This window comes from Isoptericola maris, from assembly GCF_048065335.1.
Taxonomy (GTDB): domain Bacteria; phylum Actinomycetota; class Actinomycetes; order Actinomycetales; family Cellulomonadaceae; genus Isoptericola; species Isoptericola rhizosphaerae.
In genome coordinates, this window is the sequence record NZ_JBLUNY010000003.1 from 225,170 (window position 1) to 277,145 (window position 51,976).

The 51,976-nt window shown below is 71.8% G+C and carries 41 protein-coding genes, 3 tRNA genes and 3 rRNA genes (1 of these 47 only partly in view); 27 read left to right on the forward strand and 20 right to left on the reverse strand.

Going from position 1 to position 51,976, the window contains the following annotated elements; all coding sequences use genetic code 11:
- The 3 genes in view from ACH5HR_RS07695 to ACH5HR_RS07705 are tightly spaced (each overlapping or abutting the next) and all read left to right on the forward strand, a layout consistent with a single transcriptional unit that may run on beyond the window.
- Positions 1-22: the final stretch of a transcriptional regulator gene (locus ACH5HR_RS07695; protein ID WP_416477188.1), read on the forward strand. Its footprint begins 278 nt before the window's first position; only the last 22 of its 300 coding nucleotides appear in the window; its start codon lies off the left edge, out of view; the stop codon is at positions 20-22.
- Complete coding sequence (locus ACH5HR_RS07700; protein WP_416477190.1) at positions 19-936, forward strand: ABC transporter ATP-binding protein; 918 nt, start codon at positions 19-21, stop codon at positions 934-936. Before ACH5HR_RS07695 ends, ACH5HR_RS07700 begins: the two co-directional genes overlap by 4 nt.
- Positions 933-1,736: an ABC transporter permease gene (locus ACH5HR_RS07705; protein ID WP_416477192.1), complete on the forward strand. Its 804-nt coding sequence runs from the start codon at positions 933-935 to the stop codon at positions 1,734-1,736. The genes ACH5HR_RS07700 and ACH5HR_RS07705 overlap by 4 nt, the downstream gene beginning before the upstream one ends.
- 63 nt (positions 1,737-1,799) lie before the next feature.
- On the opposite strand, the gene ACH5HR_RS07710 is transcribed toward ACH5HR_RS07705, so the two are convergent.
- The 9 genes from ACH5HR_RS07710 to ACH5HR_RS07750 all read right to left on the reverse strand — a co-directional run bounded on the left by ACH5HR_RS07710 (position 1,800) and on the right by ACH5HR_RS07750 (position 11,531).
- The gene (locus tag ACH5HR_RS07710; RefSeq protein WP_416477194.1) at positions 1,800-4,244 is read right to left on the reverse strand and encodes a heavy metal translocating P-type ATPase; all 2,445 of its coding nucleotides are present in this window, start codon (positions 4,242-4,244) and stop codon (positions 1,800-1,802) included.
- A gap of 173 nt (positions 4,245-4,417) precedes the next feature.
- Positions 4,418-4,738 (reverse strand): heavy-metal-associated domain-containing protein, encoded by a 321-nt coding sequence (locus ACH5HR_RS07715; protein WP_416477195.1) that lies wholly within the window; start codon positions 4,736-4,738, stop codon positions 4,418-4,420.
- A gap of 29 nt (positions 4,739-4,767) precedes the next feature.
- Complete coding sequence (locus tag ACH5HR_RS07720; protein WP_402376471.1) at positions 4,768-5,100, reverse strand: metal-sensitive transcriptional regulator; 333 nt, start codon at positions 5,098-5,100, stop codon at positions 4,768-4,770.
- 81 nt (positions 5,101-5,181) lie between these two features.
- Positions 5,182-5,664, reverse strand: coding sequence for an HU family DNA-binding protein (locus ACH5HR_RS07725; RefSeq protein WP_416477197.1), 483 nt, complete (start codon positions 5,662-5,664; stop codon positions 5,182-5,184).
- A gap of 92 nt (positions 5,665-5,756) precedes the next feature.
- Positions 5,757-7,097: a glutamate-1-semialdehyde 2,1-aminomutase gene (gene hemL, locus ACH5HR_RS07730; RefSeq protein ID WP_416477198.1), complete on the reverse strand. Its 1,341-nt coding sequence runs from the start codon at positions 7,095-7,097 to the stop codon at positions 5,757-5,759.
- Positions 7,085-8,098 (reverse strand): porphobilinogen synthase, encoded by a 1,014-nt coding sequence (hemB, locus tag ACH5HR_RS07735; RefSeq protein WP_402376464.1) that lies wholly within the window; start codon positions 8,096-8,098, stop codon positions 7,085-7,087. Before hemB ends, hemL begins: the two co-directional genes overlap by 13 nt.
- On the reverse strand, positions 8,095-8,856 hold the full coding sequence (locus tag ACH5HR_RS07740; RefSeq protein ID WP_416477200.1) for a uroporphyrinogen-III synthase: 762 nt from the start codon (positions 8,854-8,856) through the stop codon (positions 8,095-8,097). Before ACH5HR_RS07740 ends, hemB begins: the two co-directional genes overlap by 4 nt.
- On the reverse strand, positions 8,853-9,899 hold the full coding sequence (hemC, locus tag ACH5HR_RS07745) for a hydroxymethylbilane synthase (RefSeq protein WP_416477202.1): 1,047 nt from the start codon (positions 9,897-9,899) through the stop codon (positions 8,853-8,855). Before hemC ends, ACH5HR_RS07740 begins: the two co-directional genes overlap by 4 nt.
- Before the next feature lie 90 nt (positions 9,900-9,989).
- Positions 9,990-11,531, reverse strand: a complete 1,542-nt coding sequence (locus ACH5HR_RS07750; protein WP_416477204.1) for an HNH endonuclease signature motif containing protein — start codon at positions 11,529-11,531, stop codon at positions 9,990-9,992.
- A gap of 187 nt (positions 11,532-11,718) precedes the next feature.
- Between ACH5HR_RS07750 and ACH5HR_RS07755 the strand changes: the two genes are divergently transcribed.
- Complete coding sequence (locus ACH5HR_RS07755) at positions 11,719-12,411, forward strand: hypothetical protein (protein ID WP_416477205.1); 693 nt, start codon at positions 11,719-11,721, stop codon at positions 12,409-12,411.
- Between the two features lie 80 nt (positions 12,412-12,491).
- Entirely contained in the window at positions 12,492-13,202 is a 711-nt protein-coding gene (locus ACH5HR_RS07760; protein WP_416477207.1) for a spermidine synthase, read from the forward strand.
- Between the two features lie 4 nt (positions 13,203-13,206).
- Here the strand turns inward: ACH5HR_RS07760 and ACH5HR_RS07765 are convergent, their stop codons facing one another.
- The 4 genes from ACH5HR_RS07765 to hemE all read right to left on the reverse strand — a co-directional run bounded on the left by ACH5HR_RS07765 (position 13,207) and on the right by hemE (position 16,495).
- Positions 13,207-13,593, reverse strand: coding sequence for a type II toxin-antitoxin system VapC family toxin (locus ACH5HR_RS07765; RefSeq protein ID WP_402376448.1), 387 nt, complete (start codon positions 13,591-13,593; stop codon positions 13,207-13,209).
- On the reverse strand, positions 13,590-13,868 hold the full coding sequence (locus ACH5HR_RS07770; RefSeq protein ID WP_402376446.1) for a type II toxin-antitoxin system VapB family antitoxin: 279 nt from the start codon (positions 13,866-13,868) through the stop codon (positions 13,590-13,592). The genes ACH5HR_RS07765 and ACH5HR_RS07770 overlap by 4 nt, the downstream gene beginning before the upstream one ends.
- 66 nt (positions 13,869-13,934) lie before the next feature.
- Complete coding sequence (locus ACH5HR_RS07775; protein ID WP_416477210.1) at positions 13,935-15,383, reverse strand: protoporphyrinogen/coproporphyrinogen oxidase; 1,449 nt, start codon at positions 15,381-15,383, stop codon at positions 13,935-13,937.
- Entirely contained in the window at positions 15,380-16,495 is a 1,116-nt protein-coding gene (gene hemE / locus ACH5HR_RS07780; protein ID WP_416477211.1) for a uroporphyrinogen decarboxylase, read from the reverse strand. The genes ACH5HR_RS07775 and hemE overlap by 4 nt, the downstream gene beginning before the upstream one ends.
- 49 nt (positions 16,496-16,544) lie before the next feature.
- Here hemE and ACH5HR_RS07785 point away from each other — a divergent pair, with 49 nt between their 5' ends.
- Positions 16,545-17,942 carry a glutamyl-tRNA reductase gene (locus ACH5HR_RS07785; protein ID WP_402376437.1) on the forward strand — a complete coding sequence of 466 codons (1,398 nt, stop codon included), beginning with the start codon at positions 16,545-16,547 and terminating at the stop codon, positions 17,940-17,942.
- Positions 17,943-18,052: 110 nt separating this feature from the next.
- Positions 18,053-18,427 (forward strand): SHOCT domain-containing protein, encoded by a 375-nt coding sequence (locus tag ACH5HR_RS07790; RefSeq protein WP_402376434.1) that lies wholly within the window; start codon positions 18,053-18,055, stop codon positions 18,425-18,427.
- A 23-nt stretch (positions 18,428-18,450) separates the two neighbouring features.
- Here ACH5HR_RS07790 and ACH5HR_RS07795 read toward each other — a convergent pair whose 3' ends face one another.
- Positions 18,451-19,674 carry a CoA transferase gene (locus ACH5HR_RS07795; protein ID WP_416477212.1) on the reverse strand — a complete coding sequence of 408 codons (1,224 nt, stop codon included), beginning with the start codon at positions 19,672-19,674 and terminating at the stop codon, positions 18,451-18,453.
- 25 nt (positions 19,675-19,699) lie between these two features.
- On the reverse strand, positions 19,700-20,593 hold the full coding sequence (locus ACH5HR_RS07800; RefSeq protein WP_416477214.1) for an alcohol dehydrogenase catalytic domain-containing protein: 894 nt from the start codon (positions 20,591-20,593) through the stop codon (positions 19,700-19,702).
- Positions 20,594-20,714: 121 nt separating this feature from the next.
- On the opposite strand from ACH5HR_RS07800, the gene ACH5HR_RS07805 reads away from it, so the two are divergent.
- The 3 genes from ACH5HR_RS07805 to ACH5HR_RS07815 all read left to right on the forward strand — a co-directional run bounded on the left by ACH5HR_RS07805 (position 20,715) and on the right by ACH5HR_RS07815 (position 23,055).
- Positions 20,715-21,116 carry a winged helix-turn-helix transcriptional regulator gene (locus tag ACH5HR_RS07805; protein WP_402376426.1) on the forward strand — a complete coding sequence of 134 codons (402 nt, stop codon included), beginning with the start codon at positions 20,715-20,717 and terminating at the stop codon, positions 21,114-21,116.
- A 65-nt stretch (positions 21,117-21,181) separates the two neighbouring features.
- A complete protein-coding gene (locus tag ACH5HR_RS07810) occupies positions 21,182-22,006 on the forward strand; it encodes a DUF5926 family protein (RefSeq protein WP_416477216.1) in 825 nt (274 codons plus the stop codon).
- Between the two features lie 260 nt (positions 22,007-22,266).
- Positions 22,267-23,055: a glycosyltransferase family 2 protein gene (locus ACH5HR_RS07815; RefSeq protein WP_402376759.1), complete on the forward strand. Its 789-nt coding sequence runs from the start codon at positions 22,267-22,269 to the stop codon at positions 23,053-23,055.
- A 3-nt stretch (positions 23,056-23,058) separates the two neighbouring features.
- On the opposite strand, the gene ACH5HR_RS07820 is transcribed toward ACH5HR_RS07815, so the two are convergent.
- Together ACH5HR_RS07820 and ACH5HR_RS07825 are read right to left on the reverse strand one after the other, a co-directional pair.
- Positions 23,059-27,558, reverse strand: coding sequence for a hypothetical protein (locus ACH5HR_RS07820; protein ID WP_416477217.1), 4,500 nt, complete (start codon positions 27,556-27,558; stop codon positions 23,059-23,061).
- A gap of 9 nt (positions 27,559-27,567) precedes the next feature.
- Positions 27,568-28,719 (reverse strand): diacylglycerol/lipid kinase family protein, encoded by a 1,152-nt coding sequence (locus tag ACH5HR_RS07825; protein WP_402376417.1) that lies wholly within the window; start codon positions 28,717-28,719, stop codon positions 27,568-27,570.
- A gap of 73 nt (positions 28,720-28,792) precedes the next feature.
- Here ACH5HR_RS07825 and serS point away from each other — a divergent pair, with 73 nt between their 5' ends.
- On the forward strand, positions 28,793-30,061 hold the full coding sequence (serS, locus tag ACH5HR_RS07830; RefSeq protein WP_416477219.1) for a serine--tRNA ligase: 1,269 nt from the start codon (positions 28,793-28,795) through the stop codon (positions 30,059-30,061).
- Between the two features lies 1 nt (position 30,062).
- Positions 30,063-30,872, forward strand: coding sequence for an HAD family hydrolase (locus ACH5HR_RS07835; protein ID WP_416477220.1), 810 nt, complete (start codon positions 30,063-30,065; stop codon positions 30,870-30,872).
- Between the two features lie 36 nt (positions 30,873-30,908).
- Here the strand turns inward: ACH5HR_RS07835 and map are convergent, their stop codons facing one another.
- Positions 30,909-31,691, reverse strand: coding sequence for a type I methionyl aminopeptidase (gene map, locus ACH5HR_RS07840; protein WP_402376409.1), 783 nt, complete (start codon positions 31,689-31,691; stop codon positions 30,909-30,911).
- A 248-nt stretch (positions 31,692-31,939) separates the two neighbouring features.
- Here map and ACH5HR_RS07845 point away from each other — a divergent pair, with 248 nt between their 5' ends.
- The 3 genes from ACH5HR_RS07845 to ACH5HR_RS07855 all read left to right on the forward strand — a co-directional run bounded on the left by ACH5HR_RS07845 (position 31,940) and on the right by ACH5HR_RS07855 (position 35,439).
- Complete coding sequence (locus tag ACH5HR_RS07845; RefSeq protein ID WP_416477222.1) at positions 31,940-33,340, forward strand: ABC transporter substrate-binding protein; 1,401 nt, start codon at positions 31,940-31,942, stop codon at positions 33,338-33,340.
- Between the two features lie 207 nt (positions 33,341-33,547).
- The gene (locus ACH5HR_RS07850; RefSeq protein ID WP_416477224.1) at positions 33,548-34,489 is read left to right on the forward strand and encodes a carbohydrate ABC transporter permease; all 942 of its coding nucleotides are present in this window, start codon (positions 33,548-33,550) and stop codon (positions 34,487-34,489) included.
- Complete coding sequence (locus ACH5HR_RS07855) at positions 34,486-35,439, forward strand: carbohydrate ABC transporter permease (protein ID WP_402376402.1); 954 nt, start codon at positions 34,486-34,488, stop codon at positions 35,437-35,439. The genes ACH5HR_RS07850 and ACH5HR_RS07855 overlap by 4 nt, the downstream gene beginning before the upstream one ends.
- Before the next feature lie 110 nt (positions 35,440-35,549).
- Here the strand turns inward: ACH5HR_RS07855 and ACH5HR_RS07860 are convergent, their stop codons facing one another.
- Positions 35,550-35,981, reverse strand: coding sequence for a DUF805 domain-containing protein (locus ACH5HR_RS07860; protein WP_416477225.1), 432 nt, complete (start codon positions 35,979-35,981; stop codon positions 35,550-35,552).
- A gap of 222 nt (positions 35,982-36,203) precedes the next feature.
- Here ACH5HR_RS07860 and ACH5HR_RS07865 point away from each other — a divergent pair, with 222 nt between their 5' ends.
- On the forward strand, positions 36,204-37,040 hold the full coding sequence (locus ACH5HR_RS07865) for an EamA family transporter (protein WP_416477236.1): 837 nt from the start codon (positions 36,204-36,206) through the stop codon (positions 37,038-37,040).
- Between the two features lie 4 nt (positions 37,041-37,044).
- On the opposite strand, the gene ACH5HR_RS07870 is transcribed toward ACH5HR_RS07865, so the two are convergent.
- Complete coding sequence (locus ACH5HR_RS07870) at positions 37,045-38,022, reverse strand: NAD(P)H-quinone oxidoreductase (protein WP_402376397.1); 978 nt, start codon at positions 38,020-38,022, stop codon at positions 37,045-37,047.
- A gap of 129 nt (positions 38,023-38,151) precedes the next feature.
- On the opposite strand from ACH5HR_RS07870, the gene ACH5HR_RS07875 reads away from it, so the two are divergent.
- From ACH5HR_RS07875 to rrf, 11 genes are all read left to right on the forward strand, one after another.
- On the forward strand, positions 38,152-41,820 hold the full coding sequence (locus ACH5HR_RS07875) for a sensor histidine kinase (RefSeq protein ID WP_416477227.1): 3,669 nt from the start codon (positions 38,152-38,154) through the stop codon (positions 41,818-41,820).
- 101 nt (positions 41,821-41,921) lie between these two features.
- Positions 41,922-42,371, forward strand: a complete 450-nt coding sequence (locus ACH5HR_RS07880) for a roadblock/LC7 domain-containing protein (RefSeq protein ID WP_106265244.1) — start codon at positions 41,922-41,924, stop codon at positions 42,369-42,371.
- A gap of 8 nt (positions 42,372-42,379) precedes the next feature.
- Positions 42,380-42,796 (forward strand): DUF742 domain-containing protein, encoded by a 417-nt coding sequence (locus ACH5HR_RS07885; protein ID WP_402376392.1) that lies wholly within the window; start codon positions 42,380-42,382, stop codon positions 42,794-42,796.
- A gap of 418 nt (positions 42,797-43,214) precedes the next feature.
- Positions 43,215-43,760 carry a GTP-binding protein gene (locus tag ACH5HR_RS07890; RefSeq protein ID WP_246910907.1) on the forward strand — a complete coding sequence of 182 codons (546 nt, stop codon included), beginning with the start codon at positions 43,215-43,217 and terminating at the stop codon, positions 43,758-43,760.
- A 95-nt stretch (positions 43,761-43,855) separates the two neighbouring features.
- Positions 43,856-43,943 (forward strand) — tRNA-Ser (locus tag ACH5HR_RS07895).
- Positions 43,944-44,070: 127 nt separating this feature from the next.
- A tRNA-Ser gene (locus tag ACH5HR_RS07900) sits at positions 44,071-44,162 on the forward strand.
- Positions 44,163-44,323: 161 nt separating this feature from the next.
- Positions 44,324-44,396, forward strand: a tRNA-Arg gene (locus ACH5HR_RS07905).
- A 213-nt stretch (positions 44,397-44,609) separates the two neighbouring features.
- Positions 44,610-46,115, forward strand: coding sequence for a sodium/proline symporter PutP (putP, locus tag ACH5HR_RS07910; protein ID WP_402376389.1), 1,506 nt, complete (start codon positions 44,610-44,612; stop codon positions 46,113-46,115).
- 518 nt (positions 46,116-46,633) lie between these two features.
- A 16S ribosomal RNA gene (locus ACH5HR_RS07915) occupies positions 46,634-48,159 on the forward strand.
- Between the two features lie 428 nt (positions 48,160-48,587).
- Positions 48,588-51,700 (forward strand): 23S ribosomal RNA (locus ACH5HR_RS07920).
- Between the two features lie 106 nt (positions 51,701-51,806).
- Positions 51,807-51,923, forward strand: a 5S ribosomal RNA gene (rrf, locus tag ACH5HR_RS07925).
- Together the 16S, 23S and 5S rRNA genes form the textbook arrangement of a ribosomal RNA operon.
- The last annotated feature ends 53 nt before the right edge of the window (positions 51,924-51,976 follow it).

Sequence of the window (51,976 nt, forward strand, 5' to 3'; positions counted from 1 at the left end):
GCTGAAGGGAACCGGAGCATGACCGTCATCACCGCCCACGGCGTCACCCGGAGATTCGGGGACGTGGTCGCGCTCGACGACGTCTCCCTCGACGTCGGTGCCGGCGAGCTCGTGGGGCTGCTCGGCCCCAACGGCGCCGGCAAGTCCACCCTGCTGTCGCTGATCAGCGGCCAGCGCCGTCCCGACTCGGGGACGGTCCGCCTGCTGGGCGGAGACCCCCGCGACGCCGCCAGCCGGATCGGCCTCGGCATCACGCCGCAGGAGACCGGCCTGCCGCAGACGCTGCGCGTCGGCGAGGTCGTCGACTTCGTCGGCGGCCACTTCCCGGCCCCGATGCCCACCGGCGAGCTGCTCGACCAGTTCGGCCTCACCGAGATGGCCCGCAAGCAGACCGGCGCGCTGTCCGGCGGGCAGAAGCGGCGGCTCGCCGTCGCGCTGTCCCTGGTCGGCAACCCGCGCGTCATCCTGCTCGACGAGCCCACCACCGGCCTGGACGTCGGCGCGCGCCAGGCGCTCTGGGACGCGATCCGCACGTACCACGCGGGTGGCGGCACGGTCCTGCTGACCAGCCACTACCTGGAGGAGGTGCAGGCGCTCGCCGAGCGCGTCGTCGTCATCGACCGCGGCGTCGTGCGCGCCGACGACACCCTCGACGCGATCCTGCACCAGGTCTCGCTGCGGCGCGTGGTGGTCACCTGCGCCGACGACCTCTCGGCCTGGCCGGGCGTCGCGCGCGCCGAGGCCGCCGCACCCACCGCCGGGTCCGACGGCGGCATGCGGCAGTCGCTGTTCACCCCCGACGCCGACGCCCTGGTCCGTGACCTGGTGCGCGCCGACGTCGACTTCCGCGACCTCGAGATCCGGGGCGCGAGCCTGGAGGAGGCGTTCGAGCAGATGGTCGAGCCCGAGTCCGCCCTGGAAGGAGCGAGCCGATGACCACCGCAACCTCGACCGACACAGCGCAGGTGACGCCGTCGGGCACCGTCAGCCCGGTGCGCCTGACGTGGCTGCACCTGAAGTTCCAGTTCCTCGAGACCGTGCGGATCCCGATGGCGGTCATCGGCAACGCGCTGTTCCCGGCGCTGGCGATGGTGTTCTTCGTGGTCCCGCAGCAGGAGGTCGCCGGCAACCCGGCGTTCGCCACGATGGCCGTCGGCGGGCTGGCGATGTTCGCCGTCTGCTCGGCGAGCCTGTTCACCTACGGGCTCGGGGTGGCCGAGGACCGGGCGCTGCCGTTCGACCCGTTCATGCGGTCGCTGCCTGCCGGCCCGGGCCCCCGGATGGTGGCGCGCGTCGGCAACGGCGCGGTCTTCGCGCTGTTCGGGCTGGTCCCGCTGATCGTGGTGGCCTGGCTGTTCACCTCCGCCGCGGTCACACCCACGGAGCTCGCGGCCGGTATCGGCATGATCCTGCTGACGTCGGTGCCGTTCGTGCTCCTGGGCATGGCGGTGGGCTACTCGCTGACCGCCAAGGCGGCGCTGCCGGTGGTGCAGGTGATCCTGTTCCCGCTGGCCTTCGCGGGAGGGCTGTTCCTGCCGCCGATGATGTTCCCCGCCTGGCTGGACACGCTGTCGCAGCTCACGCCGACCCGCGCCGGCCGCGACCTGCTCGTCGAGGCGCTCACCGGCCAGGAGGCCAACCCGTGGGCGTGGCCCGTGCTCATCGGCTGGACCGTCGTGTTCGCGATGCTGGCCGTGTGGGCGTACCGCCGCGACGAGGGCCGTCGCTTCCGCTGACCTCGCCCGACGACGCAGCGCTCCGCCGGCCCGTGGGGTCGGCGGAGCGCTGTGCGTCCGGGGTCAGGCGGCTCGGCGCAGCCGCAGCGAGTTCGACACCACGATGACCGACGACGCCGCCATCGCCGCACCCGCGATCATCGGGTTGAGCAGACCTGCCGCGGCGAGCGGGATCGCCGCCACGTTGTACGCGAACGCCCAGAACAGGTTCTGCTTGATGACGCGCAGGGTCGCGCGGGAGAGGCGCACCGCCGTGGCGGCAGCCCGCAGGTCGCCCCGCACCAGGGTGATGTCGCTCGCCTGCATCGCCACGTCCGTGCCGGTGCCCATCGCGAGCCCGAGGTCCGCCGTGGCCAGCGCGGCGGCGTCGTTCACGCCGTCGCCGACCATCGCGACCGTCCGTCCCTCGCCCTGCAGCCGGGCGATCGTCGTGGCCTTGTCCTGCGGCAGCACGCGGGCGATCACCGCGTCGATGCCGACCTCGGCGGCCGCAGCCCGCGCCGCGCCCTCGGAGTCGCCGGTGAGCAGCACCGGGCGCAGACCCAGGTCGCGCAGCTCGCGGACGGCCTCCGCGGAGGTCGGCTTCACGGGGTCGCGCAGCACGAGCGTCGCCCGCGCGGTGCCGTCCCACGCGACGACGACGGCGGTCGCCCCGGTGGCCTCGGCCCGCCCGACGGCGTCACGCACCTCGTCCGGCACGCGCACGCCCGCGTCGTCGAGCCAGGTCAGGCGACCGACCGTGACCCGCCGGGCACCGAGCCCGGTGCCCCCGGCGCCGAGCCCGGAGTGGGCCGTGCGGACCACGGCCTCCACGCCACCGCCGGGGGTGGAGCGGAAGTCGAACACCTGCAGCGCGCCGATGGTGACGCCGTCGGCCCCGGTGCCCCGGGCGGCCCCGTCGGCGGCCGTCGCCAAGTGCTCGGGCGCCGCCGCGACCGCCTGGGCGATCGGGTGCTCGCTGCGGGCCTCGACGACGGCGGCGTACCGGAGCGCCTCGTCCGCCGAGACTCCCTCGGCCGGCTCCACGTGCTCGAGCGCCATCGCGCCCTGCGTCACCGTGCCGGTCTTGTCGAGCACCACCGTGTCGACGCGGCGGGTGGACTCCAGGATCTCCGGGCCCTTGATGAGCACGCCGAGCTGTGCGCCACGGCCGGTGCCGACGAGCAGCGCCGTCGGGGTCGCGAGGCCGAGCGCGCAGGGGCAGGCGATGATCAGCACCGCGACGGCGGCGGTGAACGCGAGCTGGGCGCCGGCGCCCGCGAGCAGCCAGCCGCCCAGGGTGAGCACGGCCAGGACCAGCACGATCGGCACGAACACCGCGGAGATGCGGTCCGCGAGCCGCTGGACCGGAGCCTTGCCCGTCTGCGCGCGGGACACGAGCCTCCCGATCTGGGCCAGCGTGGTCTCCTCGCCGACGCGCGTGGCGCGCACCAGCAGGTGGCCCGACGTGTTCACCGTGGCACCCGTGACGGCGTCGCCGGGGCCGACGTCCTGCGGCACCGGCTCGCCCGTCAGGAGCGACGTGTCGACGGCGGACGTGCCCTCGACGACCTCGCCGTCGGTGGCGACCTTCTCGCCCGGGCGGACGGTGAACAGGTCGCCGGCACGCAGCGCGGCGACGGCCACGTGCTCCGTGACGTGCGCGCCGTCCTGGCGCGTGACCGGGTGCCCGTCCGGGCCGGTGACGACCCGCTCGGCCTCCTTGGCGCCGAGCTCCAGCAGCGAGCGCAGCGCGTCGCCCGCACGGCGCTTGGACCGGTGCTCGGCATACCGGCCGGCCAGGAGGAACGTGGTCACGACGGCGGCGACCTCGAGGTAGAGCTCGGGCGTGGCCGCGTGCTCGCGCGACGGCAGCAGGGTGACCTGCATCGTCATGCCGATCTCGCCGGCGCCTCCGATCAGGAGCGCCCACAGCGACCAGAGGGTCGCGGCCGCGACGCCGATCGAGACGAGCGTGTCCATGGTCGAGGAGCCGTGGCGGGCGGCGCGCGCCGCCGCGGTGTGGAACGGCCAGGCGCCCCAGGTCACCACGGGCAGGGCGAGGGCGGCCACGACCCACTGCCAGCCGGCGAACTGCCACGGGGGGATCATCGAGAGCAGGACGACGGGGACCGTGAGCACGGCGGCGACGCGCAGCCGGCGGCGCAGATCGTCCCCGCGGTACTCGGTGTGCACGTGGCCGCCGGAGTGCTCCTCGTGCTCGTCGTGCCCCTCGTGCTCGCCATTCGCTGGTGCCACCGAGCGCGAGCCGGTGACGGTCGCCGTGTAGCCGGCGGAGGCGACGGCCTGCAGGAGGTCGGCGTCGGTGACGCCGTCGGGTCGGAGCACGTGCGCGCTCTCGAGCGGCAGGTTCACGGTGGCCTCGACGCCGGGCAGCCGGGTGAGCTTCTTCTCGACCCGGGCGACGCACGAGGCGCACGTCATGCCCTGGATGGCGAGGTCCACCTCGGCCTCGGGCCCGGTCTGGGGCATGGTCTGGGGAGTGTGCGTGCTGGGGGTGGTGTTCATGGGTGACTCCTGGATGGTGCGGTGCGGCGGAGGTCACCGGCGACGGGCCGGGATGGCGGCCGTCGGGGTCGGGGCGCCGGCGTCGGCCGGCGCGGCGCGGAGTGCCTGCACGGTCCGACGGCGGTGCGTCGGTGCCGTGGGTCGGCAGGCGGTCCGCGGGGGAGGGGCCGGCGCTACTCGCTCGCGCCGAAGCGGTGGGCGGCGGCGTCGTGGGCCTGCTGGCGGCTCGGTGCCTGCTCGGCGTGCTGCTCGCGCAGGGCGTTCGGCTGCACGGTGAGCGACGCGACCTCGTAACCGGCCTCGTCGACGGCGTCCCGCAGGGCCTGCTCGTCGAGCGGCTCGTCGGAGAACACGGTGGCCTCGGACTCTCCGCCGTTGTCGAGCACGATGCTCACGTGCTCGACGCCCTCGACGGACTCGAGCTCGCTGGTCACGTGCGCGACACAGTTGCCGCAGGTCATGCCGGTGACGCCCAGCGTGGTGACGGTGCTCATGGGTGCTCCCTCGGTCGGTGGTGGGTGGGTCAGCTGCGGACGAGGCGGCCGATCGCTGCGGACGCCTCCTTGATCTTGGCGGCGCCGGCATCGTCGGACTCGCGGGCCGCGTCGACGACGCAGTGGCCGAGGTGGTCCTCGACCAGCGCGAGACTGACCGACTGCAGTGCCTTCGTCACGGCGGAGACCTGCGTGAGGATGTCGATGCAGTAGACGTCCTCGTCGATCATGCGCGCGATACCGCGGACCTGGCCCTCGATGCGGCGCATGCGCTTGAGGTAGGCGGCCTTGTCGGAGGCGTAGCCGTGCGGCCCGTCGTGCGGGCCGGCTGACGCGTCGACGTGCTCTACGGTCTCGGTCATAGGTCCAACATACCCCTGGGGGGTACATTGTCAAGAGGGTGGGGACGGAGGGTGAGACGGCCGACGCTGACGCGCGCCACCTCACTTCTTCTTGGACTTCTTGCCCTTCTTGGACTTCTTCTTCGAGTCCTTCTTCGAGCCCTTGTCCTTCTTCGACGACTTCTTCTTGCCGTCCTTCGACCCGTCCTTCGCGGGCGTCGCCGGCTCCTCGGCCGGAGCAGCCGCCTTCTTCTTCGTGGTCCCGGTCGGCGACCCCGCAGCGGCCTTGCCGGCCGGCCTCGCGCCGTCGGCCCCCGCGACCTTCGCCTTGAACCCCGCGCCGACGCGGAAGCGGGGGACGACGGCGGCGGGCACGTCGACCGTGGCACCGGTGCGCGGGTTGCGGGCGGTCCGGGCAGCACGCGCGGTGCTGTCGAACGTGCCGAAGCCGATCAGCGACACGCGCTCACCGGCCGAGACGCCCTCGATGATGGACTCGATCACGGCGTCGACGTGCCGGCGCGCGTCGGCCGGGCTGCTGTCCGTGCGCCGCGCGACGGCTGCCACGAGCTCTGCCTTGTTCATCTGAGGTCACCTTCCGGATGCCGGGCGTGTCCCGGGCATTCAACCGCAGATCAGCGGCCCCCGAAAGGCAGACGCTCGCTCGCCGGGACGGTCTAGGGCCGCGCCGCTGCCGCCGCCCGCGCCCCCGCGGGCAGGGCCTCGAGGATCCGCTCCACCGCGGCGTCGTCGTGCGCGGCCGAGCAGAACCAGGCCTCGAACACGGACGGCGGCAGGTTGACCCCGGCGTCCAGCATCGCGTGGAAGAACGGCTTGTGCCGGAACACGTCCTGGCCCTGGGCGTCCGCGAAGCTCCGCACACCGTCGCGGGCGGCGGCCTCCCCGAAGAACACCGAGAACAGCGACCCGACGCTCTGGACCCGGTGGGGGACGCCCTCGGCGTCCAGCGCCTCGCCGAGGGCGCCGGAGACGGCGGAGGCCACCTCGGCCACGCGGGCGTAGACGGCGTCGTCGGCGAGGCGCAGCGTGGTCAGGCCCGCGGCCACGGCCACCGGGTTCCCGGACAGCGTGCCTGCCTGGTAGACGGGCCCGGTGGGCGCGAGCCGGTCCATGATCGCGGCCGGTCCGCCGAGCGCTGCGACGGGCATGCCGCCGCCGACGACCTTGCCGAACGTGAACAGGTCGGGTGTCCAGACGTCGCCGACGTCCCGGCCCGCGTTCTCGAAGCCCCAGTACCCGGCCTCGGACACCCGGAACCCGGTCAGCACCTCGTCCAGGATGAGCAGCGCCCCGTGCTCGGCGGTGATCCGCCGCAGCCCGGCGTTGAACCCGCCCGACGGCGGCACCACGCCCATGTTGGCGGGCGCGGCCTCCGTGATCACCGCGGCGATGCGCGCCCCGTGCGCGGCGAACGCCGCCTCGACGGCGTCCAGGTCGTTGTACGGCAGCACGAGCGTCTCGGCGGCGGAGGCCTCGGTGACCCCGGCGGACCCGGGCATCGACAGGGTCGCGACGCCGGAGCCGGCCTCGGCGAGCAGGGAGTCGACGTGCCCGTGGTAGCACCCGGCGAACTTGATGACGAGCGGTCGCCCGGTGACGCCGCGGGCGAGGCGGATCGCCGTCATCGTCGCCTCGGTCCCCGTGGAGACCAGACGGACCCGCTCGGCGGCCGGGACCCGCCGTCGGACCTCCTCGGCGAGCTCGACCTCGGCGACCGTGGGCGCCCCGAACGACAGCCCGCGAGCGGCGGCCTCCTGCACGGCCGCGACCACCTCGGGGTGGGCGTGGCCCAGCAGCGCCGGGCCCCACGACCCGACGAGGTCCACGTACTCGCGGCCCGCCACGTCGGTCACGTACGCGCCGCGGGCGCTCGCGAGGAAGCGGGGGTCGCCGCCGACGGAGCCGTACGCCCGGACCGGAGAGTTCACCCCGCCCGGGATCGCGGCCTGGGCGCGCAGGAATGCCTCGTGGTTGTCGGTTCCGGTCACTTGATCCACTCCGCAATCTCCAGGGCCCAGTAGGTGAGGATGATGTCCGCGCCGGCGCGCTTGATGCCCAGCACCGACTCCAGGACGGACGCTCGTCGGTCGATCCAGCCGTTGGCGGCCGCGGCCTCGATCATCGCGTACTCGCCGGACACCTGGTAGGCGGCCACCGGCACGTCGGACCGGTCGGCGACGCCGCGCAGCACGTCGAGGTAGGAGCCGGCGGGCTTGACCATGACGACGTCGGCGCCCTCGGCGAGGTCGAGGTCCGCCTCGCGCAGCCCTTCGCGGGCGTTGGCCGCGTCCATCTGATAAGTCCGCCGGTCGCCCTGCAGCGCCGAGTCGACGGCCTCGCGGAACGGCCCGTAGAACGGGCTGGCGTACTTGGCGCTGTAGGCGAGGATCGCCACGTGCTCGAACCCGGCGTCGTCGAGCGCGTCGCGGATCACCGCGACCTGGCCGTCCATCATGCCCGACGGCGAGACGACGTCCGCGCCCGCCTTCGCCTGCGCGACGGCCATCGTCGCGTACCGCTCGAGCGTCGCGTCGTTGTCCACCACGGCCGTGCCGTCGGGACCGTCCGTCAGCACGCCGCAGTGCCCGTGGTCGGTGAACTCGTCCAGGCAGGTGTCCGCCATGACGACCGGGCCGGGCCGCCCGTCCTGCTCGACGGCGGCGACCCCCTCGCGCGCGATCCGGAGGCCACGCTGCAGGATGCCGTCCGGCGCCTCCGCCTGGGTGCCGCGGGCGTCGCGCACGGCCGGGATGCCGAACAGCATCACCCCGCCGAGCCCTGCCCGCGCGGCCGCCGCGACGGCGTCGCGCAGCGTGTCCTCGGTGTGCTGCACCTGACCGGGCATGGAGCTGATCGGCACCGGCTCGGTGATGCCCTCCTTGACGAAGAGCGGCAGCACGAGATCGGCCGCGTGCAGCCGGTGCTCGGCGACGAGGCGCCGCACGCGGGGCGTGGCGCGCAGCCGTCGTGGCCGGTAGACGATCCCCGAGGTGCTCATGGTTCTCCTTCGCAGGCGGTGGTGACGGCGACGGCGAGCGCCGCGTCGGTGGGGTGGTCGGCGACGGCGGCGACCCTCAGCCCGGCGTCGCGCGCGGCCTCGGCGCTGGGCCGGCCGATCGCCACCACAGGAGTGCCGGTGCCGTACTGCTGGGCGATCTCGCGGGCCACGGAGCCGGAGGTCACGACCACGATGTCATAGCGGGCACCCGCGACGTCGGCGGGCAGCTCGCTGCGGACGGTGCGGTAGGCGGTGACGACGTGCGGGGTCCACCCGAGGGCCGTCAGCCCGTCCCGCAGCGTGGGTCGCGCCAGGTCCCCGAGGGGCAGCAGCACCCGGGAACCGGGGCCGGGCGCCGCCGGGAAGGCGGCCACGAGGCCGTCGGCCGATGCCTCGTCGTCGGGCACGAGGTCGGTGATGATCCCGGCGTCAGCCAGGGCGCGCACCGTGGCGGGTCCGACGGCGGCCCACCGCACGGGAGCGTCGGCGAGCGTCACGCCGGTGTCGCCCCGGGGGTGGCCCTGCGCCGCCGTGAGCGCGCCGACGGCGTTGACGCTGGTGATCACGACCCAGATGTACCGGCCAGCGACGACGTCGGCGACCGCCGTCCCGAGCGCCACGCCGTCGTCGGCCGGTGCCCGCTCGATCACGGGGGCCACCGTCACCGCGGCGCCCTGACGGCGCAGGAGGTCGGCCAGCCCGGCGGCGCGTGCGGGGGAGCGGGGCAGCAGGACGGAGCGCCCGGTCAGGTCGGTCACGCCCCCTCCGGGTCGTCCGTCCCGGTGGGGGTCCGCGCGGGCTGCGGCGGGGCCGGTTCGGCGGGTGAGAGCGGGGCGAGGCGGGCCGCGCCGTCGGACAGCAGGCGCTCGGCGACGCGGACGCCGAGGGCGTAGGCGGCGTCGTCGGCCGCGGCGACCGCCGTCGTCGGGGAGATCTCGACGCGGGCGGTGTGCTTGAGCTGCTCCGTGCCGTCGAGGGAGGCGACGACGGCGGACAGCACCAGCGCTCCCTCCTCCAGCCGCGCCCAGGCGCCGATCGGTGCGGCGCAGCCGGCCTCGAGGCGGGCCAGGACGGCGCGCTCGGCGGTGACCGCGAGCCGCGTGGGACGGTGGTCGAGCGCGGCGAAGGCCTCGGCGAGCGCGGGAGCGACGCCGTCGTCCGGCGCCAGGTCGGTGCTGCGCGCCTCCACGGCGAGCGCGCCCTGACCCGGGGCGGGGGCGACGACGAGCGGGTCGAGCACCTCGCTGACCACCTCGGTGCGGTGCAGGCGGGTGAGCCCGGCGAAGGCGAGCACCACGGCGTCGAGGTCGGGCTCGGGGCCCAGCGCGCGGGCGAGCCGGGTCTCGACGTTGCCGCGGATGTCGACGATCTCCAGGTCGGGCCGGGCGGCCTGGAGCTGCGCGGCGCGGCGCGGCGAGCCGGTCCCGACGCGACCGTTGCGCTGCAGCGTGTCGAGCGTGCGTCCGTCGCGCGCGCACAGGGCGTCCCGCGGGTCCTCGCGCTCCGGGGTGACGTACGTCAGGCCGGGCGCGGGCGTGGTCGGCAGGTCCTTGAGCGAGTGGACGGCGACGTCGCACCGCCCGGTGCCGAGCGCGTCGCGCAGCGCGGTGACGAACACACCGGTGCCGCCGAGGGAGGCGAGGGAACCGGTCTTGACGTCCCCCTCGGTCTTGATGCGGACGAGCTCGACCGGGCGGTCGAGGAGCTCCTCCAGCCGGCGCGCGACGATCCCGGACTGGGTGGTCGCCAGCGCGCTGCCGCGGGTGCCGAGACGCAGGGGGGCGGATGCGGAGGTGGTCACCGCTCCATTGTCACGCATGTGCGCGGTGCGGCGGGAGCGCGGAGGGCAGGGAGCACGGGGACGCCCGGTGAGCTGGAACGCGGTGCCCGGTCAGAAGGGCGGGAGGTCCGCGGTGGTGGGCAGGGTTCCGCGCGGCACCGAACCGTGCCGGGTGGCGACGACGCCACCGTCCGGACAGGTCGTGTGGCGCCGGCCGGTGGGCGAGGTCCACTCGAGGTGCCCGTTGAGGCCGAGGCTGTGGGCGGATGCGGATGCGGATGCAGGTGTGGGCGTGGTCGGGCTGCTGCCCGGTGTCCCAGGCCGACTGCCGGGTGGCGGTCTGTGCCGCACCGTCCAGCCGGCCTGGTGCTTGAGCACGTGGTGGTGGCGGCACAGGTGGGCCAGGTTGTCCGCGCCGGTGGTTCCGCCGTCGGCCCACGCCGTGGAGTGGTCGAGGTCGGACCGGACCGCGGGCACGGTGCACCCCGGGAAGCGGCAGGTGGCGTCGCGCCGTGCGAGCTCGGCCTTGAGTGCCGACGGGGCGGTGTAGCTCTCCCGACCGACGGAGAGCGGGATGCCCGACTCGGGGTGGGTCAGCACCCGCCGCAGCGAGGGAGCGAGAGCGGCGAGCTCACGGGCCATGTCCGGCGCGATGGGCACGTGACCGTCCAGGTCTGCCGGGATGTCGGAGACGCCCAGCAGAGTGAGGACCGGCACGGTCACCGTCACCTGCGGGCGGATGTTCCGCGCGATCGCCGCGATGCTCGGCACAGGGCGCGTGAGGGCCGGGTCCTGGGCGGGAGGACGCGGCGCTGCGGAGGCAGGCAGGGCGGGCACCGCGCTCTGGTCCAGGGTGCCGTCGTCGAGCAGCAGGGCCGCCAGGGCGTCCGCGCGACCCTGCGAGACGGTCAGGCTGTCGGTCTCGGCGTGGAGCGCCGTCGCCGTGCGGGTCAGCCGGTCGTACGCCGCGTGCGCGTGCGTCGCCGGCAGGTGCGCCGTGAGCCAGGCCATGCCGTCACGGCCGTCGTCGAGGTAGACCGCGCGATGTTCTGACGCCTTGGCGGCCCGGACCTCGACCGGCTCGGGATGGATGTTCTCGCGGGCACGCCGTGCACGGGCGTCCACCTGGGCGGGCGTGCCCGTGGCCAGGACGGGGGCCACCGAGGCCTCGACGCGTCGGGCGTCGGCCGGCTCGAGATCGGCGAGGTGGCGCGCCACGCGGGCCGCGTGCGCCCAGGAACACCGCCCGGCGGCGAGCGCGGCGAGCGACCGTGGAGCCTTGCGGCGCAGGGTCTGCGCGTGGTCGCACAGATTCGCGGCGGCGTGCTCGCCCAGGTGCAGCGTGGTCCCGACCTCCGCGACGACCGCCCGCCGGGCGAGCTCGCGTCGTCGGGCGGATGAGGTGCGCCGCAGGTGCGGGTCGTCGGCGTCGAGCACAGCCCTCTCGGCGTGCTCGGACAGGTCGGCGATGTCGGCGAGCAGCGCGGCTCGCCGACCCTCCAGAGCATTGATCTCGGCCTGCGCCGCGCTCAGATCCGACAGCAGGGCGTCCAGGCGCGCGAGCGTCGCATCCTCGCCGGTGGCTCGCGGCCGGGCGGCGGGTGCCGTACCGGTTGCTGTCCCGGGTGGCGCGTCACCCGACCTCGCTGTCATGCCTCGATCCTACCAGTCGTCGAACGTGTGTTCTAGTGGTTCCGCCTGGTCATCGACACCCGTCCGGGATCATGAGACGTCTCTCACGGTGCTGCCACCGTTCCCTCATGGAGCGTTCCTAACGTGCGAGGCACGTCGCCGCACAGCGCATCCCGCGCCCGCGGCCCTCTCACCAGGAGCACCTGAGATGAAGAGCAGAATCGTAGGAACGATCGCCGCACTGGGTCTGGCGCTGGCGAGCGTCGGCATCGGAGCGGGAGCGGCGCAGGCCGACGACGACGACCGGGTCAGCTGCACGGGGTACGCCTCGAAGAACGCGCAGTACCGGGTGACGCTCGCGGAGCGCGACGACGACCGGATGCGGGCAGCCATGTCGGTCGACGCCAAGAAGTCCGGTCAGCGGTGGACCGTCACGGTGTACCGCAACGGCAACAAGGCCTACCGGACCACCAAGCGCGCGAACAGCAAGGGCAACATCTCCGTGGCCAAGACGCTGCGTGGTGACGACGACGACCGGTTCCGGTTCGTCGCCGTGTCGAAGAGCGGTCAGCGCGCCGCCCGCACGATCGAGCTCGACGACGACCTCGAGTGCCGCAGCGGCAAGGGCTCGAAGGGCAGCCGGTACGGGTACTCGGTCGCCGAGGTCGGCGACGACCGGGCGAAGGCGCAGGTCCGCATCAACGGTCCGAAGAAGAACGCCCGCTGGACGGCGACGTTCTACCGGGACGGCAAGAAGGTCGGCTCGACCACGAAGAAGGCGAACAAGTACGGCAACGTCACGCTCGGCAAGAAGTTCCGCGCGGACGACGACCGCGTCAAGGTCGTGGCGAAGTCCTCGACGGGTGAGCGGATCACGCGCACCGTCGACCTCGACGACTGATCGTCTCGCGCTCCGCCCCCGGGTGAGCCCTCCGTGGCACTCCCGGGGGCGGAGCGTCGCCGCGTGAGACCCTGAGCCCCATGCCTGTGCGCTTCGAAGAGCTCGACTTCCAGGTCACGCCGATGGGGGAGATCAGCCTGCGCCGGCGGTACGACCCGGCGGCGAAGCAGGACGTCTACGAGGTCCGGCTCGGCGACGAGTACCTCATGTCCAGCCTCTTCACGGTGGCGGAGCGCGAGCTCGCCACCCTGGCGCTCGCGATGCTCCCGGCTGCCGACGCGCCCGCCGACCTGCGCGTGCTGGTCGGCGGCCTCGGCCTCGGGTACACCGCGCTCGCCGCGCTGGCCGACCCCCGGGTCGCCGACCTGACCGTCATCGAGTTCTCGGAGCCCGTCCTGGACTGGCACCGCCGCGAGCTGCTGCCGGACGCCGCGGGCCTCGCCACCGACCCGCGCTGCCGGCTGGTCCAGGGCGACTTCTTCCGGAGAATCCGTGGCGAGCCCCAGGTCCGGTACGACGCGATCCTGCTGGACATCGACCACAGCCCGCAGCACGTCCTGCACCCCAGCCATGCGGCGTTCTACGACGCGGACGGGCTGCGGGCGATGGCTCGGCACCTGACCGACGGCGGTGTGTTCGCCCTCTGGTCGGACGACCCGCCGGAGGCGGCTTTCAGGTCGATGCTGGGCCGGGTGTTCGCCGAGCACTCCGCGCACCCGGTCGCATTCCCCAACCCGATCACCGGCGGCACGTCCAGCAACACCGTCTACCTGGCCCGCGGCGTCCGGTAGTCCCTCACAGGGCCGACCGCACCCCGGTGTGCGTGAAGTCGTCCCCGACGTACAGCAGCTCGTCGCGGCGTTCGGCCGCCAGGGCGTACGTGAAGCAGTCGCCCAGGTTCAGGCGCGCCGGGTGACCGGTGCCCTTGCCGAAGTCCCGATAGGCGTCCCGGGCGATCCTCGCCTGGGCGGCGGTGAAGGGGGCGACCTCGACCTGCCACTCGGCCAGCAGCGCGTCGAGCCGCCGGGCGTGCTGGGGAGCGAGCCGGCCGACGACGATCCCGAGCTCGGCGAGGGTGGCCGCGGACATGGCCGCCGGGCGGTCGATCAGGAGATCGACGATCTGGTCCGCCTCGCGCTCGCTCAGGAACACGGCGACCACCGCTGACGTGTCGACGATCATGCGGGCATCCCCGCGTCGTCGTAGAGGTCGGCGTCCGACCCGCGCAGCGCTGCTCGGTCCGTCTCGGTGAGCTCGGCCCGCAGGTCGCCGAGCAGCCGGTCGACCCGCTCCTGGCGCGCGGCGCGCTCGCCGGCCTCGTCGTCCCGTTCCGCGAGCAGCTCGTCCAGCCGCCGCTGCACCGCCTCCTCGACGGCGCTCGTCTGCGACGCGCCGGTCAGCTCGGCGAGCCGACGCACCAGCGCGTGCGTCCGCTCGTTCTTGATGTTGAGACTCATGGTAGAAGTCTACCTCGGGATGGTAGACATATGTCCTCGTCGCCTCGTGCGCGGAGATCCGTGCGGCTACAGCCCGTTGACCGCCGCCTGGGCGTGCGCCACGATCGCGGCCAGCCCGGTGCCGGCGACCCAGCCGCCCGTCACGGCGAGCCCCGGCACCTGCCCGACGGCGGCGCTCAGCGCGGTGACGTCGGCCCGGTAGGCGGGGGTCGGCGGGGGCAGCGCGCCGTCCCAGCGCTGCAGCAGATGGTCCTGCACACGGCCGGTCAGCGGTACGCCGAGCAGCACGGAGGCGTCCCGGGCGGCCTCGTCGGCGGTGGGGGGCACCGTCTCGCTGCCGATACGCCCGTAGGAGAGCCGCACCACGTGCATCCCCTCACCGGCGGCGGCCCGCACGCGCGCGGCCAGCCACGGCCACTTGGCGGTCGAGTGCGTCAGGGCCTTGGCGCGCACGTCGGCGGCTCCGGGCGCGACGAGCATCCCGGACCCGCGCGGGGCGGCGTCCAGCGCGGGGGCGTCGACCAGCAGCGTCGCGAGCCGCACGTCGGCGCCCGCCTCCGGGGTGGGGACGACGTCGGTCCACGGTGCGAGCAGCGGCCCGACGGCGGGCGTGGTGACCACGAGGCGCGGTGCCGTGACGGTGTGCAGCGACCCGCGGCCGCCGGCGACCCCCGCGGCGGTGGCGCGCGAGCGCACGACCCAGCCGCCGTCGTCGGCCTGCTCGATGCCCACGACCTCCTGGCCGAGCCGCAGCGCGGTGTGGATGGGGCCGGTCGCGTCGGTGACCGGGGTGTCGGTCCAGATCTCGGCGCTCGCGGCGATCTGCCCGGCGAGCGCTTCGACGACGGCGTGCATCCCGCCGTCGATGCCGCGGACGGCCGAGCCGGCGGGCGCGGTGGCCCGCAGCGCGCCGACGGCGCGCGTGAGGGAGCCCTCGACGGTGAACCGGTCCATCAGGCCGGGGGCCACGGACCGTACCGAGAGCCGGTCGAGCGGGGCCGAGTGCACGCCGGTGGCGACCGGGGCGACGAGCCGGTCGGTGGCCCGGGCGCCGAGGCGGGCGCGCACCAGGGAGCCGAGGTCGTCCGCGTCGGCGCCGACGGACCGGGGCAGCACCCGGTCGAGGGAGGCGCGCAGCACGCCGGGCCAGCCGATGGCGCGGCGCACGTCGGCGGCCCACGGTTCGGCGGGGATGCCGAGCACGCCCGCCCGCGGCAGGGGGAACGCGCGGCCGGCGGCGTACCCCCAGGCGGACAGGGGTGCGGGTTCGACGACGTCGAGCCCCAGCTCCTGTGCGAGCTCGCCGACGGCGGTGCCCCGGGCGGCGAAGGCTTCGGCACCGAGGTCGACGGGGACGCGCGGCAACGACTCGAACGCGCCGCCGCGCACGGGCCCGCCGAGCCGGGTCGACGCCTCGAGCACCACCGTGCGCAGCCCGCGCTCGATGAGCGTGCGCGCGGCGACCAGCCCACCGATGCCGCCGCCGACGACGACGGCGTCGACCTGCTGGCTCACAGCGAGTGGACGAGCTCGACGATGCGCGTGAGCACCGTCGGGTCGGTGGTCGGCGGCACCCCGTGGCCGAGGTTCACCACGTGCGCGCGGGCCGTGGCGCCTCGCGCGACGACGTCACGGACGTGCGCCTCCAGCGCCTCCCACGGTGCCGCGAGCAGGGCGGGGTCGATGTTGCCCTGCACCGGCACGTCGCCGCCGAGCAGCGCGGCGGCCTCGTCCAGAGGCGTGCGGTAGTCGACCCCCACGGTGGCGTGGGCGAACCCGGCGTCGCGCAGCACGTCGCGCATGGCGGGCAGCAGGTGCCCGGTGCCGGTGCCGAAGTGGATGCCGGGCGCGCCGAGCGTCGCCACGTGCCGCAGGGCACGGGTGGACGACGGCGCCACGTGCGCCGCGTAGTCGGCGAGCGACAGGGAACCCGCCCAGGAGTCGAAGAGCTGCACGGCGCTCGCGCCGGCCAGCACCTGGGTGCGCAGGAACCGCCCGGTCAGGTCGGCGGTCCACTCGGTCAGCCGGCGCCAGGTCTCGGGGTCGGCGTGCATGAGGGTGCGGGCGGCGAGGTGGTCGCGGCTGGGCCGCCCCTCGACGAGGTAGGCGGCGAGGGTGAACGGCGCACCGCCGAACCCGATGAGCGGTGTCGAGGCGGCACCGTCGGACAGCCCGGCGACGGTGCGCTCCACCGCCTCTGCGATCGGTGCGAGCGTGGCGTCGTCGAGGTCGCGGGAGACGAGCTCGTCGATGTCGGCAGCCGTCCGGTAGGGGCGGTCCATGACCGGCCCGACGCCGGAGACGATCTCGACGTCCACGCCGGCCAGCTTGAGGGGCACGACGATGTCGCTGAAGAAGATCGCGGCGTCGACGCCGTGGCGGCGGACCGGCTGCAGCGTGATCTCGGCCGCGAGGTCGGGCCGGAGGCAGGACTCCAGCATCCCGACACCCTGTCGCACCTCGCGGTACTCGGGCAGGGACCGGCCGGCCTGCCGCATGAACCACACGGGCGTCCGCGCCGGTCGATCACCTCGCAGCGCGCTGACCAGCAAGGACTGTGCCGTACGCCCGTCGACGAGGGGGTGGGAGGCGGGCAGGTCGCTGACGTTCACCGTGGGGGATGTCACGGTCAACAATTCTGCCTTGAGGGAGCACAGATCATAAAGTGGGGGCACTGTGGTACTCCTCTCTCTCACCGCCTCCCACCACGAGCTGGACCTCGACGCCCTCGAGCGACTGTCCACCGGCTCGATGTCCGTGGGGCGGACGGTCGTGGGCACGTGCCGGCCCGTGCAGGGCACGGTGGTCATCTCGACGTGCAACCGGTTCGAGCTCTACCTGGACGTCGACGCTCCGCTCGACGGCGACACGGTCCGCCACGCCACACGCCACGTCGCGGAGCTCGTGGCCGAGTCCTCGGGGGTGTCCACGGACGTCGCCGCGGGCTCGTTCACGGTCCGCACGGGCCCCGAGGTCGCCGAGCACCTGTTCACGGTGGCCGCGGGCCTGGACTCGATGGTGGTCGGCGAGCGGGAGATCGCGGGGCAGGTGAAGCGCGCGCTCGCGGAGTCGCGGGCCGACGGAACCACCTCCAAGACGCTCGAGCTGCTCTTCCAGACGGCGTCGCGCACCTCCAAGCAGGTGGGACGCTCGACGTCGCTGGGCGGGGCCGGGCGGTCCCTCGTGTCGGTCGCGCTCGACCTGGCCGGCCGGTCGATGCGTCCGTACCCGGTGGCCCGCGCCGTCATCATCGGCACCGGCGCGTACGCGGGCGCCACGGTGGCGGCGCTGCGGGCCCGCGGCTGCGACGACATCCGGGTGTACTCCCGCTCCGGCCGTGCGGAGGCGTTCGCGGCGTCGCACGGCACGGGTGCCGTCGGCGTCGAGCCCGAGGCGCTCGTCGAGGCCCTGGGGGACGCCGACGTCGTGGTGTCTTGCTCGGGCGCGCGCAGCGGGCGGTCCGGCGCGGCGCCGGACGACGCGGAGGCCTCGTTGGCCTACGTCCTCGACGCCGCCTCGGTGGCGCGGGCGCGGGAGCGCGCCGCCGCCCGAGCGGGCGACGAGCCGGAGCCCGACGCCCTCGTGATCCTCGACCTCGCGCTGCACCGCGACGTGGAGCCTGCGGCCGCGGACGTCGAGGGCGTGCTGCTGTACGACCTGGCGTCGCTGATGGCGCACGCCCCGGCGACCGAGCGCGCCGTCGTCGACGAGGCCGGGGCGCTGGTGGCCCGGGCCGCGGCGCGGTTCGAGGAGACTCGACTGGGTCGCGCCGCGGACGCGGCCGTCGTCGCGCTGCTCGACGAGGCGGAGCGGGAGGTCGCGGCAGTGGTGGAGACCGCGGTCGAGCGGCTGGCCGACGAGCTGGCGCCCCACGGGCAGCAGCCCACGGCGTCGGACCGGGACGAGATCGCCCGGTCGGCGCGCCGGCGGGTGCACGCCGCGCTGCACGGCCGCATCGTCGCGGCCCGCGCGACGGCCCTGGCCGAGGCGCGGGCGGCGGAGGCCGCCGTCGTCACGGGCGCGGAGAGCGCGCTGCGCAGCGTTCCGGCCGTCGATCGAACCGCCCCCGATTGAGTTTTTGTCGGGCTATGTCGCGCCGTTCCGTCACTCCGTGGCTAGCGTGATGTGACAGAGGTCGTGGATGCGGCTTCTGATCATCCTCGCGGACCGGAAGGACCCTCACGATGGACGATTTCTGGAGCTATGTCTGGCTGCTTCTCTGGATCTTCCTCTTCATGGCGTACCTCATCGTCTTGTTCCAGATCATCACGGACCTGTTCCGGGACCACCGGCTGAGCGGTTGGTGGAAGGCGCTGTGGGTCGTCCTGCTGATCTTCGCGCCGATGATCACCGCGCTGGTCTACCTGATCGCCCGCGGGCGCGGCATGGCCGAGCGCAGCACGGCGGCGGCGAAGGACGCCAAGGCCGCCACCGACGACTACATCAAGACGGTCGCCGGCTCGCCCGCCGAGCACATCGCGTCGGCGAAGCGGCTGCTCGACGACGGGACCATCACCCCGCAGGAGTTCGAGGCGCTCAAGGCCAAGGCGCTCGCCTGACCTGACGGGCGGCGCCGCCCGGCTCACCAGCGCGGCGCGTCGCCGCCCCAGGGCCGGGCCGGCGCCGGGTAGTCGTCGACCGGCAGCGCCGGGCGCGCGGATCGCACGCGGCCGTGGGTCACCGTGGTGCCCGACGGCGGGAGCGTGGCCGGGGGATGGCCCGGCTCCCGGCCGGGCGTGTCCAGGAGCCAGGCGGCCGTGCGGGCGAGCGCGACCGTCACGTCCCGGCCGCGGCCGTCCCGGGCCCGCCCGGCGAGGGCGTCGACGACCCCGGCGGCGAGCAGGTACCCGGTGGCGTGGTCGAGGGCCTGCGCGGGGAGCGCGCCCGGGGTGACGCCGTCGGCCGACTCGAGCAGCGCGACACCGCTGGCCGCCTGCACGATCGAGTCGAACCCGCGCCGTCCCGCCCACGGGCCGCCGGCGCCCCACGCCGAGACACGAGCGTGCACCGCGCCGGGCGGCAGGCGCAGGCCGTGGGCCTCGATGGCGCCCGGCCGGTAGCCGGTGACCAGCACGTCGGCGCGGTCCAGCAGCTCCTGGGCGCGCGCGTGGTCGTCCCGGCGGCGCAGGTCGAGCAGCGTGGACCGCTTACCCTGCCCGGTATCGAGGTGCTGGGCGGGGATCTCGGCCGGCTCCGGCGGGTCGACCCGTAGCACTTCGGCGCCGAGCAGCGCCAGCGTGCGGGTGCCGACCGGGCCGGCGATCACCCGCGTCAGGTCCAGCACGCGCGCGCCGGCGAAGGGCGTGGCGGCCCGGGCCGGCCGGGCGTCCGCCCGGGGGGTCGTGGCCACGAGGGGGCCGACGGCGGCGGTCCGGCCGGGTGCGCTCGCTCGCCACTCGCGCTCCGACCGCACCCGGACGGCGATGGCCCCCGCATCGGCCGCCGCGTCCTCGACGTCCTGGGCGGAGCGCTGTGCGAGGCGGGCGGCGAGGTCGTCCCGCGGGGCGCCGTCGGGCAGGTCCAGGAGGTGCAGCAGCCGCGCGCGGTGGTGCGGGTAGTTGGCGTGGGTGCGGACCCAGCCGTCGGCGGTGCGGAAGAACCCGGAGTGCGGGGCGAACCCGGCCCAGGGCTCGCCGTCGATCCGCAGGAGGCGGTCCGAGGCGAAGGCGGCGGCGACACGTGCAGGATCGAGCGGGGCGTCCACGAGCGGCCCGGCGACCCCGGCGCGGCGGGCGGCGGCACGCAGCTCCTCGAGCGCGGTGCGGGCGAGGTCGGCGACGGGCAGCGTCGCGGCGAGCCACTCCATGGTCGGCAGCCTAGGGCGTGTGCCGTCAGGGCACGAGGAGCCACCGCCCCCGCTGGCCGCCCGCCGTCCGCCGGTCGTACGCGGCCGCCGCCTGGTCGAGCGACACCTCGCCCGCCACGCGCACCTCGAGGACCCCGTCGCGGCTGAGCCCGAGCAGCTCGGCCAGGCGCTCGCCGTCGGCCCGCACGTTCACCGCCGCGACGGAGATGCCGCGCTCGGGCGCGACCGGGGCGGGCGGGAGCACGCCGACGAAGGCACCCCCGTCGCGTGCGGCGACGATCGCGCCCTCCTGCAGCGCGGCGGCGTCGAAGACGGCGTCGAAGTCCGGTCCCGGCACGTCGGTGACGGTGTCGGCGGCCCCCGCCCGGCGGAGGAAGTCCTCGTCGGCCGCCCGGGCGAGGCCGGTCACGCGCCAGCCGCTCCGTGCGGCGAGCGCGACGGCGTACCCGCCGACGCCACCGGCGGCTCCGGTGACGAGCAGGGTGCGCCCCTCGGCGGGGCCGAGCAGGTCGAGCCCCTGTGCCGCGGTGAGCGCGTTGAGCGGGACCGAGGCGGCCCCGGCCGGGTCGAGGCCGGCCGGGACGACGGCGGCCGCGGCGGCGGGCACGGTGGCGACGTCCGCATGGGCGCGGACGGGTGCGGTGCGGTCCTCGTGCAGGGCGGCGACGACGTCACCGACGGTCAGGTCCGTCACCGCGGCACCGACGTCGGTCACCGTGCCGACGAGGTCGTAGCCGAGGCCGACGACGTCGGGCAGGTCGAGCAGGGACCGGGCGGCGCCGCTCGCGACCCAACCGTCGGCAGGGTTGACGGCGGCCGCGCGGACGGCGACCCGGATCTCGTCGGGCGCCAGGGGCTCCGGGGACGACTCCTGGAGGACGGGGGTGTTGTTGCCGGTACGGGCGACGAGTGCACGCATCGTGAAGGTTCCTCTCGCGGTGGGGGTGAGTGACGACCTCAGCCTCGCCGAGGCGCTCTCCGGGAGGAAGAAGGCACCTCAAAGTACGGTAGGCACCCGCAGGTAACTCACGGGAGGTTCCATGGCCACCACGACCGCCGTCCAACGGAAGCAGCGGGCCAAGGAGGCGTACGACGCCTACCTCGCGAGCTGTCCCAGCCGCCGGCTGCTGGACCGGATCTCCGACAAGTGGGTCACCCTCGTCCTCGCCGCGCTGCGCGACGGCCCGCTGCGGTACTCCGAGCTGGCCGCCCGCATCGCCGGGGTCAGCCAGAAGATGCTCACGCAGACGCTCCGCTCGCTGGAGCGCGACGGGCTCGTCACGCGCGAGGTCACGCCGTCGGTCCCCGTGCGGGTCGACTACGCCCTGACCCCGCTGGGTGACTCGCTGCGCGAGCGCATCACCCTCCTCAAGGAGTGGGCGGAGCACCACATGGCGGATGTCGACGCCGCGCGAGCGCGCTACGACGCGGACCGGCCCTGACAGCTCCCCGACGGGTAACGGTGCGGTGTGCCCGCGAGCGGCCGCACGCCGTTAGGATCGGGCGCATGGCCAAGACCGCTGAATTCGTGCTGCGTCCGTTCGAAGGGCTCCCGGGGGAGGCCGACTGGGTCTCGATGCGGGAGATCGTGCCCTCGGCGACCGCGCCGGCCCGCACCGTCGACGCGCACGGCGGCCGCGACGTCGTCGTCGCCACCGTGCTGCCGGGCGGCTGGGCCGCGCTGCACAGGGAGGACGGCACGGTCCTGCTCGCCGTGCAGGGTGTGCTCAGCTCCGACGACATCAGCCGCTCGCTGGCGGGTGCGCTGCTCGCGGCGATCGAGGCCGAGCCGGGCACGGGCGTCCTGCCCGAGCAGATCGACGTCACCGCGGACACCCCGCGCCTGCAGGACGTGCTGGACACCGCGGTGCCGTTCGACGTCACCGTCCACGAGGGGTACGACTACTGGATGGACTCCTCGGCGGAGATGACCGCCGAGATCAAGGAGGGTCTCGAGGAGGCCGCCGAGCAGACCGTCCCGACGGTCAAGGTCGAGGGTGTGGACTCCGCGTACTGGTGCCGCATGAGCCGCGAGTTCGTGCGGTGGGCGCGCACCGAGGACGAGGACCGTGTGGTCGACGCCATCGCCCGCCTCCACGCGAAGCGGGACTCCGGCCTGGCCGGCGGCAAGTTCCTGGGGATGTTCCGCGCCTGCGGCCTCGTGGTGCCGGTGTGGGAGCTGCCTCGCGGCACCGAGGCGGACGAGCTGACCGAGCCGATCCAGGACCTGTCGACCCGGTTCGAGGCGGCGCTCGCCGTCGACGCACCGCTGGACCCGAACGAGCGGCGCGCCCGGGCGGGCATCATCTCCCGCCAGGTGACCCTGCGCTGACCCGCACAGAAACTTCACCCGGTGACCCCCGACCTCTCCCTGCGGCGGGCAGGATCCCGCCCTACCGTGGGAGTAGGATTCTGAGGGAAGTTCTTTGCACTTCCGATCCCGGCGTGTCGCGCCGAGGATCACATCGACGATCGTGGCTGTGACGGCCGCACAGGCAGGGAGCTGTGAACGCGGACCAAGGGGCAACACGGACGAGCCGTGAGCCGATGCCCGGCGAGACGGCGGTGAACCCGGGGGCACGCCGACCGAGCATGCCCGTGGCCAAGACACCACGGCCGCCCACCGCCCGTGGCGGCCGGAGCGTCCAGCGCGTCGCGGTCGTGATCCCCGCGAAGGACGAGTCCGAGCGGATCGCGGCGACCGTCCGGTCCGCCCGTGCCATCCCGCACGTCGACCTCGTGCTCGTGGTGGACGACGGGTCCGAGGACGACACCCAGCACGTCGCGCGCGACGCCGGAGCAGTGGTCGTGCGGCACTCCCACAACCGGGGCAAGGCCGCCGCGATGGAGACGGGGGCCGCCGTCGTCGCCATGCGGGACGCCGACGGCCGGGCACCGCGGCTGCTGCTCTTCATCGACGGCGACCTGGGCGACACCGCCGTCAACACCGCCCCGCTCGTCAGCCCGGTGCGCGAGGGCGTCGCCGACCTCGCCATCGCGCTGCTGCCCACGCAGAAGGGCGCCGGCGGACGCGGCATCGTGGTCGGTGCCGCACGGCGCGCCATCCACCGGCTCACCGGCTGGAGCCCGACCCAGCCGCTGTCCGGGATGCGCTGCCTGACGCGGGACGCGTTCGAGGCCGCCACCCCGCTGGCGCACGGCTGGGGGGTCGAGACCGGGATGACGATCGACCTGCTGCGGGCGGGCTACGTCGCCGTCGAGGTGCCCTGCGACCTGCGGCACCGGCCGTCGTCGAACGACCTGGCCGGCCAGCTCCACCGTGCCGGTCAGTACCGCGACGTCATGGCGGCCGTGAGCGCACGGCAGGTGCGGCGGGTCGTCGACAGGATCGGCCGGATGGGCACCCGCACGCGCGGCTGACCGTCAGTCCGCCGGTTCGGCGTCGTCGGTGCGGAGCGCGACGAGGGCGACGAGCGGCACCGCGGCGAACAGCATGAGCGACACGACGCGGATCCCGTAGTCGTTCGCGACCGCGCCGCCGACGCCGGCGATCAGCAGCGCGACGAGGACGGGCCGCAGCAGCGGCCACGCCCGTTCGGACCGGGCGAGCCAGTCCGGACGCCACCGTCGCGGCCCCCACAGCGCCAGGACGGTCAGCACGACGACGGCGAGCGCCAGCCAGGCGTCGAACCCGCCGGACAACGACCGGTAGGCGTACCCGGCCTTGCGACCGATCGTCTCGAGGCCGGTGCCGTCGATCATCGACTGCACGAACGAGCCGAGGTGCGACCGCTCGGCGACCGGGCGCAGCCAGTCGAGGATCCCGATGCCTGCCACGAGCAGCACGCCGGCCCCACCGGCGACCAGCAGGCGTTGCCAGGTGATCCGCGCCCCGACGACGGCGAGGACGACGACGACCATGACGGGCAGCAGCACGAGCCCGCCCCCGACGTCGGCCCCGAGCGTGGGCAGCACGGTCACCGCGAGCGCCACCGCGCCCACCACGGAGGCGACCACACCGCCTGCCGCCCGGCCGAGGCGGCGGGCGAGCACGGTCCCCAGACCGGCGGAACAGACGACCGCGGCCACCGCGTAGACGGAGTACGTCGGGTTGCCGAACCCGTAGAACCGCCCGCCGAGCGTCGGTGCGGCGCCCAGGGGGCTCCCGCGGTGCAGCGGTGTGCCGAGCAGCGCGTCCAGCGTCAGCACGGCGAACGTGACGGTGGCCAGCACGGTGGGGCCGACCCACACCGGTCGGCGCGGGCAGAGTGCGGCGACGAGCGCGACGAGCGCCGTGCTGGCGCCGAGGGACAGCCACAGCCCTGGCGTGATGTTCTCGCCGCGCCACCAGCCCCAGGTGGTCATGAGGAACGTCGCGGCGGGCACGGAGGCGAGGGCGAGGAGCGCGACGTCCAGCGTGCGCGACCAGGCGCGTGCAGCGCGAGGTGCCTGGCGGCGCAGACGGGGGAGCCAGAGGACCACCAGGGCGAGCGCCACGAGGGCGAGGATCGCCGGGATGCCGGTGATCGTGCCGGTGGTGGTGCGCAGCTCGTGGTCCCGGGCGGTGAGGGAGTCGAGCTCGCGGACGGTCGCGGTGGTAGTGCTGGGGCGGTCGTCGGCGAGGGTGAGGGGCGCGCCGGAGAAGTCGGCGGGCCGGGTCAGGTCGTAGGCGTCGACCAGCGTGACGGGCACGTCCAGCAGCCGCACCACGCCGAGCCAGCGGGTCGACGAGGTCGTCAGGTAGGCGGGAGCGGTGTCGGTGTCGGTCTGCACCACGCCGACGCCCAGCGACGGCCGCCCGGGTGCCGGGTTGCCGACGTCGAGCACCATGACGGTGGTCTCGTCGGGCACGACGGCGAGCACGCGCCGCACGGTCGCGTCGACGGTCCGCAGCGCGGCGGCCCGCTCGTCGCCCCCGGAGGTGGCGTCGTCCGGCACGGGACGGGACGCGCTGCCGGTCCCGCTGGGGTGGTACGGCGCGGAACCGGCGTCGACCATCGTCACGGGGCAGGCGAACGCTTCCTCGGGGTCGGCGAGCGCCGCCTCGAGGGTGCGGTACCGCTCGACGGTCCCGTCGGTGCCGGCCAGGGCGAGCGCCGCGCCGGGTTCGACGGCGGTGGCGCAGGTGCCGCCGTCGGCCAGCATCTCGCCGAGCACGCCGAGCCGGGGCAGGAACTCGGACCGGGACTGCAGGTCGGCCAGGTCCTGCCAGCCCTCGACCTGCGCGGAGCCGTCGGCGGCGGGGGCACGGCCGCCGGCGACCTCCCACGGGGCGCACGTCCACACGCCGTCGACCGCCTCGCCGGTGACGGGGCTGCGCCCGGAGCTCAGGCCGAGCCATCCCGCAGCGGTGCAGTCGCCCGAGGCCCCGGTCACGGCGGCCGTGACACCGGTGGCGCTCGCGCCGTCGCGCAGGAGGCCCCACAGCGTGGGCGTCGACGACGGCTCGACGTCCTCCCAGCGCAGGCCCTCGGTGCCGATGATGACGACGGGTTCTTCGTCGAGCACCTGCACCCCTGGCCCGGCCACGTCCCCGGCGCCCGCCAGGCCACGGGCGGGCACGGCCGCCGCGCCGAGCAGCAGCGCCACGAGGAGGCCGGCGGTCACACCGACGGCGACCGCGGGGGTGCGGGCCAGCAGCGGGCCGGGTCGGGGTGCTCCCGGGCCGTCCGGAGGCGCGGCCGTCGTGGCGAGGGCGTCGGCGTGCTCGAGCGGCCCGACGACCAGGAGCGGTGCGGACGCGAGCAGCACGTACACCGCCACCACGATCCCGGAGTCGTTCAGGACGGTACCGACGACGGCGACGGTCACCAGGGCGAGGACGGCGCGACGCAGCAGGGGGTCGGCCCGGTAGGCGGCGGCCACGCCGCCCAGCCGCGCCCGCTCGGGATCGAGCACGGCCCAGCCGACGACGGCGCACACGACGACGGCGAACGTCCCGGCAGGGTTCGCGACGGTCGCCCACGCTCCGGCCGCCTTGCCGGCGAGCACGTCGAACGCGTCGCCGTCGAGCACGGACTGGACGAACCCGCCGAGGTGGGTGCCCGGGCCGGGCAGCGCCCAGTCGACGACGGAGACGAGGGCGACGGCCGCGACCGTGGCACTCCCGACCACGAGGACGCGTCGCCAGGTCAGCTGCCACCCGGCGACGCCTGCCACGAGCACGGCGAACGCCGGCAGGAGGGCGAGGATGCCGCCGAGGTCGGCGCCGAACGGGGGCAGGCCGTCGACGGCGGTGGTCACCAGGCCGACGGCGGCGACCAGCAGGACGCGGGTGCGGCGGCGCACCCCGGCGTCGCGCAGCAGGGCGGCCAGCCCGGCCGCGAGGACCAGGCCGGCGACGGAGTAGACGGCGAACACCGAGTTCGAGAAGCCGTAGAACCGGGCGCCCAGCGACGGGGCGGGGCCGAGCAGCGAGCCCTGCTGCAACGTGGTGCCGGTCAGACCGTCCACGGTCAGGACGAGCCAGGTGACCGCGGCGAGTGCGGTCGGCAGACGCCAGGGGCCGGGCCGGGCGAGGCGGCGCAGCGCCCAGGCCACGAGGGTGACGGTCAGGGCGACCGCGCTGACGGCCGCCGCGAGCAGCGTCACCGGGTTGGTGCCCACCCACCAGCGGGTCAGGGTGGCCAGCGTCGCGGCCACCGGCAGGGAGACCGCGACGGCCAGGACGGCGATCGCCAGGCGGCGAGGCACCGTGCCCGGCGCGCGCGTCGTGCTCGCGGTGCGGCGGCGCGCGACCAGCAGCCCCGCCACGACGAGGACGTCGGCGAGCGCCAGGATGCCGACGAGCACGGGCGTCATGAGCGGCAGCGCCTCGGTGAGCACGCCGAGGTACTGCCGGTTCTCGACCGTCCGGCTCACCGACAGGCGCCGGTCGTCGCCCCGTTCCAGGGGCGAGCCGGTGAACGCGGCGGCCTCCTGCGCGGAGGCGTCGCCGTCGCCGTCGTCCCCGGGGTCGGTCTCGGCGGGCGGTGCGGTGCCGCTCGCCGTGATCGCGTCGGCGAGCGTGGCCGCGAGGTCGGCGCTGACCACGACGCCGGGCCACCGGGCCGAGGTGGAGCTCAGCCAGGTGGCGGTCCCGCCCGGAGCGGTCCAGTCCACCACCACCTGGAGGTCGGCCGGGCCGTTCGGGGTGTCGGAGACACCGGCGACGACGAGCCGGCCGCCGCCGGGCAGCAGGGTGGTCAGCGAGCCGATCGTGTCGTCGAGCACGCTGAGCGCCTCGGCGCGCTCCGTCGCGGCGTCGGGGAGCTCCTCCAGGTCGACGACGGTGACCGGGCAGGCGGCGACGTCGTCCGGCGTGAGGTCCCCGGCACCGGTGACGTACCGCGGGACGTCACCCGTGCTGTCCGCGAGGGCGACCGCCCCGCCCGGGCCTGCCGCCGTCGTGCACACCCCCGCCGCCGCGGCGAGGTCGCCGAGCGCGCCAGGGTCCGCCGTCGCGCCCGTGGTGTCCTGGTCGACCAGGCTGTTCCAGCCGGGCACCGTGACGGGTGCCGGCTCGGCCGCCGCGGGGAGCAGGGGCGGGTCCGAGCAGCCGACGGCGGTGGCCGGGTCGCCGACCGTGGCGAGACCGTCCTCGTCCTCCTCGTCGGTCCCGGACTCCGGCAGCGCGTCCTCGTCCACCGCGGCGGAGACACGGCTGCCCGCCGACATCGAGAGCCAGGCGTCGAGCGGGCAGGTGGGCGTCAGCGTGCGCACGGACACCGAGGCGACCGACCCGCCGCCCACGAGCCGCCACAGGTTCGGGGTGCGTGCGGCGTCCACGTCCGACCACTGCAGGCCTGCCACGCCCGCCAGGACGAGCGGCGTCTGGGTCGGCCGGTCGACGTCGTCGGCGTGCGCCGTCGCGGGCAGCAGGCTCAGGACGAGCGCGGCCAGCAGAGCGGCGACGACGGTGAGGGGAGGGACCAGGGGACGCACCCCGTCAGCCTATGCGGGCGCCCGGACCACCAGCGCTCCCGGCTCCACCCACGACTCCATGCAGCTGGCCCGGCCGAGCACGTCGCCGTCGACCTGCGCCTGCTCCCCGCCCTCGACGTCGATGCGGATGTGGCGTGCGCGCACGTGGTCGATGCGGCCGATCTTGAGCTTCGCCTCGTTCTGCACGCCCATGCCCTGCGCGACCACCTCGCCGAAGAGCTGCGCCCACCCGGCCAGACCGCCGCGGGTGTCGATCGCGGCGACGTCAAGGACGCCGTCGTCCATCACCGCGTCGGGCAGCAGCGTGATGCCGCCGGGCAGCCGGCCGGTGTTGCCGACCAGGACGCTGCGCAGCCGGGCGGACACGGGCGTCTCGTCGTCGATGGTGATCTGCGCCCGCATCCGGCGCCCGTGCAGGTGCCGTGCACCGGCGAGGAAGTACGCGACCCAGCCCATCCGTGCCTTGAGCTGGTCGTCCGCGTCCGCCACCATCGCGGCGTCGAAGCCGAGCCCGGCGATGACGAGGAAGATGTGCGCGACCTGCTCGTCGCCGGGCCCCTCGGGCGCCACCTCCTCGGAGGCGACGGCCTCGGGCTCGACGTCGCCCGGAGCCGGGCCGTCGTCGGGCACGGGCGTGATGCGCGCGCGTCCGACGTCGATGCGGCGGTCCCGGCCCCCGATGACGATCGCCATCGCCTCGCCCACGTCGGCCAGCGGGATGTCGAGGTTGCGGGCCAGCAGGTTGCCCGTGCCCGCCGGGATGATCCCCATGGGGGTGTCGGAACCGGAGAGCCCTTCGGCGACCGCCCGCACCGTGCCGTCGCCGCCGGCGGCGACCACCACGTCCACGCCCTCGGCCAGCGCGGCGCGCGCCTGTCCGGTGCCGGGGTCGTCGACGGTGGTGTCGTAGAAGAGCGGCGCGGGCAGCGCGGCCTCCGCGCAGACCCGCCGCGCCGTGTCCACGATCCGGTCGGTGTTCTCCTTCGAGGGGTTGACGACGACGGCGATCTGCGGCCGCGCGCGGGGGGCGCCGGGCTGCGCCTGCGCCGTCGGGCGACCAGCGGCGCGCTGCCGGACGCGACGCATCCCCACCAGCGCTGTGGTGAGCGCGGCGACGCCGATGACGAGGGCGACGATCCCGACGGTGAGCTCCCAAGGCATGAGGGCAACATAGGACGAACCAGGGCCCGAGCGCGCGAGGTGGCGCGCGTGGCCGACCGTTAGGCTGGCGGGCGTGATCGACATCCGACTCCTGCGCGACAACCCCGACGCCGTCCGCGCGAGCCAGCAGGCCCGCGGCGCGGACCTCTCCCTGGTCGACGCGGCGCTGGCCGCCGACGACCGGCGCCGATCCTCCCTGGCGCAGTTCGAGTCGCTGCGCGCCGAGCAGAAGTCGATGGGCAAGCAGGTGGCGCAGGCCACCGGCGAGGAGAAGGCGGCGCTGATCGGGCGCAGCAAGGAGCTCGCCGGGCAGGTCAAGGAGCACCAGGGCGCGGCGAACGCGGCCGAGGCGGAGCTCGACGAGCTGCTCTACCGGATCCCCAACCTGGTCGACGGCGCTCCGGCGGGCGGCGAGGAGAACTTCGTCACGCTCAAGACCGTCGGCACGCCGCGCGACTTCGCCGCGGAGGGTTTCACGCCCCGCGACCACCTGGACCTCGGCGAGAGCCTCGGCGCCATCGACACCGCCCGCGGTGCGAAGGTCTCCGGCTCGCGCTTCTACTTCCTGACCGGTGTCGGCGCGCGCCTCGAGCTCGCGATCCTCAACGCGGCGATGGACCGGGCCCTGGCGGCCGGCTTCACGCCGATGATCACCCCGACGCTCGTCACACCGGACACGATGCGCGGCACCGGGTTCCTCGGGGAGCACGCCGACGAGATCTACCGGCTCGAGCGCGACGACCTCTACCTGGTCGGCACCTCGGAGGTGGCGCTCGCGGGCTACCACGGCGACGAGATCCTCGACCTGTCGGACGGCCCCCGGCGCTACGCCGGGTGGAGCGCCTGCTACCGGCGCGAGGCCGGCTCCCACGGCAAGGACGTGCGCGGCATCATCCGTGTCCACCAGTTCCACAAGGTGGAGATGTTCAGCTACTGCCCGGTCGACGACGCCGCGGCCGAGCACCAGCGCCTGCTCGCCTGGGAGGAGGCGATGCTCGCGGCGGTCGAGCTGCCGTACCGGGTGATCGACACGGCGGCGGGCGACCTGGGCTCGAGCGCGGCGCGCAAGTTCGACTGCGAGGCGTGGCTGCCCACCCAGGAGCGGTTCCTCGAGCTCACCTCCACGTCGAACTGCACCACGTTCCAGGCCCGTCGGATGAACGTGCGCGAGCGGACCGAGGGCGGCACCCGGACCGTCGCGACGCTCAACGGCACGCTCGGCACCACGCGGTGGATCGTGGCGATCCTGGAGAACCACCAGCAGGCGGACGGCTCGGTGCGGGTCCCTGAGGGCCTGCGCCCCTATCTGGGCGGGCTCGAGGTCCTCGAGCCGGTGCGCTGAGATGGCGACGACCCCCGCGCCGGACCGGATGCTCGTGGCGCTCGACATCGACGGCACGCTGCTGTCCTACGACGGCGAGATGGCCCCCGCGGTGCACGACGCCGTCACGGCGGTCCACGCGGCAGGCCACGAGGTGGTGCTCGCCTCGGGGCGCGCCCTGATCTCGATGCTGCCGATCGCGGCGCACCTGGGCATCGACACGGGCTGGATGGTGTGCTCCAACGGTGCGGTGACGGTGCGCCTGGACCCGGAGCTGCCGGAGGGCTGGGTCGCGGAGGACGTCGTCACGTTCGACCCGGAGCCGGCGCTGAGCCTGCTGCGGGACCAGCTCCCGGACGCCCGCTACGCCGTCGAGGACCTCGGTGTCGGCTTCCGCATGACCGACCGCTTCCCCGAGGGTGAGCTGGAGGGGGAGCACGTCGTGGTCCCCCTCGAGGACCTCTGGTCGAGCGAGGTCACGCGTGTCATCGTGCGCAGCCCCGAGTCGACGTCCGAGCGGTTCCACGAGCTGGTGGAGCACCTCGGTCTGGACGACGTCACGTACGCCGTGGGTTGGAGCGCCTGGATGGACCTGGCGCCCCTGGGCGTGTCCAAGGCGACCGCGCTCGAGCAGGTGCGGCGGCGCACGCACGTCCAGCCGCACCGCACGGTCGCGATGGGCGACGGGCGCAACGACCTGGAGATGCTGCGGTGGGCGGCGCGGGGCGTCGCCATGGGCCACGCGGACGAGGTCGTGAAGGCGGCGGCGGACGAGGTCACCGGGCGGGTCCACGAGGACGGCGCGGCGCAGCTCCTGAAGACCCTGCTCTGAGCCCTCCGGAGCTGCCCGCCCGCCCGGCGGCGTCCGTCAGTCGCGCGCGGTGAGGACGACGGGGCCGTCCTGCGTGATCGCGATGGTGTGCTCGCTGTGGGCACCGCGCGAACCGTCGACCGAGCGCAGCGTCCAGCCGTCGTCGTCCGTGTAGATCTCGTCGGTGGTCTCGAGGAACCAGGGCTCGATGGCGATGACCAGGCCAGGCCGCAGGGGGAACCCGCGGCCGGCGCGACCGTCGTTGGGCACGTGCGGGTCGCCGTGCATCGTGCGGCCCACGCCGTGCCCGCCGAAGTCGGTGTTGATCCGGTACCCGGCCTCGCGTGCGACCTGCGCGATGGCGGCCGAGATGTCGCCGATCTTCTTCCCGGGCAGGGCGGCGGCGATGCCCGCGTCGAGCGCGACCTCAGTGGTGCGGATGAGCTTGGCGTCCGCCGTCGCGCGCTCGTCCGACGACGGCTCGCCGACGACGAACGACAGGGCGGAGTCGGAGACCCAACCGTCGACGGCGACGGCGAAGTCGATGCTCAGCAGGTCTCCGTCGCGCAGGAAGTAGTCGTGGGGGAGACCATGGAGCACGGCGTCGTTCACCGACGTGCAGATGACCTTGCCGAACGGGCTCGCGCCGAAGGAGGGGTGGTAGTCGATGTAGCACGACTCGGCGCCGCGCTCCTTGATGCGGCGGTGCGCGAGCTCGTCGAGCTCGAGCAGGTTGACGCCCGGCCGCGCGGCCTCGCGGACCGCCTGCAGGGTCTCCGCGACGAAGCGACCCGCGGGGCGCATCTCCTCGATCTCCCGCGGCGTCCTCAGCTCGATCATGTGGTGGTCCTTCCGGTCTGGTCCGTCGGTGCTCGTGACATCCGACGCCAAGGGTGTCACGACCGGGGGCGGGGTCGGATCGTCACCGCATCGTAACCGGGACGTGCCGCCGTCTCGGTTGCAGGACCTGCAAACTTGCGGTCAACTTTACAAAGGGGTCGGGAGTGCCGAAGCCGGGACAAAACGACCCACGCAGTCCGACGGCGGACCATGCCGGCGGCACCACACGACGCAGTGGAGGGTTGGACATGACCACAAGGACGACGGCAGCACGACGCCGTGGCCTGGCAGCGGTCGCGGGGGGTGCGAGCCTTGCGCTCCTCCTGGCCGCGTGCAGCGATCCCGACGGTGAGGGCGGCGTCGCGGAGGAGACGGCGGACGGCGGTGCGGCGACCGAGTCGTCGATCGACTGCGCCGCCTACGACGAGTTCGGCGACCTCGAGGGCACCTCGGTGAGCGTGTACACCTCGATCGTCGAGCCCGAGCAGCAGACGCAGGAGGACTCCTACGACGCGTTCGAGGAGTGCACCGGCGTCGAGGTGGTGTACGAGGGTTCCCGCGAGTTCGAGGCGCAGCTCCTCGTCCGCGTCCAGGCCGGCAACGCGCCCGACATCGCGTACCTGCCGCAGCCCGGCCTGCTGAACACCATCGTCAGCGACTACCCCGACGCCATCCTCCCGGCGCCGGACGCCACCGTGGCGAACGTCGACGAGTTCTTCTCCGAGACCTGGAAGGAGTACGGCACCGTCGACGGCACGTTCTACGCGGCCCCGCTCGGCGCCAACGCCAAGTCCTTCGTCTGGTACTCGCCGACCATGTTCTCCGAGGCCGGGTACGAGGTCCCGCAGACGTGGACCGAGATGATGGACCTCACCGAGACCATCGCCGGCGAGCAGGAGGCCCTGCCGTGGTGCGCCGGCGTGGAGTCCGGCGACGCGACCGGCTGGCCGGGCACCGACTGGATCGAGGACGTCGTGCTCCGCACGGCCGGCCCCGACGTCTACGAGCAGTGGTACAACCACGAGATCCCGTTCAACGACCCGCAGATCGTCGAGGCGTGGGAGGCCACGGGCGAGATCCTCAAGAACCCGGACTACGTCAACGCGGGCCTGGGCGGCGTCGACTCGATCGCCACCACCGCGTGGACGGACGCCGGCTTCCCGATCCTCGACGGCAACTGCTGGATGCACCGCGCCGCGAACTTCTACCAGACGCAGTGGCCGTCCGGCACCGAGGTGAGCGAGAGCGGCGACGTGTTCGCCTTCTACCTGCCGACCGACCAGACCGACGTCAAGCCGGTCCTCGGCGGCGGCGAGTTCGTCGCGGCCTTCGACGACCGTCCGGAGGTCCAGGCCTTCCAGACGTACCTGGCCAGCGCGGACTGGGCCAACGAGAAGGCCCTGGCCACGCCCGAGGGCGGCTGGGTCAGCGCGAACACCGGTCTCGACCCGGCGAACCTGCAGACGGAGTTCGACCAGCTCGCGGCCGAGGTCCTCTCCGACGAGGCCGCCGTGGTGGCCTTCGACGCCTCCGACCTCATGCCCGGAGACGTCGGTGCCGGGACGTTCTGGACCGGCATCGTCGACTGGCTGACCGGCGCGTCCACGCAGGACGTCGTCGACCGCATCGAGAACAGCTGGCCGGAGTGACGGCGAGCGGACCCGGGCCCGCGGGGGGGGCGGCCGCGGGGCCCGGGCGCCCCGCCGGGGGGGGGACCCCCGGGGCCGGGCGTGCCGGCCGGCGGCGGGGGCCGGGGGGGGGGGCCGCCGGGGGCCCGGTCCGCCGTACGTGAGGAGGAAGGAACTGGTGTGGACTGGTTGCTGACACCCGGGACCCCGGGTGAGAAGTTCGCCGTCATGGCTGTGGCCATCGTGCTCTTCGTCGCGGTGATGAGCCTGGTGCTCTTCGCCGTCGACCGGCCGAAGCGCGTCCCCACGTGGGTGGTCGCGCTCGGGTTCGTCGGGCTACCGCTCGGTTTTCTGGCCTACGGACTGCTGCGCCCGGCCGGGATCACGCTCTGGAACTCGTTCTTCAACCGCAACAGCACGGAGTTCGTGGGGGTCGACAACTACGTGCGTGCCTTCACCGAGCCGCAGTTCCAGAAGGTGCTGCTGGTCACCGCGGCGTGGGTGATCCTGGCGCCGCTGCTCAGCACCGTCATCGGCCTCGTCTACGCCGTGCTGGTCGACCGCACGCGCTTCGAGAAGTTCGCCAAGGCGTTGGTGTTCGTCCCGATGGCGATCTCGATGGTCGGCGCCTCGATCATCTGGGGCTTCGTCTACGAGTTCCGTCCCGACCAGGGCGAGATCCAGCAGATCGGCCTGCTGAACCAGATCCTCGTGTGGCTGGGGATGCCACCGCAGCAGTTCCTCATCGGCCAGCCGTGGAACACCGGGTTCCTCATCGTCGTGATGATCTGGATCCAGACCGGTTTCGCCATGACGGTGCTGTCCGCGGCGATCAAGGCCATTCCGGACGACATCACCGAGGCGGCCCGGCTGGACGGTCTGCACGGGGCGCAGATGTTCCGCTACATCACCGTGCCGAGCATCCGGCCCGCGCTCGTCGTGGTGCTGACCACTATCGCCATGGCGACGCTCAAGGCGTTCGACATCGTCCGCACCATGACCGGTGGCCAGTTCGGCACCCAGGTCGTGGCGAACGAGTTCTACACGCAGGCGTTCCGGCAGAACAACCAGGGCCTCGCCGCGGCGCTGGCTGTGGTGCTGTTCGTCCTGGTGATCCCGATCATCGCGTACAACGTGCGTCAGATGCGGATGGCGGAGGAGATCCGATGACCAGCACCCCGACACCGCTCCCGTCGCACGCCGTCGGCGAGGAGACCGCGCCGGAGAAGCCACGCAAGATGTCACGCGCCGAGAAGCGCGCGATCGCGGTCAAGGGGCGGCTCAGCTCGCCCTGGGCCTCGGGCATCGCGATCCTCATCGCGATCCTGTGGACCGTCCCCTCGATCGGTCTGCTCGTCACGTCGTTCCGCCCGGAGACGGTGATCCGCAACAGCGGATGGTGGACCGTCTTCGGAGACCTCTTCAGCGGCGAGGCCGAGTTCACGGTCGACAACTACAACGAGGCGCTGTACGGCAACAGCTCCGACCTGGCGACGTTCTTCGTCAATTCGTTCGTGATCACGATCCCGGCCGTGGTCATCCCGATCACGCTGGCGCTGCTGGCGGCGTACGCGTTCGCGTGGATCCCGTTCCGCGGCCGCAACTTTCTGTTCGTCGCCGTGTTCTCGCTGCAGGTGGTGCCGCTCCAGGTGGCGCTCGTGCCGCTGCTCAGCGACTACGTGCAGTGGGGCATCAACGGCTCGTTCTGGACCGTGTGGTTCTCCCACTCGATCTTCGCGCTGCCGCTGGCGATCTTCCTGCTGCACAACTTCATGAAGGACATCCCGCCCTCGCTCGTCGAGGCGGCCCGGGTCGACGGCGCGGGGCACGTGAAGATCTTCTTCCGGGTGCTCTTCCCGCTGCTCGTGCCGGCGATCGCCTCGTTCGGGATCTTCCAGTTCCTGTGGGTCTGGAACGACCTGCTCGTCGGTCTGACCTTCGCGGCCCGCCCGTTCCAGCCGATGACGGTGGCGGTCGCCGAGCTGGCCGGCTCCCGCGGCGGGGACTGGCACCTGCTCACGGCGGGCGCGTTCATCTCGATGATCGTGCCGCTGGTCGTGTTCGTCGCGCTGCAGCGGTACTTCGTGCGAGGGATGCTCGCGGGGGCGGTCAAGGGCTGAGCCCACGTCTGGGTGTGCGGGAGCGAGCCCCGCGACGTCGCGTTCACGCGCCCCAGGGGGGGCGCTCCACTTCGGGGAGTGACGACGTCGCGGGGCTCCTGCGTTCCCGCTCAGACCTGGGCCGGTGCCTGGGCCGGAGCGACGGCCTTGGGGTCCGGGCCGAACTGGTTCGGGCCGCGGGTGCCCTCGAGAAGCATGAGGACGAGGATGATGATCCCGCCGACGCCCGGGATGAGGCCGAGGAAGATGAACGGGCCGGGCTTGTCCTGGTCGTGCAGCCGGCGGACGACCACCGCGAGGTTCGGGAGCAGGAAGGCGAGCCCGACGAGGGCGAACAGCGCCGTGCCACCGAAGTACGAGCCGCCGATCTCGCCGGTCTGCAGGTCGATGCCGGCAGCCATCATCGGGCCCGCGATGAAGCTCACGACGACGTAGACGATGACCTGGAACAGCGCCCAGAACCAGTACTCGGAGCGGCGGGCGCGGCCGGAGAAGGTGGCGTACTTGCTGAAGACGGTCTTGACGGCGGTGCCGAAGCTCATAGCTATCCCTTGTGCGTGGTCCGGTCGCCACGGGCGCGACGACCGCAGGCGAACATAGCGACACGATCACCCGGCGTCCAGGTTCTCGTCGCGTTTCCTCCACATCCCTCGCCATGTGGACGTCCGTCCGACGCCCAGGCGTACGCTCCCCAGGTGTCCGACGCCACCGCGCCCGTCCCGCCCGGCCCGCCGCCGTCACCGGCCCGCGGTCCGCTGGACCGGGTGCCGGCCCCGGCGATCTTCGTCGTCTCGGGGCTGACGCTGTACCTCGGCGCCGCCGTCGCCGTCGGGCTGTTCGACTCGCTGGGCGCGCCCACGGTGAGCTGGTGGCGCATCGTCCTCGCCGCCGTCGTGCTGCTCGCCTGGCGCCGTCCCTGGCGCCGCCGGTGGACCCGGCACGACGTCGTGGCGGCCGGGCTGTTCGGCACCGCCCTTGCGGCGATGAACATCGTCTTCTACGTGGGCATCGACCACCTTCCGCTCGGCGTCGCCGTCGCGATCGAGTTCACCGGTCCCGTCGCGGTCGCGGCGGTCACGGGTCGGGGCTGGCGCGAGCGCGGGGCGATCGTCGTCGCCGCCGCGGGCGTCGTCCTGCTCGCGGGCGTGACGCTGGAGGGCGACCTGCCGCGCTCCGACGTCGTCGTCGGCCTCGTGGCGGTGCTCGCGGCGGCCGCGTGCTGGGCCGGGTACATCGTCCTGGGCAAGCGGGTCGCCGGGGGCGGGGCCGGGATCGACGGGCTCGCGGTGGGGATGCTCGTGGGCGCGCTGGTGTTCGCCCCGTTCTTCGGCTCCTCGGTACCGGTCGTCGTCCCCGATCTCGCGCTGCTCGGCTTCCTGCTCGTGGTCGCGGTGTGCTCTTCGGTCGTGCCGTACGTGCTCGACCAGGTGGTGCTGCGCCGCGTGGGCACGGCCACCTTCTCGGTGCTGCTCGCGATGCTCCCGGCGACGGCGACGGTGATCGGCGCCGTCGTCCTGCGGCAGATCCCCTCGTGGCCGGAGATCGCCGGCCTGGCCCTCGTCTCCGGCGCGATCGTCATGACGGCGGCCGGCCGGGAGTAGGGCGTCAGGGGACGAGCAGCACCTTGCCGAAGACCTCGCCCGAGTCGAGCAGGGCGTGCGCGGCCTCGGCCTCGTCCAGCGGCAGACGGGCGTGCACCACGGGCCGCACCCGGCCGTCCGCGACCATCGGCCAGACGTGCTCGCCGACGGCCGAGACCACCTCCGCCTTCTCCTCCACGCTGCGCGAGCGCAGCGTCGTGCCGGTCACCGTCGCGCGCCTTGCCATCAGCCGGGCGAGGTCGAGCTCGCCCGTCCGCCCCTGCTGCAGCCCGATGACGACGAGCCGCCCGCCCGGGGCGAGGAGGCGCACGTTGTCGCCGAGCGCCCCACCCCCGAGCACGTCCAGCACGACGTCGGCCCCCCGGCCGTCCGTCGCCTCGCGGACCGCGGCCACGACGTCCTCGGAGCGGTGGTCGACGACGGCGCTCGCGCCGAGCTCGCGGCAGCGGGCGGTGCGCTCGGGGCCGCCCGCGGTGGCGACGACCCGGGCACCCAGCGCGGCGCCGAGCTGGACCGCGACGCTGCCGACGCCACCGGACCCGCCGTGCACCAGCAGCGTCTCCCCGCTGCGCAGACGGCCGCTGTCCACCAGGTTGGTCCAGGCCGTGCAGACCGCCTCCGGGAGTGCGGCGGCGTCGAGCAGATCGACGCCGTCGGGCACCGGCAGAGTCTGCGCCGCGGGGACGACGACCTGCTCGGCGTAGCCGCCGCCGGCGAGGAGCGCGACCACCTCGTCGCCGACACGCCGGGACGACACGCCCGGTCCGAGCCGGCGGACGGTACCCGATATCTCGAGACCTGGCCACTCGGGAGAACCGGGTGGTGGCGGGTAGACTCCGGCGCGTTGTAGCAGGTCAGCACGGTTGACGCCACTGGAAGCGACGTCGATCAGTACCTCCCCGGTGTCCGGTTCGGGTAGGTTGATGTCAGTTGTGGCGAGTTTCCCTGCAGGGGGTTCGCCCGATATCGTGACGGCTCGCACACGGAGGAAGGCTACTCGCGCGCGGCGTCGAGTGACCAGAGCAGCCCCCTCAGGTGCATGAACACCGGAGACAGCGGAGGCGGGACGCCTTTCGACGCTCCGAACGATCAGTGATGGAGAGAGGTCCCCATGCTCCGCAGGTTGGGCGTTCGCGGGAAGATCCTTGCGACACTCGCCGTGCCGATCTTCGTCCTACTTCTGGCCGCCACGTACATCTCGTGGGGCGCGCTGCAGGACATGATTCAGTCCAACCAGTCGTCGGGCCTGGTGGACAGCCTCGAGCTGCAGGACCGGGCGGGCACCGCGATGGCGGCGGAGCGGGCGCTGTCCGTCGCCGCGCTGAACGACGTCGAGGGCGCGATGGACCAGCTCGTCGAGGCGCAGGAGCAGACGGACGAGGCGATCGACGCGCGCAACGAGGCGCTGGCCGCGCTCGACACCGACATGCTGAGCACCAACGTGCGCGACGCCATCAACGCGACGCTCGAGGACCGCCGGGCCGTCGACGACCTGCAGACCGACGTCATCGCCGGGCAGATCACCGCTGCGTCCGCGACCGCCCAGTACGGCGAGATCATCGAACGGGCGCTGGACATCCCCCGGTCGCTCTCCGCGGCCTCGACCGACTCGGCACTCGCCGAGCGTCTGAACGCCTACGTGGGGATGGACCAGGCGATGCTGGCGAACACCTACGAGCGGCCGATCGTGGCGCTCGGTCTCGCCGACGCGGCACGTGCCGAGGCGACCGACGGCGATCGCAACGGCGACCTCATGAACCAGATGGTCACCGCGCTGAACACCACGGACGACCTGCGGGCGGCGGCGCAGGACCGCGTCGACCGCCTGGGCCTGGGGATCGAGCTCCCCGGCTACTCCGACGAGCTGGACGGCCTGCGGTTCCAGCTGCAGTTCCTCGACTTCTCGAACATCAACCAGCGCAACGCCGCGACCTGGTCCGAGCTCTCCCAGGCCTGGGTCGACGAGATGCAGCCGGTGCGCGACGAGGTCCGCGACGCGACGGTGACCCACGCGAAGAGCGTGTCGTCGAACGCCCGCAACCAGGCGATCGGTACGCTCGTCGCCACCTTCGGCATCGTGCTGCTGTCGCTGGTCATCGCGCTGGTCATCGCCCGACGCATCGTGTCCCCGCTGCGCCGCCTGACCGTCGCCACGGCGGACGTGCGTGAGCGCCTCCCGCAGATGGTCGAGCAGATGGCGGTCCCGGGTCAGTCGCCCGACGTCGACCTGGTGCAGATCCCGGTCGAGTCCGACGACGAGATCGGCCGCCTGGCGCACGCGTTCAACCAGGTCAACGAGACCACGATGGACGTCGCCCGGGAACAGGCGGCGCTCCGGGGCTCGATCGCGGAGATGTTCGTCAACGTCGCCCGGCGTGACCAGGTGCTGCTCAACCGCCAGCTCGCCTTCCTCGACGAGCTCGAGCGCTCGGAGGAGGACGCGAGCACGCTGTCCAACCTCTTCCGGCTCGACCACCTCGCCACCCGGATGCGCCGGAACGCCGAGTCGCTGCTGGTCCTCGCCGGCATCGACTCCGGCCGTCGTGTCCGTCACCCGATGCCCGTCTCCGACGTCATCCGGACGGCGTCGTCCGAGATCGAGCTCTACGACCGCGTGCGGCTCAGCCTGCACACCGACCCGCAGATGCTCGGCCACAACGCGTTGAACGCGGCTCACCTGATCGCCGAGCTGCTCGAGAACGCGACCATGTTCTCGGAGCCGCACACCCCCGTGGAGGTCTCTACGGCGCGAGACGAGCGCGGTGTCGTCGTGACGGTCCGCGACCACGGCCTCGGCATGTCTGCCGAGGAGATCGCCGACGCCAACCACAAGGTCGCCTCGACCACCGCGTCCGACGCGGTCGGCGCCCAGCGCCTCGGCCTCTTCGTGGTCGGCCGCCTCGCCGTGCGCCTGCGGGCCACCGTCGAGTTCAGCGCCGGTCAGGGTGGCAAGGGCACGACGGTGACCATCGCGTTCCCGCACGAGCTCTTCCTGTCCGACGACGCGGTTCCCCTGCCGCAGCCGACGGACCCGCTCGAGACGGCGACGCAGCACGCGGTGGCGCAGGCCGGCCCGGAGCAGGCGAGGACCGGCCTGACCGAAGCGGTCCCGCAGACCGTCCCCGCCGACCCGCGGGCGGCGTCGAGCCCGGCCGCCCCGGCGTACGCACCGGAGGGTCAGTACCCGGACGATGCCACCGTCGACCGCCGCTCGGCGCCGGCGATGCCGATGCCCGCCGCCCGGCTCCAGCCGGCCGACCAGCGGCAGCCCGCGCAGTCTTCGTTCGGGATGGCGCAGCCGGAGCCGCCGACGGCCCAGCCCGTCGACCTCGACGCCCTGACGGACGGCACCACCGCCACCGGCATGCCGCGCCGTCGTCGTGGTGACGAGGGCCCGCCGACCGAGTCGATCGTGCTGCCCCCGCTCGCCACGCCCCACATGGACGAGGCCGCCTCGCAGCAGGCCGAGGACGCTTCCTGGTCGCCGCCGCGCGAGGTGTCGACGTCGGGCAGCTCGTTGCCGAGCCGCCAGCGCCCTGCCGGGGGCGTGAACGAGCCGAACGTCCACTCGGGCGCGATGCCGCTCCTTCCGCAGGACGAGCCGGCCCCGGCGCCGATCGAGCCGGAGCAGCGCACCGGCCTCTTCTCGAGCTTCCGGTCGATGGAGCGCCTGGAGGAGACCTCCGGTGACGGCACCCTCCAGCTCGACGCCGTGACGGACGACCCTGCCGACGTGCCCGTGGCGTTCAGCCCGGTCGCGGAGAGCCCGGCGTCGGTCCAGTCGCCGCCCGTCGCGCCGCCGGCGCGGCCGGCGCCCGCACCGGTCGCGGCAGCTCCCGCGCCGGAGCGCCCGCGCGACGAGCCGGCGGCCTCCGAGGACTCCGGCTTCACCACCCTGCCGGCGTTCGAGGACCTGATGTCCGACCTGCCGAGCCGGCGTAGCGAGACGGCGTCCGCCCAGGGCTCGCGCAAGCGTGGCCTCTTCGGCCGCAAGCCCGCCGTCGAGGAGGCTGCCGCTGCGGCGGCGAGCTCGGTCACGAACGGTTCCTCGGCCGAGCCCGTCGGCTCCGCTCGGGGCGTCGATCCGCTGACGGCACCGACGCTCGCCGTCAGCGAGGACTCCGCGGGCTCCGCGCCGGAGCGCCCGCTGCAGCAGGCGCCGGGGGCAGACGGCGGGTGGTCGGGTGCCGCGGCACCGCGTGCCACCGAGCCGGAGCCGTTCGCTCCAGAGCGTCCCGCCGCGGCACCGGTGGCCTACCAGCCGCCGGTCGTCGAGGACGTCCCGTTCCCCGCGCCTCGCCCGGTCGAACCGGCACCGTCCGAGGATCCCGCACCCCCTGCTGCCGCGCCCGCCTTCGCGGCGTCGCCGGACGACGGCCGCCCGGCGGCCAGGTCCTACGGCGAGTCCGTGCTGCCGCTGCGTTCCACCGGGGACGCCAGGGCTGACGCGCTCGACCCCCACTACGTGCCCGACACCGTCGAGGCGCGGTCCGAGTGGATGGCCTCGGCCGTCCTGTACGAGGAGATGTCCACGCTCATGCAGCGCGGCGTCTTCCAGGAAGAGAACGTGACGACCAGCAACGAGGAGCAGACGTACCGGCCCACCGCGGTGGCACCGGAGGCCACGAACGGCCTGACCCGCCGGAGCAGGAACGCTGGGCAGCCCGTGTCAGCGGACCGCTTCTCGGCCCGTATCGAACGTGATCCGGAGCAGCTGCGCGCGCGGCTGTCGGCCTTCCAGTCGGCAACCGCTCGCGGACGTTCCGAGGCAACCGGGTGACGAGGCCTCGACGGATGACCCCTTGACCGTGAATGATGTCCCTGGATCGTCTCCGCAGCAGCGGTGACCTGCGCACTCAGCGCACCTGACGAGGAGGAAGCGTGACCCTCAGTACTGAAGCGACCAACTTCGGGTGGCTTCTCGACAACTTCGTCCGGACCGTCCCGGGCAGCCGCCACACCCTGGTGGTCTCTGCGGACGGTCTCCTCATGGCGATGTCGGACCATCTCGATCGCACCAGCGGCGACCAGCTCGCTGCGATCGTGTCGGGGATGTCGAGCCTGACCCGTGGCGCCTCGCGCCAGCTCAGTGGTGGCAACGTCCGGCAGGCCATCATCGAGATGGACAACGGCTACCTCTTCCTGATGAACGTCTCGAACGGTTCGGTCCTCGCGGTCGTGGCCGAGGCGAACTGCGACATCGGCCTCATCGGTTACGAGATGGCCCTGCTGGTGTCGCGCACCGAGGCCACGCTCACGCCGCAGCTCATCTCCGAGATGCGGGGCAGTCTTCCCGTCGACGGCACGACGCGCTCAGCGCAGGTTGGATGAGATAGAGGATGTCGCACGCACCGTTCGGTTCCCTGGGCACGCACTCCGCAGACGGCTACGAGGCTTCCACGGTGCGTCCCTACGCGGTCACGGGTGGCCGCGTCCGGTCCTCCATGTCCGATCTGCCGCTCGAGGCGCTGGTCGAGGTCATGCCAGGAGCGGTCAGCAGCTTCGGGCTCACCCCCGAGAAGCGCGCGATCCTGCAGCACGCGGCGCACACGTACGTGTCGATCGCCGAGCTCTCGGCCCTCCTGAAGCTCCCCCTGGGGGTCGTCCGCATCCTCGTGGCGGACATGCAGGAGGAGGGCCACATCACTGTGCACACGTCGGCTCCGGTGAATGTCCACACGGGCCACGGCAGCAACCACTCGGGGCTTTCCCTGAGCGTCTTGGAGAGTGTTCTCAATGGCATTTCCACCCTCTGACAGCGCGGCGCCCGGGGGTTCCGGCAGTCGGGCCCCCAGCTGGGCGCCGGTCTCGTCACCGGCGGGCGGGCTGAACGCCCCTGCCGCCGGTGCGCCGTCACCCTTCGGCGCAGCACGGACCAGCTCACCGGTGCGTCAGAGCGTGCTCGGTGGATCGACGCGCGCCGAGGCGGGTGCACCCCAGGAGAAGCAGCAGATGTCCAACGCCCCGCAGGCCCCCACGCAGTCGGCACCCGAGCAGCAGGCGAGCGCCGCCTCGAACGTCGCCGCTTCTCAGGGGACGGTGAGCCCGCAGGCCGCACCGGCCGGTCAGGCTGCGCAGCAGCACTCGGTGCAGCAGCAGTCCGTCCAGAAGTCCGCTCCCGCGGCAGCGGCGTCGCCCTCCACGGATGCCGGGGCAGCGCCGACCGTCACGAAGATCGTCGTCGCCGGCGGGTTCGCCGTCGGCAAGACGACCTTCATCGGCTCCATCTCGGACGTCGAGCCGCTCAACACCGAGGCTGCGATGACGGAGCACTCGGTGGGCGTCGACGACGCGGGCGGGGTGACGGACCGCAAGACGACCACGACGGTGGCCATGGACTTCGGCCGTGTGTCGCTGCCCGGGAACCTCTGGTTGTACCTGTTCGGCACGCCTGGCCAGGACCGCTTCCTGTTCATGTGGGACGACCTGGTGCGTGGCGCGATCGGTGCCGTCGTGCTGGTGGACACCGACCGGCTCGAGCAGTGCTTCCCGGCGATCGACTACTTCGAGCAGCGGGGCATCCCGTTCGTGGTCGGGGTCAACTGCTTCGACGGTGTGGCCAAGCACCGCCTCGAGGACGTCCGTGAGGCGCTGCAGATCCCGGCGCACGTGCCGATGCTCTACACGGACGCGCGCTCCCGGGCGGCCACCAAGCAGACGCTGATCTCTCTCGTCCAGCTCGCCATGCGGCAGCTGCGGTCGGGCGGCGCTCCGAGCTGATCGCTGCACGTCTCCGATGCGGCCGGTCGGTGGGCACCCGCCCGCGGGCCGGCCGTCGTCGTACGCGTGCCCGCCCCGTTAGACTGCGGGGCCTGGGAGGGCTGACAGAGCGGCCGAATGTGACGGTCTTGAAAACCGTTGTGCGGCAACCCCGCACCGGGGGTTCGAATCCCCCGCCCTCCGCTGAGATCATCGCTGGTAGGGGCCGCGTCACCGGCCCGGGGACTCGCTGTCTGCCCCGCCTTTTGCTCCGCGGCCCTCGAGACGGGTAGTCTGGGCGCCGCAGCACAGGCTGATGCCTGGCCGCTGAGGAGACGTCGCATAGTCTGGTCTAGTGCGCCACCCTGCTAAGGTGGTAACGGGGCAACCCGTTCGCGGGTTCAAATCCCGCCGTCTCCGCCAGGAAGACTCCGGAGCTCAACGCCCGGGGTCTTTTCTGTCGGTGCAAAGGCATTCTGTGTCCGGCCGTGGTGGCGTCAGTCACCATCGCGGATCCCGGTTTGGGGATCGGCAGTCGGCACGGTAATGTTCTCGTCGGCCGGTGCGCGAGCATCGGACGGTCTGCGCCCGTAGCTCAACGGATAGAGCATCTGACTACGGATCAGAAGGTTGGGGGTTCGAATCCCTCCGGGCGCACGCTGAGATGACGGCTCGATCCCTCCGGGATCGGGCCGTTTCTCATTGGTGGACCCGTGGGGCGGTACCGCAGCGAGGCACGTCGGCAGCAGGGATCCTGAGGTCGTACGGAACTGACCTGGCCCCTCGCCGCCGCAGCCGTGCGGCGGGCAGCACGTGGCGCGACGGTGCGTCGGGTGCGAGACGCTGCACGACGTACGGGAGGATGGTCGCATGAGCGATCAGACCTGGAAGTTGATCGCCATCGTGGCCTACCTGGCACTGATGCTGGGGATCGGCTACACCGCGTTCCGCAACACGAAGAACCTCGACGACTACATGCTGGGTGGCCGACGGTTGCGCCCCGGCGTCGCGGCGCTGAGTGCTGGCGCCTCCGACATGTCCGGCTGGCTGCTGATGGGCCTGCCCGGCGCCATCTATGCCGCGGGGCTGGTGGAGGCGTGGATCGCCATCGGGCTCACGGTCGGCGCCTGGCTCAACTGGAAGTTCGTGGCGCCGCGGCTGCGGGCCTACACCGAGGTCTCGAACAACTCGATCACGATCCCGAGCTTCTTCGAGAACCGGCTCCGGGACACCTCGCGGCTGCTGCGGATCGCCGCCGGCGTGATCGTCCTGGTGTTCTTCACCTTCTACGTCTCCTCCGGGATGGTCGCGGGCGGGACCTTCTTCGAGAGCTCGTTCGACATGAGCTACCTGACGGGCCTGCTCGTCGTCGGTGGCGTCACGCTGGCCTACACCCTGTTCGGCGGATTCCTCGGTGCGACGTGGACCGACGTCGCACAGGGGGTCCTCATGCTCCTGGCGCTGGTCCTCGTGCCGATCGTGGCCATCGCCGAGATGGGTGGCTGGGACGTCGTGCGCGAGGGGATCCTCGCCGCGGACACCTCGGCCGCCGCGGACCACCTGTCCTTCGTCGCCGGTGCCTCGGCCACCGGTGTCATCTCCGCGGTCGCCTGGGGGCTCGGGTACTTCGGTCAGCCGCACATCATCGTGCGCTTCATGGCGATGCGATCGCCGGCGGACGCCAAGGTGGGCCGTCGCATCGGCATCTCGTGGATGATCCTCACGGGTATAGGCGCCGTCATGACCGGACTGATCGGCGTTGCGTACGTCAACGTCAACGGGCTCACGCTGGAGAACCCGGAGACCGTCTTCCTCTTCCTGGCCCAGACCTTGTTCCATCCCCTGGTGGCGGGGCTCGTGCTGGCCGCCGTGCTCGCGGCGATCATGTCGACGATCTCTTCCCAGCTCATCGTCTCTTCGTCGGCGCTCGTCGAGGACCTGGTGAAGATGACGACCAAGCGGGAGCTCACCCCGAAGGCTCAGGTGATGCTCGGCCGAGCGGGCGTCCTCATGGTGGCCCTCGTCGCGGGCCTCATCGCGCTGGACCGCACGGCGACGATCCTCGACCTGGTCGGGTTCGCCTGGGCCGGCTTCGGTGCGGCGTTCGGCCCGATCGTCCTGCTGAGCCTCTACTGGCGCCGGCTGACCCGCTGGGGTGCGCTCGCCGGGATGGTGGGCGGCGCCGTGGTCGCGTTCACCTGGGGACGCAGCGGACTGTCTGACTCGCTGTACGAGATCGTCCCGGGGTTCGCCGTGGGCCTGGTGGCGGCCGTGGGGGTGAGCCTGCTGACCGCTCGGCCAGGTGCGGACGTCGAGGAGGAGTTCGACGAGGCCCGACGGCTCGCCGCGCCTCCCGCCCGGAGCGCGGCGGTCTGAGCCGGGTCGTTGCCTCGGGGCCCGGGCGAGCCGCTCGGGGGAGTGGCGCGCGCCACGTCGTCCCGCGTTGACGCCAGGGCCGCGACCTCTGTAATGTTCTCTGAGTCAGCCCGACGGGCCGACGGACACCGAGGAGACAGCCCACGGGCTGGGTACCGGTGGCCGGGCCGGAGCTGAAAACCACATCCTTCTGGATCAGGACGCCATGCGCGCTCTGATAGAGTGGGGCGGGTTCGGAATCACCGAAATCGCACGAATCAGAGATTCGGTCGGTTTGCACGGAGATATCGGAACTGCTAAGTTAGAGGGGTTGCCCCGGACGGGGTCGGAGCGGTTGTTCCGGTCTTGGATGGTGTGCGTCGGTTGTTTGAGAACTCAACAGTGTGCTTGATAGTCAATGCCAAATTTTGAACCTTTTTGGTTCCTTTGGACTGGATTGAACAGCTAGTCTGTTTGGTCTGGCCAGTATCGATAGGCGACTGGCGGCTCTTTCGGGGGTTGTTGGTTGTTTTCTCTCTTTTACGGAGAGTTTGATCCTGGCTCAGGACGAACGCTGGCGGCGTGCTTAACACATGCAAGTCGAACGGTGAAGCCCAGCTTGCTGGGTGGATCAGTGGCGAACGGGTGAGTAACACGTGAGCAACCTGCCCTCCACTTCGGGATAAGCCTTGGAAACGGGGTCTAATACCGGATATGAGCATCTGCCGCATGGTGGGTGTTGGAAAGTTTTTCGGTGGGGGATGGGCTCGCGGCCTATCAGCTTGTTGGTGGGGTGATGGCCTACCAAGGCGTCGACGGGTAGCCGGCCTGAGAGGGCGACCGGCCACACTGGGACTGAGACACGGCCCAGACTCCTACGGGAGGCAGCAGTGGGGAATATTGCACAATGGGCGAAAGCCTGATGCAGCGACGCCGCGTGAGGGATGACGGCCTTCGGGTTGTAAACCTCTTTCAGCAGGGAAGAAGGCCTTCGGGTGGACGGTACCTGCAGAAGAAGCGCCGGCTAACTACGTGCCAGCAGCCGCGGTAATACGTAGGGCGCAAGCGTTGTCCGGAATTATTGGGCGTAAAGAGCTCGTAGGCGGTTTGTCGCGTCTGGTGTGAAATCCCGAGGCTCAACTTCGGGCTTGCATCGGGTACGGGCAGACTAGAGTACTGTAGGGGAGACTGGAATTCCTGGTGTAGCGGTGGAATGCGCAGATATCAGGAGGAACACCGATGGCGAAGGCAGGTCTCTGGGCAGTCACTGACGCTGAGGAGCGAAAGCATGGGGAGCGAACAGGATTAGATACCCTGGTAGTCCATGCCGTAAACGTTGGGCACTAGGTGTGGGGCTCATTCCACGAGTTCCGTGCCGCAGCTAACGCATTAAGTGCCCCGCCTGGGGAGTACGGCCGCAAGGCTAAAACTCAAAGGAATTGACGGGGGCCCGCACAAGCGGCGGAGCATGCGGATTAATTCGATGCAACGCGAAGAACCTTACCAAGGCTTGACATGCACCGGACGCTGCCAGAGATGGTGGTTCCGCAAGGTCGGTGCACAGGTGGTGCATGGTTGTCGTCAGCTCGTGTCGTGAGATGTTGGGTTAAGTCCCGCAACGAGCGCAACCCTCGTCCCATGTTGCCAGCGGGTTATGCCGGGGACTCATGGGAGACTGCCGGGGTCAACTCGGAGGAAGGCGGGGATGACGTCAAATCATCATGCCCCTTATGTCTTGGGCTTCACGCATGCTACAATGGCCGGTACAGAGGGCTGCGATACCGTAAGGTGGAGCGAATCCCAAAAAGCCGGTCTCAGTTCGGATTGGGGTCTGCAACTCGACCCCATGAAGTCGGAGTCGCTAGTAATCGCAGATCAGCAACGCTGCGGTGAATACGTTCCCGGGCCTTGTACACACCGCCCGTCAAGTCACGAAAGTTGGTAACACCCGAAGCTCATGGCCCAACCGGTTTTCCGGGGGGAGTGGTCGAAGGTGGGACCGGCGATTGGGACTAAGTCGTAACAAGGTAGCCGTACCGGAAGGTGCGGCTGGATCACCTCCTTTCTAAGGAGCACATACTGCTCGCTGCGGGGCTTGCCTCGTGGTGGGTGGTCATGCACAGCTGCTGTAGGCGCCGAACGTGCGTCTGGTGGTTGCTCTGGGTGGAACATTGACGAACGTCGGTCCGCTGGTGCGGTCGGCTGCTAGTACGTCTGCTGCTCTTGGGTGGTGGTCTGGAACGTGGTCGGCGTGGCTGGTGGGTTGGTTGAGCACACTGTTGGGTCCTGAGGCAACCGGCCATGGAAGTGGTCGGGGCTTGTCCTCGGATGGATACGGGTCGTTGGTCTGGTGCAGACCGCTCCACGGTTGTGGGGGTGGGTGCACCGGTGGGCCGGCGGGACCGTCCGTTGCTTGAGAACTGCACAGTGGACGCGAGCATCCCAGATGTTCAAGTATTATTCTTGGATTTCTGTAGCATATTTGTAGTGTGTGTCGAAGTTTTTAAGGGCACACGGTGAATGCCTTGGCACTAGGAGCCGAAGAAGGACGTTGTAGCCTGCGTTAAGCCTCGGGGAGCTGGCAAACGAGCTGTGATCCGAGGATGTCCGAATGGGGGAACCCGGCCGTAGTCATGTGCGGTCACCTGTACCTGAATTCATAGGGTGCAGGGGGGAACGTCGGGAAGTGAAACATCTCAGTACCGGCAGGAAGAGATATTCCGTGAGTAGTGGCGAGCGAAAGCGGATGAGGCCAAACCATATGCGTGTCAAGCTGTCAGGCGTTGCGTGTATGGGGTTGTGGGACCTTTCGAGGATCACTGACATGGTCCTGACCAGTAAGAAAGTCGTGTCATAGTCGAACCGCATTGAAAGGCGGACCGTAGAGGGTGGGAGTCCCGTAGACGAAATGGCGTGGCCTGGTGAAGGGGATCCCAAGTAGCACGGGGCCCGAGAAATCCCGTGTGAATCTGGCAAGACCACTTGCTAAGCCTAAATACTACCTAGTGACCGATAGCGGACAAGTACCGTGAGGGAAAGGTGAAAAGTACCCCGGGAGGGGAGTGAAATAGTACCTGAAACCGTGTGCCTACAATCCGTCGGAGCCTCCCTAGCAGGGGTGACGGCGTGCCTTTTGAAGAATGAGCCTGCGAGTTAGTGCTCGGTGGCGAGGTTAACCCGTGTGGGGAAGCCGTAGCGAAAGCGAGTCCGAACAGGGCGATGCAGTCGCCGGGTCTAGACCCGAAGCGAAGTGATCTAGCCATGGGCAGGTTGAAGCGCCGGTAAGACGGCGTGGAGGACCGAACCCACTTAGGTTGAAAACTGAGGGGATGACCTGTGGTTAGGGGTGAAAGGCCAATCAAACTTCGTGATAGCTGGTTCTCCCCGAAATGCATTTAGGTGCAGCGTCACGCGTTCCTTACCGGAGGTAGAGCTACTGGATGGCCGATGGGCCTCACCAGGTTACTGACGTCAACCAAACTCCGAATGCCGGTAAGCCAGAGCGTGGCAGTGAGACTGCGGGGGATAAGCTTCGTAGTCGAGAGGGAAACAGCCCAGACCACCGGCTAAGGCCCCTAAGCGTGTGCTCAGTGGGAAAGGATGTGGAGTTGCACAGACAACCAGGAGGTTGGCTTAGAAGCAGCCACCCTTGAAAGAGTGCGTAATAGCTCACTGGTCAAGTGATTCCGCGCCGACAATGTAGCGGGGCTCAAGTACACCGCCGAAGCCGTGGCACTCACACTTTACCCAGCATCCCCTTGAGGGGTGTTCAGGTGTGTGGGTGGGTAGGGGAGCGTCGTGTGGGCAGTGAAGCCGCGGAGTGATCCAGCGGTGGAGGCCACACGAGTGAGAATGCAGGCATGAGTAGCGAAAGACGGGTGAGAAACCCGTCCGCCGAATGACCAAGGGTTCCAGGGCCAGGTTAATCCGCCCTGGGTAAGTCGGGACCTAAGGCGAGGCCGACAGGCGTAGTCGATGGACAAGGAGTTGATATTCTCCTACCGGCGAAGAACCGCCCATACCGAGCCCGGTGATGCTAACCACCCCGGACCACCACCGTCACCTTCGGGTGACACCGGTGGCGAGGCGTGGGACCCGAACCGGTAGTAGGTAAGCGTGTTAACAGGGGTGACGCAGGAAGGTAGCCCGGCGTGGCGATGGTAGACCACGTCCAAGGCCGTAGCCGGCTTCGTAGGTAAATCCGCGAAGCACACACGGTGAGAGCTGACGGTGACCGCACAAGCGGGAATCGGGTGATCCTCTGCTGCCAAGAAAAGCCTCGACGCGAGGTTCTAGCCGCCCGTACCCCAAACCGACTCAGGTGGTCAGGTAGAGAATACCAAGGCGATCGAGCAAATCGTGGTTAAGGAACTCGGCAAAATGCCCCCGTAACTTCGGGAGAAGGGGGGCCCGAACTGTCCAACCCCTCGCGGGTGACGGCAGCAAGGGCCGCAGAGACCAGGGAGAAGCGACTGTTTACTAAAAACACAGGTCCGTGCGAAGTCGCAAGACGATGTATACGGACTGACGCCTGCCCGGTGCTGGAAGGTTAAGAGGACGGGTCAGCCTTCGGGCGAAGCCCAGAATTTAAGCCCCAGTAAACGGCGGTGGTAACTATAACCATCCTAAGGTAGCGAAATTCCTTGTCGGGTAAGTTCCGACCTGCACGAATGGCGTAACGACTTCTCCGCTGTCTCAACCGCGAACTCGGCGAAATTGCACTACGAGTAAAGATGCTCGTTACGCGCAGCAGGACGGAAAGACCCCGGGACCTTTACTATAGCTTGGTATTGGTGTTCGGTGCGGTTTGTGTAGGATAGGTGGGAGACTATGAAGCCCGCGCGCCAGCGCGAGTGGAGTCATCGTTGAAATACCACTCTGACCGCATCGACCATCTAACCTCGGTCCGTGATCCGGATCAGGGACAGTGCCTGGTGGGTAGTTTAACTGGGGCGGTTGCCTCCCAAAATGTAACGGAGGCGCTCAAAGGTTCCCTCAGCCTGGTTGGCAATCAGGTGTCGAGTGCAAGTGCACAAGGGAGCTTGACTGTGAGACCGACAGGTCAAGCAGGGACGAAAGTCGGAACTAGTGATCCGGCGGTGGCTTGTGGAAGCGCCGTCGCTCAACGGATAAAAGGTACCCCGGGGATAACAGGCTGATCTTCCCCAAGAGTCCATATCGACGGGATGGTTTGGCACCTCGATGTCGGCTCGTCGCATCCTGGGGCTGGAGTAGGTCCCAAGGGTTGGGCTGTTCGCCCATTAAAGCGGCACGCGAGCTGGGTTTAGAACGTCGTGAGACAGTTCGGTCCCTATCCGCTGCGCGCGCAGGAAACTTGAGAAGGGCTGTCCCTAGTACGAGAGGACCGGGACGGACGAACCTCTGGTATGCCAGTTGTTCCGCCAGGAGCACCGCTGGTTCGCTACGTTCGGAAGGGATAACCGCTGAAAGCATCTAAGCGGGAAGCCTGCTTCAAGATGAGGTTTCCATCCCCCTCGTGGGGTGAAGGCACCCAGCTAGACCACTGGGTAGATAGGCCGGAAGTGGAAGACAGGACCAACGACTGTCGCAGCTGACCGGTACTAATAAGCCAACAACTTCAACACAACACACATGCATGCACGCGTCCACTGTGCGGTTCCCGAGAAACGGGCACCACCCCACCCACCCCCACCACAGGGCAGGTCGGGCACCCACACAACTCGACAACGTTACGGCGGTCACAGCGAAGGGGAAACGCCCGGTCCCATACCGAACCCGGAAGCTCAGCCCTTCAGCGCCGATGGTACTGCCCTGGAGACGGGGTGGGAGAGTAGGACGCCGCCGGACACCCTTCACAGCCAGGCCCCCCACACCACACGGTGCGGGGGGCCTCGCTGCAT

Bases quoted from the DNA above. Each gene is read 5' to 3' on its own strand.
- ACH5HR_RS07700 (WP_416477190.1), top strand. From the start codon at position 19: ATGACCGTCATCACCGCCCACGGCGTCACCCGGAGATTCGGGGACGTG.
- ACH5HR_RS07705 (WP_416477192.1), top strand. From the start codon at position 933: ATGACCACCGCAACCTCGACCGACACAGCGCAGGTGACGCCGTCGGGC.
- ACH5HR_RS07710 (WP_416477194.1), bottom strand. From the start codon at position 4,244: ATGAACACCACCCCCAGCACGCACACTCCCCAGACCATGCCCCAGACC.
- ACH5HR_RS07715 (WP_416477195.1), bottom strand. From the start codon at position 4,738: ATGAGCACCGTCACCACGCTGGGCGTCACCGGCATGACCTGCGGCAAC.
- ACH5HR_RS07720 (WP_402376471.1), bottom strand. From the start codon at position 5,100: ATGACCGAGACCGTAGAGCACGTCGACGCGTCAGCCGGCCCGCACGAC.
- ACH5HR_RS07725 (WP_416477197.1), bottom strand. From the start codon at position 5,664: ATGAACAAGGCAGAGCTCGTGGCAGCCGTCGCGCGGCGCACGGACAGC.
- hemB (WP_402376464.1), bottom strand. From the start codon at position 8,098: ATGAGCACCTCGGGGATCGTCTACCGGCCACGACGGCTGCGCGCCACG.
- ACH5HR_RS07750 (WP_416477204.1), bottom strand. From the start codon at position 11,531: ATGACAGCGAGGTCGGGTGACGCGCCACCCGGGACAGCAACCGGTACG.
- ACH5HR_RS07755 (WP_416477205.1), top strand. From the start codon at position 11,719: ATGAAGAGCAGAATCGTAGGAACGATCGCCGCACTGGGTCTGGCGCTG.
- ACH5HR_RS07760 (WP_416477207.1), top strand. From the start codon at position 12,492: ATGCCTGTGCGCTTCGAAGAGCTCGACTTCCAGGTCACGCCGATGGGG.
- ACH5HR_RS07765 (WP_402376448.1), bottom strand. From the start codon at position 13,593: ATGATCGTCGACACGTCAGCGGTGGTCGCCGTGTTCCTGAGCGAGCGC.
- ACH5HR_RS07770 (WP_402376446.1), bottom strand. From the start codon at position 13,868: ATGAGTCTCAACATCAAGAACGAGCGGACGCACGCGCTGGTGCGTCGG.
- ACH5HR_RS07790 (WP_402376434.1), top strand. From the start codon at position 18,053: ATGGACGATTTCTGGAGCTATGTCTGGCTGCTTCTCTGGATCTTCCTC.
- ACH5HR_RS07795 (WP_416477212.1), bottom strand. From the start codon at position 19,674: ATGGAGTGGCTCGCCGCGACGCTGCCCGTCGCCGACCTCGCCCGCACC.
- ACH5HR_RS07800 (WP_416477214.1), bottom strand. From the start codon at position 20,593: ATGCGTGCACTCGTCGCCCGTACCGGCAACAACACCCCCGTCCTCCAG.
- ACH5HR_RS07805 (WP_402376426.1), top strand. From the start codon at position 20,715: ATGGCCACCACGACCGCCGTCCAACGGAAGCAGCGGGCCAAGGAGGCG.
- ACH5HR_RS07810 (WP_416477216.1), top strand. From the start codon at position 21,182: ATGGCCAAGACCGCTGAATTCGTGCTGCGTCCGTTCGAAGGGCTCCCG.
- ACH5HR_RS07815 (WP_402376759.1), top strand. From the start codon at position 22,267: ATGCCCGTGGCCAAGACACCACGGCCGCCCACCGCCCGTGGCGGCCGG.
- ACH5HR_RS07825 (WP_402376417.1), bottom strand. From the start codon at position 28,719: ATGCCTTGGGAGCTCACCGTCGGGATCGTCGCCCTCGTCATCGGCGTC.
- ACH5HR_RS07835 (WP_416477220.1), top strand. From the start codon at position 30,063: ATGGCGACGACCCCCGCGCCGGACCGGATGCTCGTGGCGCTCGACATC.
- map (WP_402376409.1), bottom strand. From the start codon at position 31,691: ATGATCGAGCTGAGGACGCCGCGGGAGATCGAGGAGATGCGCCCCGCG.
- ACH5HR_RS07845 (WP_416477222.1), top strand. From the start codon at position 31,940: ATGACCACAAGGACGACGGCAGCACGACGCCGTGGCCTGGCAGCGGTC.
- ACH5HR_RS07850 (WP_416477224.1), top strand. From the start codon at position 33,548: ATGGCTGTGGCCATCGTGCTCTTCGTCGCGGTGATGAGCCTGGTGCTC.
- ACH5HR_RS07855 (WP_402376402.1), top strand. From the start codon at position 34,486: ATGACCAGCACCCCGACACCGCTCCCGTCGCACGCCGTCGGCGAGGAG.
- ACH5HR_RS07860 (WP_416477225.1), bottom strand. From the start codon at position 35,981: ATGAGCTTCGGCACCGCCGTCAAGACCGTCTTCAGCAAGTACGCCACC.
- ACH5HR_RS07875 (WP_416477227.1), top strand. From the start codon at position 38,152: ATGCTCCGCAGGTTGGGCGTTCGCGGGAAGATCCTTGCGACACTCGCC.
- ACH5HR_RS07885 (WP_402376392.1), top strand. From the start codon at position 42,380: ATGTCGCACGCACCGTTCGGTTCCCTGGGCACGCACTCCGCAGACGGC.
- putP (WP_402376389.1), top strand. From the start codon at position 44,610: ATGAGCGATCAGACCTGGAAGTTGATCGCCATCGTGGCCTACCTGGCA.